At 39.3% G+C, this 55754-nt stretch carries 60 protein-coding genes and 1 pseudogene (1 of these 61 running past the window's edge); 26 read left to right on the top strand and 35 right to left on the bottom strand.

Annotated elements, in window-relative coordinates:
• The 3 genes and pseudogenes from A6E04_RS13120 to zipA form a co-directional block, all read right to left on the bottom strand.
• Positions 1 to 358 (bottom strand): annotated as a pseudogene (locus A6E04_RS13120) (porin); the annotation flags it as partial.
• Between the two features lie 515 nt (positions 359 to 873).
• On the bottom strand, positions 874 to 2883 hold the full coding sequence (gene ligA / locus A6E04_RS13115) for an NAD-dependent DNA ligase LigA (protein ID WP_017021179.1): 2010 nt from the start codon (positions 2881 to 2883) through the stop codon (positions 874 to 876).
• Between the two features lie 90 nt (positions 2884 to 2973).
• Positions 2974 to 3900 (bottom strand): cell division protein ZipA, encoded by a 927-nt coding sequence (zipA, locus tag A6E04_RS13110; protein WP_017021180.1) that lies wholly within the window; start codon positions 3898 to 3900, stop codon positions 2974 to 2976.
• Positions 3901 to 4171: 271 nt separating this feature from the next.
• Here zipA and cysZ point away from each other — a divergent pair, with 271 nt between their 5' ends.
• The 5 genes from cysZ to crr all read left to right on the top strand — a co-directional run bounded on the left by cysZ (position 4172) and on the right by crr (position 9002).
• Positions 4172 to 4924 carry a sulfate transporter CysZ gene (cysZ, locus tag A6E04_RS13105; RefSeq protein WP_017021181.1) on the top strand — a complete coding sequence of 251 codons (753 nt, stop codon included), beginning with the start codon at positions 4172 to 4174 and terminating at the stop codon, positions 4922 to 4924.
• Between the two features lie 164 nt (positions 4925 to 5088).
• Positions 5089 to 6057, top strand: a complete 969-nt coding sequence (gene cysK / locus A6E04_RS13100) for a cysteine synthase A (protein ID WP_017021182.1) — start codon at positions 5089 to 5091, stop codon at positions 6055 to 6057.
• A gap of 319 nt (positions 6058 to 6376) precedes the next feature.
• Positions 6377 to 6634, top strand: coding sequence for a phosphocarrier protein Hpr (gene ptsH, locus A6E04_RS13095; protein WP_005420435.1), 258 nt, complete (start codon positions 6377 to 6379; stop codon positions 6632 to 6634).
• Between the two features lie 57 nt (positions 6635 to 6691).
• Positions 6692 to 8416, top strand: coding sequence for a phosphoenolpyruvate-protein phosphotransferase PtsI (gene ptsI / locus A6E04_RS13090; protein WP_017021184.1), 1725 nt, complete (start codon positions 6692 to 6694; stop codon positions 8414 to 8416).
• A 76-nt stretch (positions 8417 to 8492) separates the two neighbouring features.
• Positions 8493 to 9002 carry a PTS glucose transporter subunit IIA gene (crr, locus tag A6E04_RS13085; protein ID WP_065611602.1) on the top strand — a complete coding sequence of 170 codons (510 nt, stop codon included), beginning with the start codon at positions 8493 to 8495 and terminating at the stop codon, positions 9000 to 9002.
• A gap of 92 nt (positions 9003 to 9094) precedes the next feature.
• Here the strand turns inward: crr and A6E04_RS13080 are convergent, their stop codons facing one another.
• The 3 genes from A6E04_RS13080 to A6E04_RS13070 form a co-directional block, all read right to left on the bottom strand.
• A complete protein-coding gene (locus tag A6E04_RS13080; protein ID WP_065611601.1) occupies positions 9095 to 10000 on the bottom strand; it encodes a Dyp-type peroxidase in 906 nt (301 codons plus the stop codon).
• 83 nt (positions 10001 to 10083) lie between these two features.
• Positions 10084 to 10473, bottom strand: a complete 390-nt coding sequence (locus A6E04_RS13075) for a hypothetical protein (RefSeq protein WP_017021186.1) — start codon at positions 10471 to 10473, stop codon at positions 10084 to 10086.
• A gap of 11 nt (positions 10474 to 10484) precedes the next feature.
• Positions 10485 to 10934 (bottom strand): DUF2919 domain-containing protein, encoded by a 450-nt coding sequence (locus A6E04_RS13070; RefSeq protein ID WP_017021187.1) that lies wholly within the window; start codon positions 10932 to 10934, stop codon positions 10485 to 10487.
• 201 nt (positions 10935 to 11135) lie between these two features.
• On the opposite strand from A6E04_RS13070, the gene A6E04_RS13065 reads away from it, so the two are divergent.
• The gene (locus A6E04_RS13065; RefSeq protein ID WP_017021188.1) at positions 11136 to 11492 is read left to right on the top strand and encodes a DUF2956 domain-containing protein; all 357 of its coding nucleotides are present in this window, start codon (positions 11136 to 11138) and stop codon (positions 11490 to 11492) included.
• Between the two features lie 71 nt (positions 11493 to 11563).
• Here the strand turns inward: A6E04_RS13065 and A6E04_RS13060 are convergent, their stop codons facing one another.
• The 6 genes from A6E04_RS13060 to napF all read right to left on the bottom strand — a co-directional run bounded on the left by A6E04_RS13060 (position 11564) and on the right by napF (position 16143).
• The gene (locus tag A6E04_RS13060) at positions 11564 to 11692 is read right to left on the bottom strand and encodes a TIGR02808 family protein (protein ID WP_017021189.1); all 129 of its coding nucleotides are present in this window, start codon (positions 11690 to 11692) and stop codon (positions 11564 to 11566) included.
• Between the two features lie 10 nt (positions 11693 to 11702).
• Positions 11703 to 12278 carry a NapC/NirT family cytochrome c gene (locus tag A6E04_RS13055; RefSeq protein WP_012550858.1) on the bottom strand — a complete coding sequence of 192 codons (576 nt, stop codon included), beginning with the start codon at positions 12276 to 12278 and terminating at the stop codon, positions 11703 to 11705.
• Between the two features lie 32 nt (positions 12279 to 12310).
• The gene (locus A6E04_RS13050) at positions 12311 to 12784 is read right to left on the bottom strand and encodes a nitrate reductase cytochrome c-type subunit (RefSeq protein ID WP_017021190.1); all 474 of its coding nucleotides are present in this window, start codon (positions 12782 to 12784) and stop codon (positions 12311 to 12313) included.
• Between the two features lie 70 nt (positions 12785 to 12854).
• Entirely contained in the window at positions 12855 to 15344 is a 2490-nt protein-coding gene (gene napA / locus A6E04_RS13045) for a periplasmic nitrate reductase subunit alpha (RefSeq protein ID WP_017021191.1), read from the bottom strand.
• Positions 15341 to 15613, bottom strand: a complete 273-nt coding sequence (locus tag A6E04_RS13040) for a chaperone NapD (RefSeq protein WP_231850920.1) — start codon at positions 15611 to 15613, stop codon at positions 15341 to 15343. The genes napA and A6E04_RS13040 overlap by 4 nt, the downstream gene beginning before the upstream one ends.
• 11 nt (positions 15614 to 15624) lie before the next feature.
• Positions 15625 to 16143 carry a ferredoxin-type protein NapF gene (gene napF, locus A6E04_RS13035; protein ID WP_017021192.1) on the bottom strand — a complete coding sequence of 173 codons (519 nt, stop codon included), beginning with the start codon at positions 16141 to 16143 and terminating at the stop codon, positions 15625 to 15627.
• 188 nt (positions 16144 to 16331) lie between these two features.
• Here napF and narQ point away from each other — a divergent pair, with 188 nt between their 5' ends.
• From narQ to A6E04_RS13020, 3 genes are read left to right on the top strand one after another with little or no spacing between them, the layout of a single operon-like run.
• A complete protein-coding gene (narQ, locus tag A6E04_RS13030; RefSeq protein WP_017021193.1) occupies positions 16332 to 18023 on the top strand; it encodes a nitrate/nitrite two-component system sensor histidine kinase NarQ in 1692 nt (563 codons plus the stop codon).
• 23 nt (positions 18024 to 18046) lie between these two features.
• A complete protein-coding gene (locus A6E04_RS13025) occupies positions 18047 to 18658 on the top strand; it encodes a response regulator (protein ID WP_017021194.1) in 612 nt (203 codons plus the stop codon).
• Between the two features lies 1 nt (position 18659).
• Positions 18660 to 18995, top strand: coding sequence for a DUF4156 domain-containing protein (locus tag A6E04_RS13020; protein ID WP_017021195.1), 336 nt, complete (start codon positions 18660 to 18662; stop codon positions 18993 to 18995).
• Positions 18996 to 19078: 83 nt separating this feature from the next.
• On the opposite strand, the gene A6E04_RS13015 is transcribed toward A6E04_RS13020, so the two are convergent.
• Both A6E04_RS13015 and A6E04_RS13010 read right to left on the bottom strand, forming a co-directional pair.
• Complete coding sequence (locus tag A6E04_RS13015; RefSeq protein WP_012550865.1) at positions 19079 to 19360, bottom strand: winged helix-turn-helix domain-containing protein; 282 nt, start codon at positions 19358 to 19360, stop codon at positions 19079 to 19081.
• Positions 19361 to 19524: 164 nt separating this feature from the next.
• Positions 19525 to 19809, bottom strand: coding sequence for a type VI secretion system PAAR protein (locus A6E04_RS13010; protein ID WP_012550866.1), 285 nt, complete (start codon positions 19807 to 19809; stop codon positions 19525 to 19527).
• A 190-nt stretch (positions 19810 to 19999) separates the two neighbouring features.
• Between A6E04_RS13010 and A6E04_RS13005 the strand changes: the two genes are divergently transcribed.
• Genes A6E04_RS13005 through A6E04_RS12990 form a run of 4 tightly spaced genes read left to right on the top strand, consistent with a single transcriptional unit; the run spans position 20000 to position 22456 of the window.
• Entirely contained in the window at positions 20000 to 20347 is a 348-nt protein-coding gene (locus A6E04_RS13005) for an ArsC family reductase (RefSeq protein ID WP_039798505.1), read from the top strand.
• A 32-nt stretch (positions 20348 to 20379) separates the two neighbouring features.
• On the top strand, positions 20380 to 21513 hold the full coding sequence (gene dapE / locus A6E04_RS13000; RefSeq protein WP_017021197.1) for a succinyl-diaminopimelate desuccinylase: 1134 nt from the start codon (positions 20380 to 20382) through the stop codon (positions 21511 to 21513).
• Positions 21514 to 21572: 59 nt separating this feature from the next.
• A complete protein-coding gene (locus A6E04_RS12995; RefSeq protein ID WP_065611600.1) occupies positions 21573 to 22241 on the top strand; it encodes a M15 family metallopeptidase in 669 nt (222 codons plus the stop codon).
• A 2-nt stretch (positions 22242 to 22243) separates the two neighbouring features.
• On the top strand, positions 22244 to 22456 hold the full coding sequence (locus A6E04_RS12990; protein WP_065611599.1) for a DUF2897 family protein: 213 nt from the start codon (positions 22244 to 22246) through the stop codon (positions 22454 to 22456).
• Positions 22457 to 22487: 31 nt separating this feature from the next.
• Here the strand turns inward: A6E04_RS12990 and bamC are convergent, their stop codons facing one another.
• Together bamC and dapA are read right to left on the bottom strand one after the other, a co-directional pair.
• Complete coding sequence (gene bamC, locus A6E04_RS12985; protein ID WP_017021200.1) at positions 22488 to 23540, bottom strand: outer membrane protein assembly factor BamC; 1053 nt, start codon at positions 23538 to 23540, stop codon at positions 22488 to 22490.
• A gap of 11 nt (positions 23541 to 23551) precedes the next feature.
• On the bottom strand, positions 23552 to 24433 hold the full coding sequence (gene dapA / locus A6E04_RS12980) for a 4-hydroxy-tetrahydrodipicolinate synthase (protein WP_017021201.1): 882 nt from the start codon (positions 24431 to 24433) through the stop codon (positions 23552 to 23554).
• A gap of 275 nt (positions 24434 to 24708) precedes the next feature.
• On the opposite strand from dapA, the gene A6E04_RS12975 reads away from it, so the two are divergent.
• Both A6E04_RS12975 and bcp read left to right on the top strand, forming a co-directional pair.
• Positions 24709 to 25236 (top strand): glycine cleavage system transcriptional repressor, encoded by a 528-nt coding sequence (locus A6E04_RS12975; RefSeq protein ID WP_012550873.1) that lies wholly within the window; start codon positions 24709 to 24711, stop codon positions 25234 to 25236.
• Between the two features lie 30 nt (positions 25237 to 25266).
• Positions 25267 to 25734 carry a thioredoxin-dependent thiol peroxidase gene (bcp, locus tag A6E04_RS12970; RefSeq protein ID WP_158007232.1) on the top strand — a complete coding sequence of 156 codons (468 nt, stop codon included), beginning with the start codon at positions 25267 to 25269 and terminating at the stop codon, positions 25732 to 25734.
• Between the two features lie 77 nt (positions 25735 to 25811).
• On the opposite strand, the gene A6E04_RS12965 is transcribed toward bcp, so the two are convergent.
• Both A6E04_RS12965 and A6E04_RS12960 read right to left on the bottom strand, forming a co-directional pair.
• Positions 25812 to 26879, bottom strand: coding sequence for an AI-2E family transporter (locus tag A6E04_RS12965; protein ID WP_012550875.1), 1068 nt, complete (start codon positions 26877 to 26879; stop codon positions 25812 to 25814).
• 1 nt (position 26880) lies between these two features.
• Positions 26881 to 27108: a sulfurtransferase TusA family protein gene (locus A6E04_RS12960; RefSeq protein ID WP_017021203.1), complete on the bottom strand. Its 228-nt coding sequence runs from the start codon at positions 27106 to 27108 to the stop codon at positions 26881 to 26883.
• A gap of 187 nt (positions 27109 to 27295) precedes the next feature.
• On the opposite strand from A6E04_RS12960, the gene bepA reads away from it, so the two are divergent.
• Genes bepA through A6E04_RS12945 form a run of 3 tightly spaced genes read left to right on the top strand, consistent with a single transcriptional unit; the run spans position 27296 to position 29588 of the window.
• Positions 27296 to 28750, top strand: a complete 1455-nt coding sequence (bepA, locus tag A6E04_RS12955) for a beta-barrel assembly-enhancing protease (RefSeq protein WP_017021204.1) — start codon at positions 27296 to 27298, stop codon at positions 28748 to 28750.
• Positions 28751 to 28776: 26 nt separating this feature from the next.
• Positions 28777 to 29127 carry an arsenate reductase (glutaredoxin) gene (arsC, locus tag A6E04_RS12950; protein ID WP_065611598.1) on the top strand — a complete coding sequence of 117 codons (351 nt, stop codon included), beginning with the start codon at positions 28777 to 28779 and terminating at the stop codon, positions 29125 to 29127.
• Positions 29128 to 29147: 20 nt separating this feature from the next.
• Complete coding sequence (locus A6E04_RS12945) at positions 29148 to 29588, top strand: DUF2069 domain-containing protein (RefSeq protein WP_012550879.1); 441 nt, start codon at positions 29148 to 29150, stop codon at positions 29586 to 29588.
• 86 nt (positions 29589 to 29674) lie between these two features.
• On the opposite strand, the gene A6E04_RS12940 is transcribed toward A6E04_RS12945, so the two are convergent.
• Complete coding sequence (locus tag A6E04_RS12940) at positions 29675 to 30871, bottom strand: DUF2066 domain-containing protein (RefSeq protein WP_065611597.1); 1197 nt, start codon at positions 30869 to 30871, stop codon at positions 29675 to 29677.
• Between the two features lie 206 nt (positions 30872 to 31077).
• On the opposite strand from A6E04_RS12940, the gene A6E04_RS12935 reads away from it, so the two are divergent.
• Complete coding sequence (locus tag A6E04_RS12935) at positions 31078 to 32328, top strand: uracil-xanthine permease family protein (protein WP_083199015.1); 1251 nt, start codon at positions 31078 to 31080, stop codon at positions 32326 to 32328.
• A 105-nt stretch (positions 32329 to 32433) separates the two neighbouring features.
• Here the strand turns inward: A6E04_RS12935 and upp are convergent, their stop codons facing one another.
• Positions 32434 to 33060, bottom strand: coding sequence for a uracil phosphoribosyltransferase (gene upp / locus A6E04_RS12930; protein WP_012550882.1), 627 nt, complete (start codon positions 33058 to 33060; stop codon positions 32434 to 32436).
• A 225-nt stretch (positions 33061 to 33285) separates the two neighbouring features.
• On the opposite strand from upp, the gene purM reads away from it, so the two are divergent.
• Together purM and purN are read left to right on the top strand one after the other, a co-directional pair.
• Positions 33286 to 34326, top strand: a complete 1041-nt coding sequence (gene purM / locus A6E04_RS12925; protein WP_065611596.1) for a phosphoribosylformylglycinamidine cyclo-ligase — start codon at positions 33286 to 33288, stop codon at positions 34324 to 34326.
• A gap of 130 nt (positions 34327 to 34456) precedes the next feature.
• Positions 34457 to 35098, top strand: a complete 642-nt coding sequence (gene purN, locus A6E04_RS12920) for a phosphoribosylglycinamide formyltransferase (RefSeq protein ID WP_175365434.1) — start codon at positions 34457 to 34459, stop codon at positions 35096 to 35098.
• 57 nt (positions 35099 to 35155) lie between these two features.
• Here the strand turns inward: purN and A6E04_RS12915 are convergent, their stop codons facing one another.
• Positions 35156 to 35983, bottom strand: coding sequence for a class II glutamine amidotransferase (locus A6E04_RS12915; RefSeq protein ID WP_012550885.1), 828 nt, complete (start codon positions 35981 to 35983; stop codon positions 35156 to 35158).
• 34 nt (positions 35984 to 36017) lie between these two features.
• Positions 36018 to 36599 (bottom strand): D-sedoheptulose 7-phosphate isomerase, encoded by a 582-nt coding sequence (gene lpcA / locus A6E04_RS12910; protein WP_012550886.1) that lies wholly within the window; start codon positions 36597 to 36599, stop codon positions 36018 to 36020.
• A 355-nt stretch (positions 36600 to 36954) separates the two neighbouring features.
• Here lpcA and fadE point away from each other — a divergent pair, with 355 nt between their 5' ends.
• Positions 36955 to 39402: an acyl-CoA dehydrogenase FadE gene (gene fadE, locus A6E04_RS12905; protein WP_017021211.1), complete on the top strand. Its 2448-nt coding sequence runs from the start codon at positions 36955 to 36957 to the stop codon at positions 39400 to 39402.
• A gap of 78 nt (positions 39403 to 39480) precedes the next feature.
• Here the strand turns inward: fadE and A6E04_RS21330 are convergent, their stop codons facing one another.
• From A6E04_RS21330 to dnaQ, 3 genes are all read right to left on the bottom strand, one after another.
• On the bottom strand, positions 39481 to 39645 hold the full coding sequence (locus A6E04_RS21330) for a hypothetical protein (protein ID WP_017021212.1): 165 nt from the start codon (positions 39643 to 39645) through the stop codon (positions 39481 to 39483).
• Positions 39646 to 39816: 171 nt separating this feature from the next.
• Positions 39817 to 41079 carry a TIGR03503 family protein gene (locus A6E04_RS12895; RefSeq protein WP_017021213.1) on the bottom strand — a complete coding sequence of 421 codons (1263 nt, stop codon included), beginning with the start codon at positions 41077 to 41079 and terminating at the stop codon, positions 39817 to 39819.
• A gap of 10 nt (positions 41080 to 41089) precedes the next feature.
• Positions 41090 to 41821, bottom strand: a complete 732-nt coding sequence (gene dnaQ, locus A6E04_RS12890; protein ID WP_017021214.1) for a DNA polymerase III subunit epsilon — start codon at positions 41819 to 41821, stop codon at positions 41090 to 41092.
• A gap of 37 nt (positions 41822 to 41858) precedes the next feature.
• On the opposite strand from dnaQ, the gene rnhA reads away from it, so the two are divergent.
• Complete coding sequence (rnhA, locus tag A6E04_RS12885) at positions 41859 to 42332, top strand: ribonuclease HI (protein WP_017021215.1); 474 nt, start codon at positions 41859 to 41861, stop codon at positions 42330 to 42332.
• On the opposite strand, the gene A6E04_RS12880 is transcribed toward rnhA, so the two are convergent.
• The gene (locus A6E04_RS12880; RefSeq protein WP_175365433.1) at positions 42329 to 43069 is read right to left on the bottom strand and encodes a methyltransferase domain-containing protein; all 741 of its coding nucleotides are present in this window, start codon (positions 43067 to 43069) and stop codon (positions 42329 to 42331) included. The two genes, rnhA and A6E04_RS12880, sit on opposite strands and share 4 nt — an antisense overlap.
• A gap of 54 nt (positions 43070 to 43123) precedes the next feature.
• Between A6E04_RS12880 and gloB the strand changes: the two genes are divergently transcribed.
• The 3 genes from gloB (at position 43124) to A6E04_RS12865 (ending at position 46211) form a co-directional block, all read left to right on the top strand.
• Entirely contained in the window at positions 43124 to 43882 is a 759-nt protein-coding gene (gene gloB, locus A6E04_RS12875) for a hydroxyacylglutathione hydrolase (protein ID WP_065611593.1), read from the top strand.
• 86 nt (positions 43883 to 43968) lie between these two features.
• Entirely contained in the window at positions 43969 to 45522 is a 1554-nt protein-coding gene (locus tag A6E04_RS12870; RefSeq protein WP_017021218.1) for a lytic transglycosylase, read from the top strand.
• Complete coding sequence (locus tag A6E04_RS12865) at positions 45519 to 46211, top strand: YIP1 family protein (RefSeq protein WP_065611592.1); 693 nt, start codon at positions 45519 to 45521, stop codon at positions 46209 to 46211. The genes A6E04_RS12870 and A6E04_RS12865 overlap by 4 nt, the downstream gene beginning before the upstream one ends.
• On the opposite strand, the gene A6E04_RS12860 is transcribed toward A6E04_RS12865, so the two are convergent.
• The 9 genes from A6E04_RS12860 to lpxA all read right to left on the bottom strand — a co-directional run.
• Entirely contained in the window at positions 46192 to 47046 is an 855-nt protein-coding gene (locus A6E04_RS12860; protein ID WP_065611591.1) for an endonuclease/exonuclease/phosphatase family protein, read from the bottom strand. The two genes, A6E04_RS12865 and A6E04_RS12860, sit on opposite strands and share 20 nt — an antisense overlap.
• A gap of 65 nt (positions 47047 to 47111) precedes the next feature.
• Positions 47112 to 47450 carry a nitrogen regulatory protein P-II gene (gene glnB / locus A6E04_RS12855; RefSeq protein WP_012550896.1) on the bottom strand — a complete coding sequence of 113 codons (339 nt, stop codon included), beginning with the start codon at positions 47448 to 47450 and terminating at the stop codon, positions 47112 to 47114.
• Between the two features lie 92 nt (positions 47451 to 47542).
• Positions 47543 to 47854: a c-type cytochrome gene (locus A6E04_RS12850; RefSeq protein WP_012550897.1), complete on the bottom strand. Its 312-nt coding sequence runs from the start codon at positions 47852 to 47854 to the stop codon at positions 47543 to 47545.
• A gap of 52 nt (positions 47855 to 47906) precedes the next feature.
• Entirely contained in the window at positions 47907 to 49238 is a 1332-nt protein-coding gene (gene tilS / locus A6E04_RS12845; protein ID WP_065611590.1) for a tRNA lysidine(34) synthetase TilS, read from the bottom strand.
• A 108-nt stretch (positions 49239 to 49346) separates the two neighbouring features.
• Complete coding sequence (gene accA / locus A6E04_RS12840; RefSeq protein ID WP_012550899.1) at positions 49347 to 50306, bottom strand: acetyl-CoA carboxylase carboxyl transferase subunit alpha; 960 nt, start codon at positions 50304 to 50306, stop codon at positions 49347 to 49349.
• Positions 50307 to 50357: 51 nt separating this feature from the next.
• Entirely contained in the window at positions 50358 to 53837 is a 3480-nt protein-coding gene (gene dnaE / locus A6E04_RS12835; RefSeq protein ID WP_065611589.1) for a DNA polymerase III subunit alpha, read from the bottom strand.
• The gene (gene rnhB / locus A6E04_RS12830; protein ID WP_012550901.1) at positions 53837 to 54460 is read right to left on the bottom strand and encodes a ribonuclease HII; all 624 of its coding nucleotides are present in this window, start codon (positions 54458 to 54460) and stop codon (positions 53837 to 53839) included. The genes dnaE and rnhB overlap by 1 nt, the downstream gene beginning before the upstream one ends.
• Positions 54461 to 54464: 4 nt before the next feature.
• A complete protein-coding gene (lpxB, locus tag A6E04_RS12825; protein WP_065611588.1) occupies positions 54465 to 55616 on the bottom strand; it encodes a lipid-A-disaccharide synthase in 1152 nt (383 codons plus the stop codon).
• A gap of 76 nt (positions 55617 to 55692) precedes the next feature.
• On the bottom strand, positions 55693 to 55754 hold the 3' end of the coding sequence (gene lpxA / locus A6E04_RS12820; protein WP_012550903.1) for an acyl-ACP--UDP-N-acetylglucosamine O-acyltransferase. 727 nt of this gene lie beyond the right edge of the window; 62 of the gene's 789 nt are visible here — the last part of the coding sequence; its start codon lies beyond the right edge, outside the window; its stop codon occupies positions 55693 to 55695.

Below are 55754 nucleotides of genomic sequence, written 5' to 3'. Positions count from 1 at the left end.
CCCAATCGCCTGATGCACCAATAAATGTATCACGGAAACCAAGAGTACCACCAGAAACACCACCATGTGGCCAATCAGTGCTATCTACATAACCAGATTCAATTTGCATTGTAATTAACACATTTTCAAACATTTCTTTATGCGCACGAAAACCAATGCGTGATTCATTTTCTACTACATAACCAGAACTTGTATCATTATTATCAGTTGTGTTGTAGTTAACCAACGAAATAGCGGCTACGCCGTAAACTTCAACATTAAAATCAGAGTTGATACCAACTTCTTTTGCTGTCACACCTGAAGATGCTAGAGCAATTGCTGCACCTAATAGTGTAGTTTTAAAAAATTTGTTTTCCATGGAATAAAGCTCCTAAAAATGGATATAGCTGTGTTCATTATTTACTGGCTTTAAGTTGGCCGCCGAAAGCAGTAAATAAATCTCCTAATTTCACCAATTCTCAATGTGAATCATCAAAAATTGTAATTACCTTATAGTTTTCCTGCATACACTCTGTGCATCCATGAGACAAACAATAAACCCTTATAAAAAAACATAAAACAAAAACTTAATTTCCATTAAAAAAAATATGACCGAGCGCAAACTTCTTTCGCATTAGTGATTAAGATCAAAATAAATAGATCGAAAAACATCAAAAAACAACAAGAGCATCTAAAACAGTCACTTATAAATATAAAAAAATAGTCAATGCGACCAATGTCACAATTACTTACTGATAATTATAAAAGTCAGTTTGTATTTTTTATTTTGTCATCATTTATTCACATCCCACTAAATAGTGGATAAAAACAAAAAGTAAATTTAAAACATAAAAAAAGGAGCCTTAAAGGCTCCTTTAGTTGCATGACTTATTATTAATTATTTAATATTTCAATCAACTGTTCTTCATTCATTATTTCAACACCTAGCTCTTCTGCTTTAGCTAATTTTGAACCAGCCGCTTCTCCAGCAAAAAGAATATCGGTATTCTTAGAGACACTACCAGCAACTTTAGCACCTAATTCTTGCAGTGCCGCTTTAGCTTCATTGCGTTTTAGTTTGTATAATGTTCCTGTCAAGACAACAACTTTACCTGCTAGTGGCTGAGGAACCGATTCATCAAGCGCTTTAATATCCGGCCAATTAACGCCCATCAGTTGTAAACTTTCAATCACAGCTTGATTATGAGGCTCACTAAAGAAACCAAGTATATGTTTAGCAACAATATCGCCAACATCACTGACTTCAATTAATTGTTCAAATGTGGCGGAACTTATTGCATTTAATGTTTGAAAATGGAGAGCTAAATTAGCCGCAGTCGCCTCTCCAACTTCTCTGATCCCTAAAGAATATAAGAAACGTGATAACGTCGTTTCTTTCGCTTTATTTAATGCATTGACCACATTCTGCGCTGACTTTGGTCCCATACGATCGAGGACGGTTAATACACCTGCAGACAGTTTAAATAAATCAGCCGGTGTCTCCACCATTTCTTTATCTACGAGTTGCTCTACCACTTTATCTCCCAAGCCATCTACATCAAGCGCTTTGCGAGAAACAAAATGCTTTAACGCCTCTTTACGTTGAGCAGGGCAAACTAAACCAGCGACACAACGCGTGACGACTTCGCCTTCAATACGTTCCAGTTGAGAATCACAAGCAGGGCATGTTGTTGGATAGATAATCGCCTTACTGTCTTCAGGACGACGAGCTTCTACGACTGATACAATCTGAGGGATAACATCACCAGCACGACGAATAATGACAGTATCACCAATATGAACCCCTAAGCGAGCAATCTCATCGGCATTGTGTAATGTCGCATTACTCACCGTCACTCCGCCAACAAAAATAGGCTCTAATTTGGCTACGGGGGTTATTGCCCCAGTACGACCGACTTGAAATTCAACATCGTTTAAAACGGTCAGCTCTTCTTGAGCAGGAAATTTATAAGCAATAGCCCAACGCGGGGCTCTTGCAACAAAGCCTAGTTGCTCTTGCAAAGAAATACTATCAACCTTAATCACTACACCATCAATTTCATATTTCAATGCATCTCGACGCTCGAGAATGTCTTTATAATATGCTTTTACATCGGTCAGTGAGTGGCATTGTTTTGTCTCTTCACACATAGGTAAACCCCAGTTTTTTAACTGAACAAACCGTTGATAATGACTGCCTTCTAGCTCCCCCCCCTCAATGATTCCTACACTATATGCATAAAAGCTCAATGGGCGAGTTGCTGTGATTTTTGAATCAAGTTGACGCAAACTGCCAGCGGCCGCATTACGGGGATTAGCAAATGGCTTCTCAGCACGTTTTAGCGCTCTTTCATTTAACGCATCAAACCCGGCTTTAGGCATGAATACTTCACCGCGAACCTCTAAACGAGTTGGCCACCCTTCTCCTTGCAACGTTAGCGGTATGCAACGAATAGTTCTTACATTCTCTGTAATATTTTCGCCTGTTGCACCATCACCACGAGTTCCCGCTTGAACCAACAGCCCATCAACATACAAAAGACTTACCGCTAAACCATCAAGCTTAGGCTCACAACAAAACAAGGAAACAGAATCCGAAATAAGACGATCATTGATGCGTTTTTCAAAAGAGTCGAGTTCATTATCGTTAAATGCATTATCTAATGACAACATAGGGATCTCATGTTGAACTTGAGTAAAACCACCTAATGCTTCACCACCAACTCGCTGGCTTGGAGAGTCGACAGTCATGAACTCTGGGTGTTCTTTTTCAATCAACAATAGTTGCTGCATCATTCGATCATATTCAGCATCAGGAAGCTCTGGACTGTCTTCAACGTAATAACGGTAAGCGTGATAATTAAGCTGTTTTTTAAGCTCATCTAGTGTTTTTTCAATACTCATGACGGGTCAACTTCTTGTTCTTTTATTGATGGTATACAAACAAAAAAGACTCACGAATGAGCCTTTAAAAATTAAGATAATAATAGACGATTAATTACAAAAAACTTTTACTCGTTGTTTGTATTCATCTATTTTATTTGGTGTAAGCATATTTCGTTTTTCATCCAACACATTTCCACCAAGCTCTGAAGCGACTAATTGTGCCGTTTGTAGCATTAGTTTGAAATTATAATCAGCTTCACCATTACATGGCAATGGTAAGAAAAATGAAATACCTGGAGTCGAAAACTCTTCACCCTCTGGTACTTGGAAATGCCCTGGAGCAACCATATTAGCAGTACTAAATACAACTTTACCAGAACCGGCCAAATCAGAATGACGATGGTAAATAGCCATATCACCGAAGATTAATCCATTTTGCTCTAAGCTATTAAATAAACGATTACCATTAAATCGCTCATTCCCCATACCATGCACATTGATGACAATCACATCTTCTTCTGGCTCAGGAACAACTTCAGGCTCTATTTCAGGAATAATCACGGGTTCAACGGGCGCTGGAACAACTGAAGACTCTTTGTGAAAAGTCGGTTCAACATCATCAATCGCAGAAAACGAAATAGTTGGCTCTTCTTTTACCATCGATTCAGAAATTGAGGGCCTTGTCATTACAGGCTCTTCAATTACTTTCGGCTCCACTTCCTTTTCTTCTTCATTCTGTTTAAGAATCGCGTCAGTGCCACCATCAAACAACGGATCTTGGGATAAATTAGGTTCATCACGACCAAATGCTGGTTCTTTTCTTTCTTGACGAACGTCTACTACGCTTTCTTTTGGTTGTTCAAAACCACGAGCTGGGGTTGGTTGCTCATCTTCACTTTCAGAATCAAAATCGATATCTACTTTCTTACCAAATTTTGAGCTTGTCTCTTTTCGACTTGTCCATAAGCCATGAAACAACAATGCCGCAATGGCCAATGCCCCAACAAGTATCAACACTAATCGCAATTCTTGCATCGCTCACTCTCTGCTTTATTAATTCTTCTTACTGTATATAAGGAAGAAATATTATCACTACTATTAAGGTAGCCTAACCAATAGTGCTAATCTACCATTACTTATTGGTAATGTACCAAATAATAGGGTACTTGTTGAATAACAAAATGAAAGTGGTGACATAAATCTTACAAATGAACAATATCAGTCGCTAAATTATCGGTAATTGCATTTCTTTGTGCGTATTTTTGAGTATAGTGAATAGATGATACACAAACTGTAAATATAGATTATGAGTTCATTTAAACAAACCCAATCTGGTGTTCAATACTTTGTGAAAGGGATGTCACTTGCAATGACCCCTGGTATTCGACGCTTTGTCTTTATTCCCCTACTGATAAACTTTATTTTATTAGGCGGTTCATTTTTTTATCTCTTCAACCAAATTGGTGGATGGATCGAACAAATTCTAGCCCAAATACCGAGTTGGTTAGATTGGTTATCGTATTTACTATGGCCTTTCATTGTCATTAGTATTCTTGCGGTATTTTCCTATTTCTTTAGTACGATTGCGAATTGGATTGCAGCACCATTTAATGGCTTACTAGCAGAGCATTTAGAAGCAAAATTAACCAATCAACCCGCGCCTGACGGTGGGGTAATTGACGCATTAAAAGATTTCCCGCGGATCTTTAAACGTGAATGGCAAAAACTGAAATATTACCTACCTAAAGCGCTAGGCTTGTTTATTCTCTTCTTTATTCCGGCAATAGGACAAAGTGTGGCTCCTATTCTTTGGTTCTTATTTACGGCTTGGATGATGGCAATTCAATATTGCGATTATCCATTTGATAACCATAAAGTACCATTCGAAGTGATGAGAGATGATTTAAAAACAAAGCGTGGTAAATGCCTATCATTTGGATCGCTAGTTACTCTCTTTACGATGACCCCTATTCTAAATTTATTTGTAATGCCTATTGCTGTATGTGGCGCAACAGCAATGTGGGTAGATGTTTATCGTGATAAGCACTCTCGCCTTTAATGCTTAAACCCACATAGAATAAGTTCATCTATATCTTATAACCTTTAGATCCTTTCTCATTTAAGTAACTCTTCGTATTCTAGATAGGTCGAGTTGCTCAAACGAGCGTCCAAAATATTTACTTTATAATTAATCACGCTTTACGTGAAATGAAGGAACAGATCATGACAAAGATTTACGAAGATAATTCACAAACGATTGGCAATACCCCTCTTGTACGTTTAAACCGTGTGAGTAATGGTAATGTATTAGCAAAAGTAGAAGCACGTAATCCAAGCTTTAGCGTTAAATGCCGTATTGGTGCAAACATGGTTTGGGAAGCAGAAAAAGCAGGTACATTAAGAGAAGGCATAGAGTTAGTTGAACCAACATCAGGAAATACCGGCATTGCATTGGCTTTTGTTGCCGCAGCTAAAGGGTACAAACTAACACTAACTATGCCTGCATCAATGAGCTTAGAACGTCGTAAGCTGCTTAAAGCACTAGGGGCAAACCTTGTTCTTACTGAAGCGGCAAAAGGCATGAATGGCGCCATCGCTAAAGCGGAAGAAATTGTAGCAAGTGATCCAAGTAAATATTTACTTCTTCAACAATTTAATAACCCTGCAAACCCGGCGATTCATGAAAAAACAACAGGCCCTGAAATCTGGGAAGCGACTGATGGCAACATTGATGTATTTGTTGCTGGAGTAGGTACTGGAGGTACATTAACAGGCACCAGTCGTTACTTAAAACATACTCAAAATAAAGCCGTACTGTCTGTCGCTGTTGAACCTGCAGAATCACCAGTTATTGCCCAAGCACTTGCAGGCGAAGAGATAAAACCAGCACCACATAAGATTCAAGGGATCGGCGCTGGATTTATTCCAGGAAACCTAGATTTAACGCTAATTGATCGTGTTGAAGCCGTGACATCAGAAGATTCAATCGAAATGGCTCGTCGTTTAATGGAAGAAGAAGGCATTTTAGCTGGCATCTCTTCAGGAGCAGCCGTCGTTGCAGCAAACCGCATTGCAGCACTTCCAGAGTTCGCAAATAAGCAAATTGTTGTCGTATTACCAAGTTCGGGTGAACGTTACCTAAGTACAGCACTTTTTGCTGGTTTGTTTACAGAACAAGAAAATGAGCAATAAAACCGCAACATTCATGTGTTGAAATCAATTTTTACGCCAAAAAAGCCCCTTATGGGGTTTTTTTGTTGATTTCATTTCCCTCCTTAGTAATAATCAAGCCACTTTATTTTTAGGTGTAAAATAATTACAATCCGTTATAAAGTATCACTGAGAAGTGAACTTAAGATTACAAAATAAGTAAACTTATATAAAATTACTGTCATTAATCTATTTAACATTCGTGGATTGTGTCTATCACAATGATGTGCGAAAGTAGTTTTCAGAAACGAATGGGTTAACGACATTAATTCAACATAAAATATAAATCGGGGTATACACAATGTATTCACAAGACGTAGTAATTACTGCAGAAAATGGCCTTCACACTCGTCCAGCGGCTCAGTTCGTTAAAGAAGCGAAAGGTTTTGATGCAAAAATCACTGTTACTTCTAATGGCAAAAGCGCAAGCGCTACTAGCCTTTTCAAACTACAAACTTTAGGTCTAACTAAAGGTACTAACGTAACTATCTCTGCCGAAGGCGCTCAAGAAAAAGAAGCAGTAGACCACCTAGTTAAACTAATGGACGAGCTGCATTAATCAGCTTTTTCTTTAATTATTCTCATTCTCTAATTTGATCAATGTTAAGGTAAAGCTATGATTTCTGGCATTCTAGCATCTCCGGGTATTGCTTTTGGTAAAGCATTATTACTTCAGGAAGATGAAATTGTCCTAAACAAAACTCCAATCTCTGAATCTCAAGTAGAAACAGAAATTCAATGTTTCTTTGACGCTAGAGCTAAGTCTTCTGAGCAATTAGAAGCGGTTAAAGCGAAAGCGCTAGCAACATTTGGCGAAGAAAAAGAAGCGATTTTTGAGGGGCATATAATGCTTCTTGAAGATGAAGAGCTAGAAGAAGAAATCTTAGCCCTTATAAGAGACGACAAACTTTCTGCTGATTTTGCAATTTACTCTGTAATTGAAGAGCAAGCGTGTGCACTTGAATCTTTAGATGATGACTATCTAAAAGAGCGTGCTACAGATATCCGTGATATCGGTAGCCGCTTTGTTAAAAATGCACTAGGCATTACGATTGTTTCTTTAAGCAACATTAATGAAGAAGTTATCCTAGTTGCTAAAGATTTAACACCGTCTGAAACGGCACAAATAAACCTAGATTACGTTCTTGGTTTTGCTTGTGACATTGGCGGACGTACTTCTCATACTTCTATCATGGCACGTTCTCTTGAACTTCCTGCTATCGTTGGTACTAACGATATCACTAAGCAAGTGAAAAACGGTGACATGTTGATTCTTGATGCGGTTAACAACAGAATTGTTATCAACCCATCAGAAGCAGAACTGGCTGAATCGAAAAAAATTCGTGACGACTTAGTTGCTGAAAAAGAAGAACTAGCAAAACTAAAAGACCTACCTGCTATCACTCTAGATGGCCACCAAGTTGAAGTTTGCGGTAACATCGGCACAGTAAAAGACTGTGAAGGTATTATTCGTAACGGCGGTGAAGGTGTTGGTCTGTATCGTACAGAATTCCTATTCATGGATCGTGATGCACTTCCTACTGAAGAAGAGCAATATGTTGCTTATAAAGAAGTAGCAGAAGCGATGCATGGTGAATCAGTGATTATCCGTACTATGGATATCGGTGGTGATAAAGATCTACCATACATGGATCTTCCTGAAGAAATGAACCCATTCTTAGGATGGCGTGCAATCCGTATCAGTTTAGACCGTCGTGAAATTCTACGTGATCAATTACGCGGTATTTTACGTGCATCAGCACACGGCAAACTGCGTATCATGTTCCCAATGATCATTTCTGTTGAAGAAATCCGTGAGCTGAAAAAAGCAATCGAAGAATACAAAGTAGAACTTCGAGCTGAAGGCCTAGCGTTTGACGAAAGCATCGAGATCGGTGTTATGGTTGAAACGCCAGCAGCCGCTGCAATTGCACATCATTTAGCGAAAGAAGTTAGCTTCTTCTCTATCGGTACTAACGATTTAACACAATATACTCTTGCTGTTGACCGTGGTAACGAAATGATTTCTCACCTATACAACCCACTATCTCCAGCGGTTCTGCTTGTAATCAAGCAAGTAATCGATGCTTCTCATAAAGAAGGCAAATGGACAGGTATGTGTGGTGAGTTAGCGGGTGATGATCGTGCAAGCTTACTTCTTCTTGGTATGGGCTTAGACGAATTCAGCATGAGCGGTATTTCTATCCCTCTTGTTAAGAAAATCGTTCGTAACTCAAACTTTGCAGCAGTAAAAGCAATGGCAGATGAAGCACTTCAAATGCCTACAGCAGCAGAAATTGAAGCACACGTTGAAAAATTTATCGCAGAAAATACTAAGTAATAGTATAGTTGCAAAGAATTAAATATAGCCACTAAGTTTTAGTGGCTATTTAATACAAACTTTAGGGAGCAACACAATGGGTCTGTTTGACAAAATTAAAAGCGCATTTTCTTCTGAAAGTGCTGCCGCTGGTGCAATTGAAATCATCGCACCTCTTTCTGGTGAAATCGTAAACATCGAAGATGTGCCAGATGTAGTGTTCGCTGAAAAAATCGTTGGTGACGGTATTGCTATCAAACCTTCTGGCAACAAAATGGTTGCTCCAGTAAACGGTACGATCGGTAAAATCTTCGAAACTAACCACGCTTTCTCAATCGAATCTGAAGACGGCATTGAGCTTTTCGTTCATTTCGGTATTGATACTGTTGAACTTAAAGGCCAAGGCTTCACTCGTATTGCTGAAGAAGGTCAAGAAGTTAAAGCTGGCGATATCGTAATCGAATTTGATCTTGCGTATCTTGAAGAGCACGCGAAATCAACGCTTACTCCTGTTGTTATTTCTAACATGGACGAAATCAAAGAGCTAACTAAGCTTTCTGGTGCTGTTACTGTTGGTGAATCTCCAGTTCTTAAAATAACTAAGTAATTTCTTTTAATAGATAATTAATTAGTTAAATAAAGAATAAAAAAAGCCGCTATTTGATAGCGGCTTTTTTATATCTATCGTTTGTTGATTAATTATCGAACCGTAAGATCAGCAAGCATTTCTTGTGATGGAGTAAAGAAGTACCCGCCAGTAACAGCATCAGTAAAACGTAATAATTGATCCGTTTTCCCATCAATTTCACCGTACATGCTATCCAACATAATTTGGAAGTTATGTTTACTATGACAATACGCAATGAACAATAGACCATGATCACTTGAGACCGAGCCATACGGCAAGCTGTGGCGTAGAATCTTAACACCCTTACCATTTTCTTTTATATCAACACGACCTACGTGAGAAGCAGCAGGAACGTCGTCTAGTTCAATAGAATCAGGCTTAGTACGACCAATTACTTTTTCTTGAGCAGAAACAGATAAGCGATTCCACGCAGGTATGTTATGAAGGAAGCGCTGACACATCATGTAACTGCCACCACTAAATTCCCCATCCGCAATTAGGGCAACTTCTGCTCTAGCTTCATTCTTAGGATTTTCTGTTCCATCAACAAAACCAGTCATGTCACGAGAATCAAGAAAACGATAACCAGAAACTTCTTCATCGACTTGAACACATTCAGAAATAGAACTCATTAATTTACGTAGGATATAAAAGTGTAAATCATGACGATTTGAATGCAGGTGAATAAACGCATCACCATGAGTCGCTGGTGCGATGATATCCCCTTTACCTAATGCTCTAAATTTAGATAACTCTGGTGGCATAGGTGCAGACAATGTAGCCCAAAAATCAGCACCAAAAGAAATCGCACTACTTATATTGGCATCTGGTTGGCTTTCATTTAATTCAGAGATCAAAAGTGGTAACGCTTGAAGCTGCTCTAAAACCTGCTGAGGGTTATTTTTCACAGTTAACGTTACGTACAGTGCAAATCGATCTGGTTCTGGCAATAATGCCGTTTGAGGAGTGTAAGACATGAACTCAGTTCCTTTCTTATTTTGAATTAACTGAGTTCATTATATGAAATTAAGCATTAGATTGTTTGATAATAAATAAGAGATTACGAAGAAATTACTTCTACGGACAATTTAACAGTCTCATTCACGGAAGAATCAGACACCATATAGGACTCTTGATTATTTAATTTAGTGATTATTGTCGGTGCACACAATGTACGAACGCTTCCATTTCCCTCTTCTGTCACACGAAAAGCAATTTCTACATTCTCAGCATTAATATTTTTAATTTCAGCCCATGCTTTCACTTGGGACTGCTTATCTATCGAATTGAACACAAGCGTCTCTTCACCTAATACTAAAGACGTCGAAGAATTAGTAATGCGCTGTAAGTCAGGGCGATTAATTTCTAACCCCAAATCTAACTGCCAATCAGCCATCGCTAATGGGCTTAATAAAGCACTAAAAAGAAGTGCGCCTGTTGATAAATCCATCGTCTTCCCTCTTAAGTAAGACTAAAGCATATTTTGACTCTTTTGCTTCGGAATAAAAAAATCAAAAACCAGCTAAGTAATAAAATAACCACTGCACTCTCTAGCTGGAACTCTCCTCTGTTAATAACAATCGACTGTATTAACATTGATAACTCAATAACTACCATTAAAATAGTTAGCCATCGACCTTGCTTCCAAAGGGTCTGCATAAAAGGTCTATTGGGCTTTTTAAAATTACTTAACCACATCAAAAATACAATCGGTAAGCTCATGCATAAACTCATGTAAAAATGAGAGTGATTAGGATAAAACAGAGCAAGAAGATCATTTCCCTGCTGCCGACTTGCACCTGCCATGATAAAAACGACAACAGAGCGAATCAATAGTACCCAACCAAACCATAACCACAACGGTGGCTTTAGCCACCCATGCTCATCATATGCATCGAAAGAATATTGCATTTATCTACCTGAATAATAAATAAACCACTAAGTAGACTTGTTCAGCTTACTTAAATGATTAAAAATAACGATTGAAGAAAATTAAAAATTTGAGCTAGCTACAATCTATAAATCAAAAGCTCTATTCTCATCACATTTTTCTAAGTGTAGACTTTCAAAATATGTAAAAATGCCGTTAATTATTAATAATAAAGACATATTATGATCAAAAATAAAAAAGAACCTATATCAGCTGAAACTCAACAAGAAGCAATGAAGGTAGCTAAAGCTACACAAAAACCAGCACAAACAAAAGAACAAACCAAACTCATAGCACAAGGTATTGAGAAAGGGATCACGCTTTACAAAAAACAACATAAAGAAAAAGCACGTGAAGCGGATAAAACAAGGAAAAAAGAAGTTCGACAAAAGCAATTAAATGAATCTAATTCAAACAAAGAAGAAGACAAAAAAAAACACCAAAATAAAACCAATACTCAATCCAATAAACCGTTACCGTGGATATTATTAGGCCTTAGTTGGGTGGGGTTTATTTACTACTTCTTTTTAGGTTATTAATTGATGAGCCTTAAACAAAAAAAGAGATGAGCCATAAGGGTCATCTCTTTTTTATTTATTATCTATATTGGCTATTTATCTACTTTTAAAGATAAAATCCCCATAGAAATCACAGCAACAACAACAAATCCACCGAGGATTATTGAAGGCATCGCTATATAACCTAACGTATGCCAAATAACCGATTCTAACGTACTCATAGTAAGCTCCTTACCACCCTTCAACGCCAGACATATCAGGCAGTTTATGTGCGATACCTTTATGACAATCAACACATGTTTTATCACCTGATGCTAGCGCCGTTGAATGCTGCTTCGCACTACGAGGGCCTTGCTCAGAGAAATCCATATAATTAAATTCATGACAATTACGACATTCCTGAGAGTTATTCTCTTTCATTCGATGCCATTCTCGCTCTGCTAAATGACCCCGACGTTCTTTGAACTTCTCTTCAGTATCAATCGTCTTTGTTACGTAATGAGCAAACAATTCTTTTGATGCTTGAACTTTACGTACGATTTTATCTGTCCAATTATGAGGTACGTGACAATCAGAACAGATAGCACGAACACCAGATCGGTTTGAATAGTGAATGGTTTCTTGGATCTCTTTAACAATCGGAGCATGACAACCAGAACAGAATTCTTCTGAATTCGTTGCTTGCATACCCGTGTTAAATGCACCCCAAAAAAGCAACCCCCCCATAAAGCCCATAAATAGGACGATACCTACTGCAGCTTTACTTGGAGAAGAAAAACGCTTCCAAAATGCTTTTAAAAATTTCATGTATAGCCTCTCTTAACAGTATTGGCTATTAACTAGCGCAATGAGTCCACACGTTTAAATTCATTCTCAACCAGTGGTTTAGCATCTGCTTGAGGAACATGACATTGTAGACAGAAGTAACGACGAGGTGATACATCAGATAATACAGCATCTTCACGATTCACGTAATGCGTTACACTGATCTTCGTAGCGCCCATTTCTTTCGCGTTTTTCCAGCTGTGACATGATAAACATTTGTTCACGTTTAAAGACACTTCGTAATTACGAATAGTATGAGGAACCAATGGTGGTTGATAAACATAATCACTTTCTAACGCATGGTCACGAGGAAAACGTTTAAAGTCATCCGCTGGACGAGTCGCTTCTAACTCTGAAGCCCCACGTAATGATTCAACGCCACCGATACCACCAGGATTATTTAATTCCGTTTTTTGTTCAGCTTCTGCTTGTACTGCACCAGCAAACAACAGTCCAATTGATAGAAGCGTTATAATGAATTTTTTCATTCTACTTTCTCCGCCTTAAGGCAAACTCTTTGAAATAGACCACCACATCAGATGGTCTATCAATTATTAATTAAGCAATTTTAGTGATTTTAACTGGGCATTTTTTGTAATCCGTTTGCTTAGAAAGCGGATCGGTAGCGTCCAAAATCAACTTGTTAATTAAGATACGAGCATCAAAGAATGGGACAAACACCAATCCTTCTGGCGGACGGTTACGACCACGAGTTTCAACACGAACGCGAACTTCACCACGTTTGTTTGAAATTAATACTTCTTCACCACGGCGTAAATCACGTTTTTTCGCGTCCGCTGGATGGATATAACAAAGTGCATCTGGAACGGCTTTATACAGTTCAGGAACACGACGAGTCATTGTTCCTGTATGCCAATGCTCAAGAACACGACCAGTACATAACCACATATCAAACTCTTCGCCAGGAACTTCTGGAGGCGCTTCATATGGTGCAGAAATAATCAGAGCTTTACCATCTGGCTTGCCATAGAAGTCCCAATCAGACCCTTTTTTAGCGTATGGATCTGAGCCTTCTTTAAAGCGCCATAATGTTTCTTTACCATCAACAACAGGCCAACGTAAGCCACGTACTTGGTGGTAAGTATCGTATGGTGCTAAATCATGACCATGACCACGACCAAACGTTGCATACTCTTCAAATAGGCCTTTTTGAACATAGAAGCCTTGATCTTTCGCATCATCATTTAGATCTTGAGCTTCAGATAATGGGAAAGCATCTACGTTGCCATTTTTGTAAAGTACGTCATACATAGTTTTACCACGGAACTCAGGTGCTTTAGCTAATAGCTCTTCGCCCCACACTTCTTCTACTGTGAAGCGTTTTGAGAATTCCATAATTTGCCATAAATCAGATTTTGCTTCACCGGTTGCTTGTACTTGTTGATACCAAGCTTGAGTACGGCGCTCTGCATTACCATAAGCTCCTTCTTTCTCTACCCACATTGCTGTTGGAAGAATCAAATCAGATGCTTGAGCAGTTACTGTTGGGTATGGGTCAGAACACACAATGAAGTTTTCTGGATTACGGTAACCAGGAAGACGCTCACCATTAATATTTGGACCCGCTTGCATGTTGTTATTACACATAACCCAGTAAGCGTTGATCTTGCCATCTTTAAGCATGCGATCTTGTACAACAGCATGAGCACCTGGTTTCGCAGGAATCGTACCTTCAGGTAGTTTCCAGATGTTTTCAGCGATCTTACGGTGCTTAGGATTAGCAACCATCATATCAGCAGGTAAACGGTGTGAGAACGTACCGACTTCACGAGCCGTACCACACGCTGATGGCTGACCTGTCAATGAGAACGGACTATTACCAGGCGTCGATATTTTACCTGTTAATAAGTGAATATTATAAACAAGACTGTTCATCCAAACACCACGAGTATGTTGGTTCATACCCATTGTCCATAACGACATTACTTTTGTGTTTGGATCCGCGTATTGTTTAGCCAGAGTGATCAGGTCTTCTTCTGATACACCAGACATCTCAGACGCTTTCTTCGCCGTATAAGGCGCAACAGACGCTTTATATTCTTCAAAGTTAATTGAAGTCATGGCACCTGAGTTAGGATTCTCTGCTTCCATTTGAAGCGGGTTATCATCACGAAGACCGTAACCGATGTCTGTTGTTGCTTGCTTGAAATTCGTGTGTTTATTTACGAAGTCCCAGTTAATCGCATCGTTTTCAATAATGTAATTAGCGATGAAGTTAGCAATAGCAAGGTCAGATTGAGGTTCAAAAATGTACCCTTTGTCTGCTAATTCAAATGAACGATGGTAGTAAGTCGATAATACGTTCACTTTAACGTGTGGATTACTTAAACGACGGTCAGAAATACGAGTCCATAATACTGGGTGCATTTCAGCCATGTTTGACCCCCACAGAACAAAAGCGTCTGCGTGTTCAAAGTCATCGTAACAACCCATTGGCTCATCAATACCAAAAGTACGCATGAAACCACCAACGGCTGAAGCCATACAGTGACGTGCGTTTGGATCAATGTTATTTGAACGGAAACCGGCTTTCATCAGCTTAACCGCTGCATAACCTTCCATTACAGTCCACTGACCTGAACCAAACATACCAACACCTGTTGGACCATGTTTTTTCAGAGCCGCTTTCCATTTCTCAGCCATGGTGTCAAAAGCAACATCCCAAGAAACAGGCGTAAACTCACCTTCTTTATCGTATTGGCCATCCGTCATACGCAACATTGGCGTTTGAAGACGATCTTTGCCATACATGATCTTAGATAGGAAATAACCTTTAATACAGTTAAGACCTTTGTTTACTGGTGCTTCAGGATCACCTTGAGTCGCAACAACGCGACCTTTTTGAGTCCCTACTAGTACAGAACAACCAGTACCACAAAAACGACAAGGCGCTTTATCCCATTTAATTTTTGTTTCGTCAGAACTAACGATTAAATTAGTTGCTGAAGCAGGCAGTGTAATCCCTGCGACAGCTGCAGCTGATGCTGCGGCGTTTGCTTTAACAAACGCACGTCTTGTCATTTTCATGATTCATCCTCACATTGCGAATCAAAGTGCTCGATTTGGTGGAATACTAAAGCAACCGTTAGTATTCCTTCGAAGTCATTTATTTTATCGATTGAATCGGTGATATATCCTTGGTTTTCTGTTTCAAGCACAACAACTAATTTGCCCTCTTCACTTTCTCCGTAGATTTCCGCATTCGGTATTTCTAATATTTTTGCTTTTGTTTGTTCTAAAAATTCAGGTTTAACATGTACGACTACACTTGAAATATGAACTTCGTTCTCAGGCAAATTTTCTAACATTATGTTTGCTCTTCCAGTGTCATGCTGATAGCTGAAGTTGGGCATGCTGCAACACAAGCACCACATCCATTACAGTCATCAAAATTAAGTTTAGGCTGAGCTACACTGCCCAGCGTAAGTTGAAAACGAATCGCTTGCGTGTCACACATATCACTGCAACTACGACATTCAACGGCTCGTTTTGCTAAACAACTTTCATTTATTGTAATTCGATGAGAGAAAGCTGATTTTTCAGTTACAGTAAATAAGTGTTCAGGGCATACTGATGCACATTGTTCACAAAAAGTGCACTCACCTTTTGTAAAATCAACGATAGGAAACCCCCCATCGCCTTTAACAATTATGCTTTCTTCACATGCGGTAATGCACTTTTCACAGCGAGTACAAGCAGAGACAAACTCAGCTTCATTATCAACCCAAGGCAAACGCTGCTGTGTTAAAGGATGTATTTTTTTCTGAGGAGACAAACGGCGAAAAAATCCCCGCTTGGAATGGTCAACTGAATTATCTTGACTCATCTATTCATAACTCCGCGCATCTATTAACATTTTTATATGATGAATTTTAAATTTTGTCATATTTATTGATATACCTCATAATGGTTAAACAAGGGGGGAACTTGTTCTAGATCAATTTTTAAAACAAATAAAAACAACAGAATAGATTATTATCCCCTCCTTTTAACTATAGGCCAGCCACAACAATTATGAAACATAATAAAACATCAATATTAACAAAAACAATAGCTCAAGTGATGTTGTGGATTGTCCTTATTTCGATCATTACAACAAGCTTAGCTTTGGTCACATTGTCATCAAGTTTAAAAGACGCCGAAGCGGTCAATATTGCAGGTTCTTTACGCATGCAAAGTTATCGTTTAGCCTACGATATTGAAACCAATTCACCATACATGCTAGATCACTTAGCCAAATTTTCAGAATCCATTGAGTCACCCGCTTTCCACTCTTTAGATCAATGGTTTGTACCGGACGACATTGAATCCTATTATTCTGACATTCGATTACAGTGGCAGTTATTGCAACCCGCATTACTAAGTGATGATAAACAAATTTATCTCACTAAAGTGTCGCTCTTTGTGGATGAAATCGATCATTTCGTTCTACGCTTACAGCAATTTTCAGAGCGAAAACTTCAATTACTTTCTTTTATTGGTGCGATAGGTTTATCTCTCATTCTTTGTCTTGGTCTTTTTATTATTTCATTTACTCAACGAAAAATTGTGAGTCCGCTGCATCACCTTGTTGCCGCAAGTCACGCAATGACAAAAGGCAATTTTTCAGTACAAGTGGATTTAAATAGTGGTAATGAATTAGGGCAATTAGGTAGCGCCTTTAATCACATGGCAAAACAAGTGCACTCTAGCTACCGCGAGCTCGAAAGTCATGTTGAAGATAAAACCAGAAAACTCAGTCAAGCAAATCGATCGCTAACCACTCTTTATGCTTGCTCTCAAGAGCTATCAGCCTCTCAACTTGATGAAAAAGCCTTTAAAAACATTCTTAACATGTTTACTAATATTGAAGGTGTTATTAGTGCAAGGTTAATTGTAGAAGAAGAGTCTGGCGGTGATTGGGAAATAACAAGTGGAACCCCAAACAATTCACCTTGGAGTTTAGAAGAGCTGATCATTGATGGAGAAAAATTAGGTTACTTATTGTGGCAATTTTCTCTTCCATGCCCAGATCAAAAGCTAATCATCAACATCGCTAATATTCTTGCTCGTGGGTTGTTCTATGACCTAACCCAAAAACAAACGCATCAACTTATTCTTCTTGAAGAGCGAGCAGCAATTGCACGAGAACTGCATGACTCACTGGCACAATCGCTTTCTTATTTAAAAATTCAAACGACCTTATTGAAACGCCAACTTAAGAAATGTGATTGTCAAAACACAGGAAGTACATTGACGGAATTGGATGAGGGACTTAAAAGTGCCTATACTCAGTTAAGAGAATTATTAAACACCTTTAGATTAACGATTAATAAGGCGCACTTTGGTGAGGCATTACAAGAGATTATAAATACCTTACAATCACAGACAGCCATTCGTATACATGTAAATAATGAACTGCCATCTTTGCCAATTAATGCACAACAGCATGTACATTTGTTGCAATTAATACGCGAAGCAACATTAAATGCCATCAAACACTCAAAAGCTGATAATATTATCATTACGTGTTACCAAGAAGGTGAGCAAGGTTACATTAACATTGAAGATGATGGCGTAGGATTTGACTCCACCGAAGAAAAAATAAATCATTATGGATTAAGAATAATGCAAGAACGAGCAAACTTCGTTCGAGGTACTTTATCCATTGCATCAGAATTAGAACACGGTTGTGCAGTGAACGTTACGTTTCCACTTAACCAATAATTAATTTAAAAGGTATATACCCTATGTGGAATGTTGTTATCGTTGACGATCATCCTTTAATGCGCCGAGGCATTGGCCAACTCCTTTCTTTTGAAGATGAATTTACCCTAACAGGTGAAGCAAGTAATGGCACAGATGCCGTTGCTCTAATCTCTAAAGATGAACCCGACCTTGTTCTTCTCGATTTAAATATGAAAGGCATGTCAGGCCTTGATACGTTGCATGCATTACGCAATGAAGGCGTAACTTGCCCGATTGTCATTCTTACCGTATCCGATAATAAACAAGACATTAAAACCTTAATAAAAGCAGGTGCTGACGGTTACTTACTTAAAGACAGTGAACCTGACGAGCTTATTGCACTGCTAAAGCAAGCAATACAAGGTGACAAAGCCTATTCAGAGCAAGTGAAAATTTGTTTAGAAGAAGGGAAGAATGGTGATGATAAACTGTCTAGTTTAACCGCTCGTGAACTTGAAATATTACAAAATGTAGCGAAAGGAATGAGAAATAAGCAAGTAGCAGACAAACTGTTCATTTCAGAAGCAACAGTAAAAGTGCACATGAAGAGCCTACTTAAAAAACTCAATGTAAAATCGAGAGTAGCAGCGACCTTACTTTATTTGGATGCATAAAATGAAAACAGCCTTATGTTCTTTAATATTGCTATCACTACTCTCAGGTTGTGCATCAACAACCAAAGTAGAAGATACGAATATAGATAAGGTTTTTTTATATTTTGATGATAGTTCAATTACAGATTGTACTCCAGTCGGAACCGTTACAGGCAGTGAAGGCCATTGGTATACTTTCTTCTTTATTACAAATAAAGAGTTACTCATATCAGCCGTTAATGACATGAAAAATGAAGCCACCCTATTAGGAGGAAACAGCATTGTTATCCATTCTCCTTCAGCCTTTAACACGTCAGTCACTCTGCTTGGATCTGCCTATTTATGCCCCTCGTTATAAATTGACACAAAAAAGCCAACTTAACGTAAGTTGGCTTTTTTATTATTGTCTGTCCATATCCACGTATAAAACTGATTTACATTTTAATGGTATAACGTGGAAGCAATTTGATCTTCTCTCGAGCATACCCAATCAGGATCATAAGGTCCCCAATCAGAAAGACGATAATAACCATCATTATGACGGCGTCCATCTTGGATAAACATCAATTCAATGCCTATGCCTGGTAATGCTTTTAGTACATCTTGAATTGTACGACGGGGCCACCCTGTTAACTCTACAAGTTTAGGTACATTAGGCCTTTCTAAATTATGCACCAACAACGCTAAATACAAGCGTCTGGCGAACACTGGATTCAACTCCATTGATACCTCCTGATTTAATAAGAGTAATTATTAATCATTTAATATTAATGATGTTGAGATTGATCAACTAATTACGAAAATAATCCTACAATTTAACGAAATAACTCATAAATCTGTTTTTTTTGTAATTAATTTTCATAACTATCATTATAAAAGCAGAACCTCTAACCAATATTAACCGTTCCACCACCTTGAACTTTACCTCCACATCCAACCGCATCTCCACTTCTCGCCGCCGGCTGCCCATCCATAAACACAGAGTTCGATCCCTCAGAAATGGCTCGCGGGTGCGGTGGATGTTTAGGCTTACTATGAGGAGCAAGAGGATCCCCCTTTCTTGCTGCAGGTACACCATCAACTTTGACCGTTCCCGAACCCGCTAATATCGGACTTGGATGAAACCCATCATGGGCAGTACCAATATCACCCACTTTCACTGCATTTCCCATTCTCTTTTGTCCATTTCATACATCAAAAAATAAGTGTATGTTTAATGAACAACAATGACGATTTTAGAAAAGAAAAAGACGAGTCACTTCAAAATATAATTAACAAAACACTAAATACTCTCCAACACTGGCGTATTTGTTCAATTCTCGTTATAAAGGAAGCATAATTAATAACATAATGAAGAAAGTCATGACGATAATTTACGGAATAAAAAACTGCGATACGATAAAAAAATGCAAAAAGTGGCTTGAAGCAAACGACATTGATTTCACTTACCATGACTATCGTACGGATGGCATTGATAAAGAAATGATTACGACTTTTGTTCAACAACTTGGTTGGGAAAATGTCGTAAATAAGCGAGGTACTACTTACCGTCAACTCAATGATGAGCAAAAAGCATCATTAAATGAAACCACGGCGATTGATCTTTTACTAGAAATGCCGGCAATGATAAAGCGCCCGATTTTAATCCATAACGATCTCTACCATTTAGGCTTCAAACCCGCTCAATATGATGCAATTTTTAACGGTTAATTTTATTTTAAAGATAAGTAAAGGAATACAACATGCCTGACACTCCAACACTCACTCTCGCGAAAGATCTTCTCAGTCGCCAATCAGTCACTCCAGAAGATGCGGGTTGCCAAGAATTAATGATTAAACGCCTTGAGGCTCTTGGTTTTACAATTGAAATCATGGTATTTGAAGACACCACCAATTTCTGGGCTCGCCGTGGAACAGAAGCACCTTTATTTACCTTCGCAGGCCACACAGATGTAGTTCCAACAGGATCATTAACGCAGTGGAATACAGATCCTTTTAAGCCAACGATCATCGATGGCATGTTATACGCTCGTGGAGCTGCCGATATGAAAGGCTCTCTTGCCTGCATGATTGTTGCTGTTGAGCGTTTCATTTCTGAGCACCCAGAACATAAAGGTTCACTCTCTTTCTTAATCACTTCAGATGAAGAAGGTCCATTCATTAATGGCACAACACGTGTGGTTGATACGCTAAAAGAGCGTAATGAAATTATTGATATGTGTATTGTTGGTGAACCGTCAAGCACCCAATATGTTGGCGATGTAGTCAAGAACGGTCGTAGAGGCTCTTTAACTGGAAACTTAACCGTCAAAGGCATTCAAGGGCACGTTGCTTATCCACACATTGCACGAAATCCGATCCACCAATCAATGGCTGCACTACTTGAACTGACAACGACTGAATGGGATTTAGGTAATGCTTATTTTCCACCAACCAGCTTTCAAATTCCGAACATGAACAGTGGTACAGGTGCCTCTAATGTGATCCCTGGAACAGCGGAAATCATGTTTAACTTTCGCTTCAGCACTGAATCTACCGTCGAAGGCCTACAACAGCGTGTGATTGAACTCTTAGATAAACACAATTTAGAATACGATCTGGATTGGATTATCAATGGACTTCCGTTCTTAACCGATACTGGCGATCTATTAACAGCCGTTGTTGATGCCGTTGCCACTGTTAATCAACAGAAGCCTGAATTACTAACAACAGGTGGAACATCCGACGGCCGCTTCATTGCTCAAATGGGTTCACAAGTAATTGAGCTTGGTCCGGTTAATGCCACTATTCATAAAGTGAATGAGTGTGTCAAGGTTGATGATTTAGAAAAACTGACTGATATGTATCAAGAAGTCCTAAATAATTTACTCGCTTAGCCACCTTTTAAGTATATGATGAGAGGGTCTTGATCCTCTCGTTTTTTATTAGGTACCTTATGACATATACACAGCTCACAGGTCTATCAACTCAACACCTCTCCTTTGTTAACCCCCATCGCCAACTTCACCATGATTGTATTTCTTCATTTAAGGCATTAGAAATTGCGGCAAGAAAAGCGGGATTTACTCTCACTATCGCAAGCAGTTTTCGTGATTTTGAACGTCAATTAATGATTTGGAATAATAAGTTTACAGGTATTCGTCCCATTCTAGGAACTGACAGTAAAGTGTTAGATACGAATAAGATGAGTGATATTGAAAAGATTCACGCCATTATGCGTTGGTCTGCATTGCCAGGAGGAAGTCGCCATCATTGGGGAACCGATCTTGATGTCTATGCGAGCAACCATCTTCCTAAAGGGGTCACATTGCAGCTTGAACCTTGGGAGTACGAAACAGGACATCAAAAAGAATTCAGTCTATGGTTATTTGAAAATGCCCCTAAATATGGTTTTTTCTTCCCTTATAAGCATGATAAAAAAGGCGTCGCGATTGAACCTTGGCACCTTAGTTACAAAACAACCAGTGATAAATACATGTCACAACTTACACCTGAACATTTACGTCAAGCATGGCGAGATGTAGAACTGGCAGGAAAAGAGAGTATCATTAAACATATCGATATCTTATTTCATCGTTACATCATGAACATAAATAAGGAATAGTCATGGAATGGTTAATGAACCCTTGGGTTATTATCGTCATCGTATTAAGTGTTGTTATTGGTAACCTTGCCGCATTAAAAGCGACGGCAAATATGAAATTTAAACAGCCGAAAAAACCGATAACACCACAAGAAAAAGAGGACGAATTAGGTTCTGAAAAAAATGAATCGGTAGCAATGAATCAATCTGAAGACAAAAAAAAAGACGCCCAATAATTTGAGCGTCTTTCTTATATAACAAACGTGTCTATTCTTCCGTTATTTCTGTTTTTGACTTCTTATTTGATTTTTCAATCATTGCAGCCAACACAGGAACTAATGAATCAAGCGTCGCTTCATCTACCGGTTTACCCGCAGCATCCGTTACATTAATAGAAGTACGGTTACCAAGATCACCTAATAGTAGGTTGTAAGTGCGACCTTCAAAAGACAATGGTTTTGTACCAATCTCTTGCCAGAACTCATCATCAGGCTCTTTATATTTAACCTCAATGGTTCCTTGCGAACGGTTTCTATCTTCAATATTCAGTCCCATCATCGGCAATAAATCACCAAGACGCTCCCAGAAAACATTATAAGGCGCACGAGCGATTATCACAGGAAGACCACTGCGATCTTGTCCCATAGAAATAGGGATGCGCTTAACAAGCTCTTCAGCACGAATACGCGCTTCTTCGCGAAGCTGCTCGTCATAAGCAGACGTCACTAAATTCGTCATTAAAATATTATAACGCGCTTTATTTGCTTGAGTAACTTCAGCTTGTTTACCATCAACTTGCCAATCAATCAGAACAATTTTAAATCCTGAACGATTGTTTTGATTTAACTTAGTAATCAAATAACGAGAACCAAACTCATGATCTTCATCTTCTGAATTCCACGTTAACCAATCAGTTTCAAGTTCAGTATCCGACTGTTTTAGTAATGTGATATTTCGTTTTTTAATTAAGCCCAACACCGTTTGCCAAAGCTTATCAAGATCTTCATCTTTCACAAGCCATACAGAGACTTCCCCTTGTTGCTCTTCTATACGAGCCCCTGGGATCAGTTCTAATACTTGCTGAGGAGGTCGAATATCGACACCTTTTCCGACTCCACCAACATACTCCCCTTTAGGAATATCATATTGAGGATAGAACTCAGGTTTAGCTTCCGCTGGTTGCTGCCATTCTTTTAATGGTGCCGTATCTAAATATTTAAAATCTTGTTTAGCTTGGCGACGCTCAGTTGGACTGCTTGAACAAGCCGCTAACATAGCAACCATCAATGATCCAACAACAAAGCGAGTGTTCACTTTCATTTTTTATCCTACTACTTCAACACACCAGCACGAATTAATGCTTGTTCAACAACTGGTTGTGCTGAACGACTTAATTCTGTTAGTGGTAAACGAATATCAGGGTGAGTAATCATCCCTAAACGATGAGTGGCCCATTTAACAGGCATTGGATTCGCTTCAACAAACAAATCCTGATGTAATGGCATTAAGCGTTGATTAATAATTTCCGCTTCTTCAAACTTACCTTGAGCCGCTAATGCAAACATGGTTGCCATGTCTTTTGCTGCTACGTTTGCCGTTACAGAAATAACACCATGACCGCCCATTTTAACAAATTCAAGTGCCGTTGCATCATCACCACTTAGTTGGATAAATTTATCACCACAAAGTTCACGCGTAATCGCAATTCGGTCTAATTCTGCTGTCGCATCTTTTAAAGCAACAATATTATCAAGTTCAGCTAAACGAGCTACCGTTTCTGGCAATAAATCTACAGCCGTACGACCCGGAACATTGTAAAGGATTTGAGGTACATCGGTGGATTCCGAAATCGCTTTATAATGTAAGAATAAACCTTCTTGTGTTGGCTTATTATAATAAGGCGTTACGCTTAAACAGCCCGCAACACCTGAATCTCGAAATAATTTACTGAACGTTACCGCTTCATGAGTCGCGTTTGCGCCAGTACCCGCAATAACAGGAATTCTGCCATCAGAAAACTCAAGCGTTTTCATCACTAACTTGACATGTTCTTCTACACTTAATGTCGCTGACTCACCAGTGGTGCCAACGGCAACAATGCCATCTGTACCTGCATTAATATGATAATCAACGAGATTTTTTAAACTTGTGTAATCAACTTCACCATCGGTGTCCAATGGTGTCACTAAGGCGACAATGCTACCTGAGAACATATCCTTCTCCCTTTTTAATCAGCCTGAGAATGGCGAACAAATTGAGTTATTCATTAATATGATGGCAAAGCGTTATCGCCCTTGTTCATCATACAATCACATGATTTTCATCTTCTATGTAATAAGTCGAATTATCAAATCAATAATCTTCAAGGATATTACATTAAAGGCTATGTTGTAGAGTCTTTTTTTTGACGATTGTTCACTATTGCTTGCTTATCACACAATCACTTGCGTGTTAGTATGGTTTTATATTTATCAACAACGAGATTTTTATGTCCCAATACCTTGTAATTACTGCGGTCGGAACTGACAGACCTGGTATCTCGAATAAGGTGACTCGCCTCGTCACTGAATCAAGCTGTAATATCATAGATAGCCGTATCGCATCTTTTGGTAATGAATTCACATTGATCATGTTGTTGTCAGGAAGCGCGAATGCCGTTTCTCGAATTGAAAATACCTTACCTTTATTAGGTCAACAACACGATCTAATAACGATAATAAAGCGCACATCGCCTCATCAAGAAAGAGACACTTTCTATACGATTGATGCGTTTGTTGAATCGGAAGATCGTCCGGGCTTAACGGAGAAGTTTACTGATTTCTTAGCCAACAGAGACATTGATCTAAAAACACTGAGTGCTCAAACATTAAAGAAAGCAACTAACCAGAATTCGTTTCAAATTCAAATTACAGCTGAGATTTTTCAAGAATGTCATATTATGGAAATCCAAGAAGAATTTGAACATCTATGCTCAACATTAAATGTCAGCGGAAAAATCAATTTTTATAAAAACTAAATATACCGTCAACGTTAAGGAAATATTATGATCACACCATTAACGGCAGGCTCTCCTGCACCAGATATCTCTCTTTTGGATCAAAATGGAGAGACTATTTCTCTTTCCGATCTAAAAGGAAAAAAGGTTTTATTCTATTTCTATCCAAAAGCAATGACACCAGGATGTACTGTTCAAGCTCAAGGCCTTAGAGATGTAAAAGCAGAATTAGATGCGCATAATGTTGTCGTGTTAGGCGTGAGCATTGATGCGGTGAAACGCTTAGGTAAATTCATTGAGCGTGACCAATTAAACTTTACGTTACTGTCTGATGAAGATCACTCGGCTGCGGATGCTTTTGGTGTTTGGGGTGAGAAAAAATTCATGGGCAAAGTGTATGACGGTCTGCACCGCATTAGTTTCTTAATTAATGAAGATGGCGTTATTGAACACGTCTTCACTAAATTTAAAACCAAAACACACCATGAAGTCGTTCTGGATTATTTAAACGAAAAATAAGCATTTTTAAAGACGAGAAATAAAAAAGGCGGCGCTCATCAAAGCACCGCCTTTCTTTTATCTAATAATAATAATTGTTACGCTTTTTTAAAGACTTCATCGGTTGCTGGCAGTGCTTTCCAAACCGCTTTAACCAGTGTCGCTAATGGAATCGCAAAGAATACCCCCCAGAACCCCCACAACCCACCAAACACTAGAACTGACACAATGATCGCCACAGGGTGAAGGTTTACCGCTTCGGAGAAAAGAACAGGCACCAACACATTACCATCTAATGCTTGAATAATAGCGTAAGCAAGAATTAGCCAATAAAAATCGGGGGTAAGCCCCCATTGAAATAACGCAACAATTGCAATTGGAACCGTTACAGCAGCGGCACCAATATAAGGAATTAACACAGAAAACCCAACCATAACGGCAAGTAATAATGCGTAACGCAGATCCATAATAAAGAAGGTAGCGTAGCTCACTGTTCCTACAATAAGAATCTCAACGACTTTGCCACGAATATAGTTACTAATTTGTTCATTCATTTCAACCCAAACCTTCGTCGCTAAACGGCGATTTTTAGGTAAGATATTGCTCATCGTTCTGACCATTTCATCTTTATCTTTTAGTAAGAAGAAAACGAGTAATGGAACCAAGATAAGATATACCCCTAATGCGGCTAAACTTATTAAAGAAGATAATGACCCTTTAACCATCGTTTCTCCCATGCCTAATACTTTGCCGCGTACGGTGTCTAATAACGTATCAATGGATTGAGGTTGGATGAATTCAGGATAACGATCAGGCAAGCTTGATAATAAACTGTGTAACCCATTAAACATGGATGGTATGTCATTAATTAGATTACCAACTTGATTCCAAATAGTAGGAACAAGGCCAAACACCGCCAATAGCATCAGGCTAATAAAAAGCAAAACAACAAACATAACGGCAAGCGTTCTTGGTAAACCAAACTTACTCAGCTTTGCGACTGGCCATTCAAGTAAATAAGCCAATACAATCGCAACCAATAAAGGCGCAATTAAATGTCCAAAGAAATAAATAGTAATAAACCCGACGACTAATATTGCCACTAAGCTAACAGCATGAGGATCGGAAAAACGACGTTTATACCATTGAGTAACCATGTCTAACATATTAAGTTCTGCTTCTCGTTACGGTTAAAAAAGAACACGGTTCAGCTTGCTCTAGATGAGTATGGAAAGAGGATTGCTGAAAGTATGTCATCATATCCTGTAAAGACACTTTGTCGACGACTTTAATGATTAATTTTTCGCTGTCTATTAAGCGGTGACTTGCACGCTTAGCCAATAATAAAGACATAGGACAACGGTGTTTTGATAAATCTAAGTACTGGGTTTCCATTCGACGACTCGACTATAGATATGATAGATTCCATGTATAGAGAGTATAAGTCACATAATTATGACAGAAAAGAAACCAATAACAGATTTGCTACTCTTATAATATTAAGATAAGCAACCTCCACTCTCATTACAGATATCCATCTCTTTCATAGTGGAATGTTATTAAAAGGATTTGTGAATAATACATGTTCAAATTAAAAAAGCTGGCCAGTAGTTTACTCATTGCCTCATTGCTAACAAGCTCACTACCTGCTAGTGCAAATAACGATTTAGATTTGCCTGAAATAGGAACCACAGCAGCGGGTACTCTGACCATAGATCAAGAACTGGTTTATGGTGATGCGTACATGCGGATGCTCCGTGCTAGCCAACCAGTCATTAATGATCCAGTATTAACTGAATATGTTCAAAATCTAGGCCACCGCTTAGTTGCTAATGCAAGTGATGTCAAAACCCCTTTCCACTTCTTCTTAATCAATAATAGAGAAATTAACGCCTTTGCTTTTTTTGGTGGTTATGTTGCGTTGCATTCAGGATTATTTCTATACGCACAATCGGAAAGCGAATTAGCCTCGGTGGTTGCTCACGAAATTGCGCATATTACACAACGTCACCTTGCTCGAAGTATGGAAGATCAAGCTCGACGCTCACCAGCAACGATTGCAGCACTTGTTGGCTCTTTATTATTGGCGATTGCAGCACCAGAAGCAGGCATTGCCGCGATTCATGCAACAACCGCTGGAGCAATGCAAAGCTCAATTAACTATACAAGAAGCAATGAAAAAGAAGCCGACAGGTTTGGGATTGATACACTCGCAAAATCAGGATTTGATGTAACGGCAATGCCACGATTTTTCTCACGATTAGCCGACCAATATCGATACGCAAGTACACCACCACCAATGCTTCTAACTCACCCCTTACCCGCAGACCGAATAACAGACAGCCGAGCTAGAGCACAACAATACCCAATGCGCCGTGTAAACACATCTCTGCGATACCAACTTGCTCGCTCTCGTATCGTCGCTCGCTTTGCTGGTATTGATAGTAATGCCGCGCTTGATTGGTTTTCTCGTAAATCAAAGTCGGCTAAAGTCGATCAAAAGACAGCCATCGAATACGGTAAAGCCTTAGTTTATATTGATTCAAACCAATATGATAAAGCCACACCAATAATGTCAACGTTACTCAAAAATGATCCTCTGAATACGTTTTATATTGATGCAGCTACCGATTTAGATCTGTATACAAAGAAAAATGAACAGGCGATAAAACGCTTAGAAAATGGATTAATTCATCTGCCCAACAACCCAGTATTAATGATTAATTATGCCCATGCTTTATCTGAATCGGGGAAAACGCCTCAAGCGGTTCGAATTCTTCAACGCTACACTCATGACCACCCTAAAGATCCGACTGGATGGCAATTACTCTCTAAAGCCTACCATGATGACGGCAGCTCTGATGGAGAATTAGCAGCAAGAGCTGAAGTTTATGCGCTTAAAGGCATGTGGAATAAAGCGTTAAGTAATTACACACAAGCAAGCCAACTCGCCGAGTTGGGCAGCTTAGATCAAGCTCGATATGATGCAAGAATAGATCAATTACGCCTCTCTAGAGAAAGATTCAGCACGTTATAACGAAAGAAAAATAAAAAGGAAAACTTATGTCTGTTGTTATTTATCACAACCAAAAATGCTCTAAAAGTCGTCAAACCTTGGCTTTATTAGAAGAAAAAGGAATCATACCAGAGGTCATAAAATACCTTGAACAAACACCAAGTATTGATGAGTTAAAAACACTGTTCTCTCAACTAGGGTTCAGTTCTGTTCGAGAGATGATGCGAACTAAAGAAGATATTTATAAAGAACTAAACTTAGGTGAAAACGCATTAAGTAATGAACAATTATTTGAAGCGATGAACGCGAATCCAAAACTAATTGAACGCCCTATTGTTGTTCATAATAACCACGCTAAAATAGGTCGCCCACCGGAACAAGTTCTGGATATTTTATAGCTACTAGTAAGGAAGTGAACATGGACGTCGTTGAGTTAGGATCGCAAACAAAACGTTACCGTTTGCTGGCTCTTTTCTGTAACTTATCGTTATTGATTTTTGTCATGCTATGGCACAGTGTTATTTCCCCGCATCCTCAAATCAATCCTTATGGGTTGATGATTGCTTGGATGATACCGCTGCTATTGCCATTAAAAGGCATTTTAGAAGGGAAGCCTTATACTCACGCATGGGCTAATTTTATATTAATGTTTTATTTTCTTCATGGATTCACCTTATTATGGGTCGATGAAGGAGAGCGTTATTTGGCGGTAATAGAACTCATCCTTACCTCTGGGGCGTTTATTGGAAACATTTATTACGCTCGTCTACGAGGCAAAGAGTTAGGTTTAAAACTTAAACTTTTATCGGAAGTTGAAAAAATAGAAAAAGCCAGTTACGCAGAAAACAAACAAGATTAATCTGTATGTTCTCTATTGCATTTATCGTCTGATAATTGAATAAAAAAGGTGGCCATAAGCCACCTTTTTTATTGAGTCAATATTATTTACTTCTTCAGTTGATAAGCGTGTATCACTGGTGTGTCTGTTTTTTGATTAACGGGGTCTTTATCACTTGCTATCACGGCATCCGGTTTTGATGCATCAACAATCGTAGATTTATTTACTGACGTCGTATCTGTAACATTGTTCTGCTCTGTTGCACCGGCATCCACATTAGCGTCTATCGTATTATTGTTAGAGGTAATCACCTCTTCAGGAACCACACTAATTCTTGTATTTCGGCTAAGCAATTCCGCATTAAATTGCGCCCAATCACCAAGTAAATTCAATGTGTAAATAACTTTATCACCTTGAATACTATCCACCTGAACGCTAGCGACTGAATTCAATTGCTTCAGTTGTTTTTCTAACGTGAAGAACCCTTCAGTAGAGTGAATGCCTGCAATTGAAATCATTTCCGATTGACTCACTGTCGTGCCTAGCTTCTTAGAATACGTATCAGCAAAATAATCACTAACATCATTAATCATATCAGAAAGCTGTACAGCACCAGAAGCCGTACCTTCAATTGCTTTTTTCGAGGTTTTAACCAAGTATTGAGGCGTAGTATCAAAAAGATCCCACGATAAACTATTACCACGAATTTTTACGACTAAAATGGCTTGAGGGTTATAGCGCTCACTCGCATCTGCAATCGGTTTTTTAAAACTACCCCACAGATCAGGGATCTCAATAGAGGTCACATCATCAAAATCACCGACAGGGAATAAAACAGGTAAGCCTCGATCATAAGCCGCTTGTTTGATTCTAGTGATTAAATTGCTATCCGATTGTTCCCAAATAATACTACGTTGATAGTTATATTCATTTACGATCCAAACCAATACTGGCTTACGTGGTGCTTCCCAAATACTTTGCTCAGATTGAGTCAGTAAATGCGTCACCATTTTTGGGTTATACCCTAATTTCATACCGCGAGGGGCATCTTTATGGTCAACAAAACTCATTTGAGTTACATAACGATCGCTTTGTGTCAGTGCTTTTTTTATTACACCGTTATTAGCGATGTCTCTTTGACCTGATACTTTAATTAGTACATTAACCAAGCCTTCTGTCTTTGCCACACTTTCAGCATTATCAGAGGCAGTTAACTGAACTTCAGTATGATAGATATCTGCTTGTTGCTGGGCCCACACAGGCCCCGCAACCATAAAGATTAATAAACAAAAAATACGTAACATCAAACAACCTATAAATACTTTTATAATTTACCGCTGATAATAAGGGCTATCCCCTTATTCAGCAAGGATTCGAATTGACTCAGATCTAACTTTCAAGCTATTAGAGTGATACTTTGTGTAAAAGTTTTATTTTTTCACGATTAAAATCAAGATATTTATTATTATAAAAGTGATAGAATCCCTCAAATTCACTACTGGAAATAGTAATGCTATACAATTTATTCCAAGGTTTTCAGATGCTTTTTGTTGCATTTGGTGCCCTTGTTCTTGTTCCTCTTCTTACTGGACTCGATCCTAACGTCGCTCTTTTTGGTGCCGGTGTTGGTACTCTTCTTTTTCAACTTGTTACTCGTCGTTCAGTGCCTATCTTCCTCGCGTCTTCTTTTGCTTTTATTGCTCCTATTATTTATGGAACCCAAACATGGGGGATCCCAGCAACAATGGGTGGCCTAATGGTTGCCGGTTTAGTTTATGTTGCGTTAGGTGCCGTTATTAAAGTGAAAGGGGTCGCTTTCATTCATAAATTACTGCCTCCTGTTGTTGTTGGCCCTGTAATTATGGTGATCGGCCTAGGCTTAGCGCCAACAGCGGTTAATATGGCGTTAGGAAAAACAGGCGATGGTGGATTTCAATTAGTTGATGACCAATTGGCTTTCTGGATTGCCGCTGCATCATTATTTACCACAATTGGGGTAAGTGTTTTTTCAAAAGGGTTCTTTAGATTATTACCTATTCTCTCAGGCATCATTGTTGGCTACTCATTAAGTTTGCTTTTCGGCATCGTTGATTTTACGCCAGTACAACAAGCCGCATGGTTTGCAGTACCCAACTTCACTTATCCTGAATTTAACATTAATGCCATTCTATTTATGATACCCGTCGCCATCGCCCCTGCGGTTGAGCACGTGGGTGATATGTTGGCAATTTCAAATGTAACCGGAAAAGACTACCTTAAAAAACCAGGCTTGCACCGCACCATTACTGGTGATGGCATTGCAACCATGGCAGCCTCTCTTATTGGCGCGCCACCAAATACAACTTACAGTGAAGTGACTGGTGCGGTAATGCTGACTAAAGCGTTTAATCCAGTGATCATGACATGGGCTGCCGTCTGTGCGATTGTTTTGGCTCTTGTGGGTAAATTAGGCGCAATATTACAAACTATTCCAGTCCCTGTAATGGGTGGCATTATGATCTTACTGTTTGGTTCAATCGCGACGATTGGTCTAAATACTCTGATTAAAAACCAAGTTGATTTACATAAAGCACGTAACTTAACCATTGTTGGCGTTACCTTGGTATTTGGTATTGGTGGTATGGCTGTGGGTATTGGCGATTTTAACTTACAGGGCGTAAGTCTTTGTGGGATTGTAGCTATTGCTCTTAATTTAATTCTTCCTGATGACTTAGGTGAAAACCATGTTGTTGATAATACACAAATGGAAGATGATAAATAAATCTAAGGTCTAGACCTAGGGTAAATAAAAAGGATTGATGGTTACCCATCAATCCTTTTTTAATACTTAAAGCATCCAGTAAATATAATTACTTAATGGTGCAGATTACTTAGTACCGAAGATCTTATCACCAGCATCACCAAGACCTGGAATGATGTAACCTTTATCATTCAACTTCTCATCGATAGCCGCAGTATAAAGCTCAACATCTGGATGCGCTTTTTCTAATGCAGCAATGCCTTCAGGAGCAGCAACAAGAACAAGAATTTTAAAGTTCTTACAGCCTTTCTCTTTTAAAAGGTCAAGCGTTGCGATCATAGAACCGCCAGTCGCTAGCATTGGATCAACAACTAAAGCAATACGCTCATCGATGTTAGACGCTAACTTGTTAAAGTAAGGTACAGGCTCTAACGTTTCTTCGTCACGGTAAATACCAACAACACTGATACGCGCACTTGGGATGTGCTCAAGAACGCCATCCATCATGCCAAGACCTGCACGTAAGATTGGCACTACCGTTACTTTTTTACCTTTAATTTGGTCAACTTCAACAGGGCCGTTCCAGCCATTGATAGTTACTTTTTCTGTCTCAAAGTCTGATGTTGCTTCATAAGTAAGTAAGCTACCTACTTCAGTTGCTAATTCACGAAAACGCTTAGTGCTGATATCGCCTTCGCGCATTAAACCAATTTTATGTTTTATTAGCGGATGTTTTACTTCAACAACTTTCATTTCTGACTCCAGATACATTAATCAAACCTTTCAATTATACATACTTTTCATATAAAAAATGACTACACATTAAAATAATTTATGCCGTCATTCTCAAATAACTAACTTACTCATTTTTAATTACAAAATTTCTCCAAATTTCCTTACGCAAACGTTTCCCTTTTTACATTGTGCTGTTAGAATGGCGCGGATTTTTGAAATCCAACCTATGGCGAGGACACCACCGTGAGCGACAACAAAACTTCTCTTAGCTACAAAGATGCTGGCGTAGACATTGATGCTGGTAATGCACTTGTTGATCGAATTAAAGGCGTAGTGAAACGTACTCGTCGCCCAGAAGTTATGGGTGGCATTGGTGGTTTTGGTGCGTTATGTGAACTTCCAACGAAATATAAACAACCTGTTTTAGTTTCTGGTACTGATGGCGTAGGAACTAAACTTCGTTTAGCTTTAGACCTAAACAAGCACGATACGATCGGTATCGACTTAGTGGCTATGTGTGTAAATGACCTAATTGTTCAAGGTGGTGAACCTCTGTTCTTCCTTGATTATTATGCAACAGGCAAACTCGATATTGATGTCGCAGCTCAAGTAGTAACGGGCATTGGTGAAGGTTGTATTCAAGCTGGTTGTGCATTGATCGGTGGTGAAACGGCTGAAATGCCAGGCATGTATGAAGGCGAAGATTATGATGTTGCTGGATTCTGTGTCGGTGTTGTCGAGAAAGAAGACATCATTGATGGCACTAAAGTCGCTGCAGGTGATGCATTAATCGCTGTAGGTTCAAGTGGCCCTCACTCAAATGGTTATTCATTAATTCGTAAAATCCTTGAAGTATCAAATGCGGATCTTACAGAAGAATTAAATGGCAGAACGATTGCAGACCATTTAATTGAACCAACAAAAATCTACATTAAATCAGCACTTAAAATGATTGCAGAGCATGATATTCATGCTATCTCTCATATTACGGGTGGCGGTTTCTGGGAAAATATTCCACGAGTACTTCCTGAAGGAACTAAAGCAGTTGTTAATGGTAAGAGTTGGGAGTGGCCTGCTATCTTTAACTGGCTACAAGAAAAAGGCAACGTAGATACCTACGAAATGTACCGTACCTTTAACTGTGGTGTTGGTCTTATTGTTGCCCTTCCAAAAGAACAAGCAGAACAAGCTGTCGCATTATTGAATGCGGAAGGCGAAAACGCTTGGGTTATTGGCGAAGTAGCAGCAGCAGAGCAAGGCGAAGAACAAGTTGAGATCCGTTAATCGGGACTTACAAACTTTGAACTAGTTCATAAAGAATAAATAAAAGGTGATCAATTATTCGGTCACCTTTTTTATATCTGTAATTTGTGTTCGAATGGTTCTCATTAAACAATAACTAAAAAAGATTATGATGAAGAATATTGTTGTATTAGTTTCAGGAAACGGCAGTAACCTACAAGAGTTTATCGATGCTTGTGGTAACAAAATTCCAAATGCACGCATCTCTGCGGTTATTTCAAATAAAAGCGATGCTTATGGACTACAACGTGCAATTAATGCCGGTATTGACGTACACAGCTTAAGTGCTGCGGGCTATGAAGATCGTGAGCAGTACGATATCGCACTATCTACTCTTATCGATCTTTATCAGCCTGATTTAATTATTCTGGCCGGTTTTATGCGTATTTTAAGTGCAGATTTTGTCTTACGTTATCAAGGTAAGATGCTGAACATCCACCCCTCTCTCCTACCTAAATATACAGGATTACATACTCACCAACGTGCGATTGACGCCGGAGATGAAGAACATGGTACAAGTGTTCATTTTGTCACGCCAGAGCTCGATGGAGGTCCTGTTATTCTTCAAGCAAAAGTGCCTATTTTTGACGAAGATACAGCTGAAGATGTCGCTTTACGTGTTCAAGCTCAAGAACACGTCATTTACCCTATGGTTGCTAATTGGATTATAGAAGAGCGTTTAATAATGACAGATGGAAAAGCAGTTCTTGATGGAGATGTGCTAGGAACATTTGGATTAGAAACAGAAGAGTAAGATAATATCACTTAGTAAAAACGTCATCTTAAACCATAAGATGACGTTTATATTTTATTATGTATTTACTGGACACTCAGAAGGTGGCGGCGCCATATCAAGCACCGTATCGTGGTTTCCGGCACTTAGTTCGCCAAAATGAAACAGAGCATATTCACCCACTTTCATTTTATGCCATTCTTCATTATCAGTCAGAGGTTGAGTTGCAATCACTGACACGACATCGTTTGGTGTTGTTTCTTTATGAAAATCGATGGTCACGTCTTCATCAATCAAAGAAGCTTGTCCAAAAGGAGCTCGTCGAGTGATCCAATGCAAATTATTCGAGCAATACGTCATTACGTATTCACCATCACTCAATAGCATATTAAAAACACCAAGCGCTCTTAGTTGATCACTGCATTCTGAAATATATTCAAACATCAGCATCATATCTTGGGGTGGTTCTGGATACTTTTCTTCAAGCTGGTTTAATAACCAACAAAAAGCACGTTCACTGTCTGTTTCACCGACAGGACGAAAACGCCCAGTTGATAATTCATCGAACCCTGTAAGCTGCCCATTATGTGCAAAAGTCCAGTATCGCCCCCATAATTCACGCGTAAAAGGATGTGTATTTTCTAAATTCACCTCCCCTCGGTTAGCTTGTCGAATATGACTCACTACTGCATTACTTTTTATAGGGTAGTCTTGAACCAATTCTGCAATTTTAGAATGACAACTTGGTTTAGGGTCTTTAAATGTACGAAATCCTTTCCCTTCATAAAAAGTAATCCCCCAACCATCACGATGCGGACCAGTATTGCCGCCACGTTGAACTAAACCTTTAAAACTAAAACAAATATCCGTTGGTATATTTGCACTCATTCCGAGCAATTCACACATTCTTGCGTTACTCCTTTATTCGCAATTCAATGGATTATTTTTCCATTTCTTTTTCAATCAGTTGAATCACTATATGAATAATTTTGATGTGGATCTCTTGAATACGATCGGCGTATCCAAAATGTGGAACACGAATTTCCACATCAGCAAGACCTGCCATCTTTCCGCCATCTTTACCAGTCAGTGCAATGGTCTTCATGCCTTTTTCTTTAGCCGCTTCAATCGCCTTTAAAATATTGGCCGAGTTACCCGAAGTCGACAAACCAAATAACACATCACCTTTTGAACCAACCGCTTGAGTGTAACGAGAAAATACATGGTCATAACCAAAATCGTTACTAACACAAGATAAGTGGCTTGGATCTGAAATCGCGATACCAGGATAACCTGGGCGATTTTCACGGTAACGACCCGTTAATTCTTCCGCAAAATGCATTGCATCACAGTGAGAGCCACCGTTACCACACGACAATACTTTGCCGCCTTGTTTAAATGAATCAGCAATCGTTTTGGCAGCTAGCTCAATTTGAGCAAGGTTTTTATCATCAGCTAAAAAGTCATTCAGTACTTGAGCTGCTTCTGTTAGCTCAGAACGGATCAGATCTTGATAAGACATAGGATTCTCTCTTTATTATATTCCCTAATGGGGTTCATCTCAGTGTACCTATCCCAGTAAACCATTTAAAGCAATTCACTTCATATTTCTTCTACATACCACAAATTCCTAAAACCGTAGGAAATAAAAGTAGAGTTCACTCACTCTAATTAGCAATTTGTTTATTAATTACTCAAGCTAGATCACTTTTTAGCCATTATGTAGATTTACTTTTTATTAACATTTGATCTACACTAAATTTAACTGGTTAGACCTCTTATCAGAAAGAGCTTTAAACAAACAATAACATTACGACCGAGTATCGTAATCAATTCTGTTCCTACAAACAGAAACAGCGCCGGAAAAGGAGAATCACATGGCCCTCACACTACTAACAACATTAATTGCACTTGCTGCATTAAGTTATCATCGACAATCATTACGAACCGCTACACTAGTAACGGCAGCAATTTTGGCGGTGAGTACCGGATTAGGTTATGCCGGCGTTATCACTTGGGCTATTTTCTTAGCAATCGCGGTACCTCTAAACATCCCTTCAATTAGACAATCTCTGTTTAGTAATAAAGCCTTATCGATGTTTAAAGGTGTTATGCCTGAAATGTCAAAAACAGAAAAAGATGCCATTGAAGCGGGTACGGTTTGGTGGGAAGCAGAGCTGTTTAAAGGCAATCCTGATTGGAAATTCCTTCATAATATTCCTAAAAATACACTATCCGATGAAGAACAAGCATTCATGGATGGTCCAGTAAACGAAGTGTGCCGTATGATCAATGATTATGAAGTCACTCATGAGCTTGCTGATTTACCACCAGAAGTATGGCAATACCTGAAAGATAACAAATTCTTTGCCATGATCATTAAGAAAAAATACGGTGGTTTAGAATTCTCAGCTTATGCACAATCTTCTGTTCTGCAAAAATTGACCAGTGTTTCTGGTGTTTTATCTATTACGGTTGGGGTTCCGAATTCATTAGGTCCAGGCGAACTTCTTCAACATTACGGTACTGAAGATCAAAAAAATCATTACTTACCTCGCTTAGCCGAAGGTAAGGAAATCCCATGTTTTGCACTAACTAGCCCAGAAGCGGGCTCCGATGCAGGGTCAATTCCTGATTTTGGTATCGTGACAAAAGGCATGTGGGAAGGAAAAGAAGTACTAGGTATGCGCCTTACTTGGAATAAGCGTTACATTACCCTAGCCCCTGTCGCTACCGTTTTAGGCTTGGCGTTTAAACTACAAGATCCTGATGGTTTATTAGGCGATAAGAAAAACCTCGGTATTACTTGTGCTCTTATTCCAACAAACTTAGAAGGCGTTAAGATTGGACGCCGCCATTTCCCTATGAATGTGCCATTTCAAAATGGTCCAACACAAGGTGACGATTTATTTGTTCCACTTGATTACATCATCGGTGGCGAAAAAATGGCCGGTCACGGTTGGCGTATGTTGGTTGAGTGTCTGTCAGTGGGTCGAGGTATCACCTTGCCATCTAACGCAACGGGGGGGGCAAAAACCGCAGCGCTTGCTACGGGTGCTTATGCTCGAATTCGTCGCCAATTCAAATTACCCATTGGTAAAATGGAAGGGATCGAAGAGCCATTAGCGCGTATGGCAGGTAATGCTTATATGATGGACGCAGCAAGTGCACTAACGGTTGCCGGTATTGTACAAGGCGAAAAGCCATCGGTTATCTCTGCCATTGTAAAATATCACTGTACCCACCGTGCACAACGTATTGCCATTGATGGCATGGACATCGCAGGTGGTAAAGGGATCTGTCTAGGCAGCTCAAACTTCTTAGCCCGCAGTTATCAAGGATCGCCAATCGCTATTACTGTTGAAGGCGCAAACATACTGACCCGTTCAATGATTATCTACGGTCAAGGTGCTATTCGCTGCCACCCTTATGTTCTTGAAGAAATGGACGCGGCCTACTTAGAAGATAAGCAAGCGTCTCTTGATAAATTCGATGCTGCTGTCTTTGGTCATATTGGCTTTGGGATCAGTAATTTTGTACGCAGTTTATGGTTTGGCCTAACCGATGGTCGTGGTTCAAAAACCGCCTTTAACGATGAAACCAAACGTTATTACCAACAAGTAAATCGTTACAGTACGAACTTAGCATTACTATCTGATGTATCAATGGCTGTTCTTGGCGGCAGTTTGAAGCGCCGTGAACGCATGTCAGCACGTCTAGGTGACATTTTAAGTCAACTGTATCTAACAACGTCAGTACTTAAGCGTTTTGATGATGAAGGTCGTCAGAAGGAAGATTTACCGTTAGTACATTGGAGCGTGCAAGATTCGTTACATCAAGCAGAGCAAGCGATTGATGGGTTATTAAGTAATTTCCCAAATCAATTTATCGCCAAGGCAATGCGTTTAATCTTGCTTCCAACTGGGCTTCGCCGTCAACGCCCAAGTGATAAACTGGATCATAAATTAGCTCGAATTCTTCAAGAACCATCAGGAGTCCGTAGTCGAATTGGTCGAGGTCTGTTCTTAGAGGCGAGTCGCTTTAATCCGGTAGGTAAAATGGAAGAAGCACTGATTGATATCTTAACCGCAGAACCAATTTATGATCGTGTATGTAAAGAATCAAAACAACGCCTACCCTTCATGCAATTAGATCGTGTTGCAAAAATCGGTTTAGAGTTAAATATTATTTCAGATAAAGAAGCCCTACTACTTCGTAAAGCAGAGAAAAGTCGACTAGCGACGATTAGTGTTGAAGATTTTGACCCAAGTGAGCTTATCGTAAAGCCAGAAGTTAATCATTTTGAACACAGTAAAATTGCTTAGTTAATTCTCTTATCTAAAACATAAAAAAGGCCAGAACATATACTGTTCTGGCCTTTTTATTTTCTATATACATCTTATTTATTTAAGGCTGACGACTAACTTTAGATAAATTATTTCTTCAAGCGATAAGTAGCTAATACTCTCATTGTTTAGGCCTAACAACTCGTGATTGATTTTTGTATCATCATTCACTTTGAGTGCTTGTTTAAATGCTGCCTCTAACTTAGATTTATATTTATTCACAACATTCTCCATTTCAATGAATGGAGCAGTATATTTAACCAAAGTCGATAATTCAAACTTTATAAAAAAGCAATCGTTAACTTCTGGATAAATGTAACAAAAAGCTACAAAAAAGGCCTTGATAAATAAAAAACCGCCATAACTGCGGTTTTTTCTTATTACTCAAGTATTTTATACTTTAGGCGGTGGCGGCATTGTTAATTTTTCAGATTTAGGGGCAAATGCTTTTTTCTCTTTCAGCAATTTACATTTCTTCCACCCAAAAATACCGCCAAAAATTAACAATATAATGGCTATATTTCCAACAATAACGTAAACCCAAAAATGTTGACGAGCAGTCGCTCTTTCTTCTTCAAGTCTTTTTTCTTCTTCTATTTTACGTTGTATTGCCGCTTCTTTTACTCGTGCTTCATAAGCCGCTTTTAAATCAATCGGCTCTGTCACCCCATAATTGTGCAAGCCAAGGTAAAATTGCAATGGTCGACTCGTTGCCTTATCTGTTGCGTATACCCAACCTGTCCAACTGTTTTTTCCGGACATATAATCATTAGGCAACGAAAAATAAAGCTTTGATTCGTCTTTTTCAGATTGTGCTTCAGTTACGGTTTTGCGATCTTTTGGATTAAATTGTTCAATATGAGCCGCTAACGATCCCGCTTTAATCACTCCAGCTTCAGTATCAATGTTCATTGAATGCTTTGTACTGTCATCACGAGCTTGAGTAAACGTTGCTCGAATGGGAGCAGGATAAACCAAGACATCTTGCTCTACCGTTCTCAAGAAAACACCATTACGCGATTGAATACGAACCCAATATTTACCCGGCTTTATCTTTATTGGTAAGTTAACAGTAAAAATACCGTCAGCAGCCACTTCATCGAGATCTTCACCATTATCTTCAAACGTACCTAACACTTCCGCCAATGGGCGAGCTTCTTTAACTAGATCTTTTTCATTCGCAAGATAAGGCGTAAACGTCACGTTCAATTTGATGCGGTTTAAAAACTCTCGTAATACCAATGGTTTTCCATCTTCAAGTAAACGAGCCGTAAATTTTAAACTTTCAGATTGATATAATTTTTTTGGTAACGAATCTACGTTCAGCGTTAAATTAGATAGAATTTTTATCTTATTATCCGGTGTTACTTTACCTATCGCTTGCCATGGTCCAGGCATAGGATTCTCAATAGAGATAATATCCATACCATTTTCTTCATACCACGCCACATTATCTGGGTGTTTCCATGCGTAATATTTTGTTCCATCAGGACGCACAAGAGTAACGGCTTGAGAGGCTTTCTCTCTATGAACTAAAAATGACACTTGCTTAATCGTAGGATCAACTCTAAAGCGGTTGTCCAACCACGACATTTCGGTGCTCTTTGCCCAACTCACTATCGGTACAAAAAGTGCAATTATCAATAACCGCCACATACTAAAACTCCTAATTACGCCACAAACAGGCATCACCAACGATATCCAAGCGCTTTTCATGCGCTTCTAATTCATCGGCCGTTGCACGTAAAACCTTTAATCCTTTTCGTCCTAAATTCAATCTATTAATACTTTCTTCAGAAGAATCAGACTCATTTCCTCCTGCTGAGAAACTTAAGCTGGTTTGTCCGCCTGTCATTAACAGATAAACATCTGCCAGTATTTCGGCATCGAGTAAAGCGCCGTGAAGCGTTCGATGCGAGTTATCTATGCCGTAACGACCACATAACACATCTAGATTATTTCGCTTACCAGGGAAAATTTTCTTCGCCATGGCCAAGGTATCGGTGATCTTACAATACTGATCCGTGGTACCAATAAGTTTGTTAAGTTTACTGAATTCATAATCCATAAACCCAACATCAAAGGGGGCATTGTGGGCGACAAGCTCAGCCCCTTTAATAAACGCTAAAAATTCATCATGGATGTCTTTATATTCTGGCTTATCATACAAAAATTCATCGGTAATACCATGAACATCAATAGCTTCAAGATCAATCAGTCGATCAGGCTTAATGTATACATGAAAATGATTTCCAGTTAATTTTCGGTTGATTATTTCTACCGCACCAATTTCAATTATACGGTGACCCTCATAAATAGGGCCGCCAGATAAATTCATACCGGTGGTTTCTGTATCGAGAACAATAATTCTATTCGGGGAATTGTCGCTAGTATTCATAGGCTCATTTGTGTCAGACTATTTCTAAATTCCTCTAATGATAACAGAGATAATGAAACAGGTTGAAATTTTCACAGATGGCTCTTGCTTAGGCAATCCCGGTCCTGGTGGCTATGGTATTGTTATGCGCTATAAAGGCACAGAAAAAACATTTTCAGGTGGGTTTAACCAAACCACAAACAACCGTATGGAAATGCTTGCTGCTGTCGTCGCCTTACGTAACCTTAAAGAACCTTGCACTGTGGTGTTAACGACGGATAGCCAATACGTTCGTCAAGGTATCACTCAATGGATACATGGTTGGAAAAAACGAGGGTGGAAAAAAGCGGATAAAAAACCAGTCGTAAATGCCGACCTTTGGAAACAATTAGATGCAGAGGCAGAACGTCACACCGTCGATTGGCGCTGGGTTAAAGGCCATGCTGGTCATCGTGAGAATGAAATGTGTGACGATTTAGCACGTACCGCCGCAGAGAATCCAACTCAGGACGATACAGGTTACCCAGGCTAATCTGAGTTCACTTTTCCTTGACGAGTCTGTGCTACCGAAATAGGAGCCAATTTAGGCTTCTTTTTCCAGGCCGATTTTATCGGTTTTAATGGGTAGGTCCGCTTTCTTGCTACAATAAAATAAATACCACTTACCGGTTTTACCGACTCCCCCCCTAAATTCTCAAACCATGTCCAAATCGTTTGATAGCGAGTTAACGGCGCTAAAGCGAAACAATCGCTATATACCACTTCAAAATTTAACACCGCTAACCAATCTTTAATTCGATGAGGAGTAAACATTCGCCCACTCCAAGGTAAGTTGTTTTTACGCCAAGGGAATAAACTTGCGATACCAATGGCACTCATTGGGTTAAATCCAGTAAGGATCACGTAACCATCATGAATTAAAACACGATCAACTTCTCGCAATAATTGATGAGGGTCCGATGAGTAATCAAGTTGGTGCGCTAACACACACGCATCTATACTTTTCTCAAGAAAAGGAAGTTGAGGTAAATCAGCGCAAATATTTTTTAGGGAATTTTTGTTATCTAAGCTAACTTGGTGTTTAATGTTACAAAAGTGACTATCTAGCTCAGCACTCAAACCACCCACTTTTAGCATATGATAACCAAATAGCTTAGGGCACCATTCATCAAGGCGTGATTGGATCAACTCACGGATCCAGTTCCCATGAGGAATTGATGACCATGAATGCGGTTTTTCAATTTTTTCATCAAGCAGTGCTGGCTTAATCAATACAGTTACCTACAAAATATTAATACTTTATAAAAATTTGGAGAAAGGTGAATGCTATTAATAAAAAGCATACCTGCATTTAATGATAATTACATTTGGTTAATTCACAACAATGATAATCATTGTGTTGTGGTTGATCCAGGAGAAGCAGCCCCAGTGCTTGCCTGCATTAAAGAGCATGGTCTTATTTTAGATGCAATTTTAATTACGCACCACCACCATGATCATATTGGTGGGGTTCCTGAGCTTGTTCGTCAATTTCCAAACATCAATGTTGTAGGCCCTGAAAATGAACCTATTCCAACCCTCACTCATCCCGTTGGTGATGGTGATTTTGTTGAATTATTCAATGAAAAATTTATGGTACTAGGCGTTGAAGGACACACAAAAGGTCATATCGCTTACATTGGTGATGAAAAACTATTTTGTGGTGATACCCTTTTCTCTGCCGGTTGTGGTCGCTTATTTGAAGGCACCGCAGAACAAATGTTTCATTCACTGCAAAAATTGGCCGCGTTACCCGATGAAACAGAAGTGTATTGCGCCCATGAATACACTGCGTCCAATCTTGCTTTTGCGTTGGCGGTTGAACCTGATAACGATTATTTACAACAATATCGTGAAAAGGTTTTACGACTTCGAGCAAATGGAAAAGCAACGATCCCAACAACGATGCAACGAGAAAAGCTCATTAATCCTTTTTTAAGAACCAGTGAAACAAGTGTAAAACAAGCCGTTTCATCCAAAGTAGAAAATGATTCCGAAGTTGCAACCTTTGCCGCATTAAGGAGATGGAAAGACGAGTTTTAATGATGAAACTTGTCTGGACGATTGTTGACAAGTATTATCTGCACCCAAATAAAAAATAATCAAACACAACTTGAAGGCAATAATTAATGAAACTTAAGCTCCATTGGATTGGATTAGCGTTATTGGCAGGCTGTCAAAGTGCTCCACCATCAGAAAAAACACAGCCTGATACGACTTCTGCTATCTCTACGCCTTCAAAGCAAGATACCAAACCAGCAGAAATTAAACCAATCGAAAAACCGGAGCTTACCCCTCAAGAACAAGAAGACGTATGGCAACGTATTGCAATGCAATTAAATATGCCAATTCCAGATCATAAATCGGTCGATTATTATCGTAATTGGTACATTAAACACCCAAGTCACCTGCGTACTGTTGCCAAACGAGCTCAACCGTTTCTGTATATGATCACTGTTGAAATTGAAAAACGCGGACTTCCTATGGAGTTAGTGCTTCTTCCTATCGTTGAAAGTGCGTTTGACCCTTTTGCTTACTCCCACGGCAGTGCCGCTGGTCTATGGCAATTTGTCCCTGGAACAGCTGATCGCTTTAAATTAGAACGTAATTGGTGGTATGACGGTCGTCGTGACGTACCTGCGGCAACGAATGCAGCATTAGATTATATGGAATATTTTGACCGTCGCTTTGATGGCAATTGGCAACAAGCGATTGCATCTTACAACAGTGGTGGTGGACGAGTATCTAGAGCAATCCGAAAAAATAAAAACTTAGGTAAACCTACCGATTTCTTTTCATTAGATTTACCAGAAGAAACCAGCGGTTATGTCCCTAAATTATTAGCATTAGCTGACATCATTAAAAACCATGAAAAATACGGGGTAGAACTTCCACCTATTGCCAACAAACCTGTACTCGAAATGGTAGACCCAAATAAACAATTAGATTTGGCGATTGCGGCAGAATTTGCGGGTATTTCAATCTCTGAATTGCAAGGCTATAACCCTGGATACAATCAATGGGCAACGTCACCAGATGGCCCTTATCATCTATTATTACCGATTGATAAAGTCGATCGTTTTAATGCCAACCTGAAAAAGAATGGCAATAAAACAATGAAAGTTGTGCGCTATAAAGTTCAATCTGGCGATACGATTAGTCAATTAGCGGTGAAGCATAATACGACCTCTAACATCATTGAACAAACCAATGACTTAAATGGTACGAGCATTCGAGTTGGTCAGTATTTATTAATTCCAACCGCTTCTCAAGGCAATAAAACCTATGCATTAAGTGCACCACAGCGCTTAAAGAAAACTCAAGCCAAAGCAAAAGGAAAATACAAATCTGACCATACCGTTAAAGATGGAGAATCGTTATGGAGCATCGCTCGTGATAACAGCATCTCTTATCGTGATTTAGCAAAATGGAACGGTATGGCACCAAAAGATTCATTGCGTGTTGGGCAAAAATTAGTCATTTGGAAAAGCAATTCTGATGGTGGAATAATCCGTACGGTTCATTACCAGATCCGTCAAGGCGATAACCTTAGCTCTATTGCACAAAAATTCAGTGTCTCTGTGACAGACATCATGAAATGGAATAGCATCGAACGTGGCTCTTATATTAAGCCGGGACAAAAATTAAAACTTTACGTTGATGTTACTAAGGCAAATGTATGACCCCTTCTTCAAATCCGTTAATTTTATTAGTCGATATTTTTCGATCGCCAACAGATTGTTTCGCCGCGTTATATGAACATGGAAAATGGGCTTGGCTTCCTTTCTTGCTCTTGATTTTTTCGCCTTTTATCTTTTGGGGTACGTACTTTGACCTTGTTAATTTTGATTGGGTCGTAACAAGTTTAACTCAACAAATTGACAGCATTGGCGGGCAAGTAAAAGCAGAGTGGCTAACAAAAGAAATTCTGTTAGCAGGGGAAGTGATTAACGACGTGATGGGAAGAGTTGCTTCTGTATTGCTATTAGCTTTGTGGTTCAAATTAGCGACAAAGCAAAGCAAGTACCAACATGGTTACTTTAAATGGGTCGCTGCAAGCACAATAGTGATGTTTCCAGCACTTATTGGCGATATTGCTAGCTATATAAGTCTTTTACTAAATCACGCGAATACGATGCCTTACGCGGCTGATTTAAATAGCTTGAATGGCTTAATCAAGCTACCAATGACAGATCATTGGTCTGCTTACGCGAGTTCATTCCCGTTATTAATGCCTTGGTACATTGTTTTAGGCTATGCAGCTCTTGGCGCATGGACGGATTTAGACAGAGCAAGAGCACTTATAATCTCCGCCCTTCCATGGGTTGCTTGCTTTACATTATGGGGATTAATTACGGCCTTTTCAGGCTAAAACTAACTTCTAATGGATTATGATCAGAAGCGTTACTCTTTATTGAGTGCGCTTCTTTTACATTTAAACCTCGATAAAAAACATGATCCAAAGGTAACCCTGTCATAAATGTCATTCGCTCATCAGGCGTAAACCGAACTTCTTTTAATCTAAGGCGAGCCACTTCTTGATCTAATGTCTCTAATCTAGCACTACTCCAAGAATTAAAATCACCCGCCAGAATCAGTGGCCCAACATGATTTTTAACTTCCTTTTCTAAATCACTCATTTGACGTTGATAATCTTCGGTTCCTAATGTGAAATTGATGGCATGAACATTAACCACCATTAACGATTCACCATTAGATAACGCGTATTCAGATAATAACGCTGATTTAGGTAAACGTAACCAAGGTTCTATCGCGGTATGGGCACAGGCGCGCTCCGCTTGTACTTTTGCAAGACTTAACACTCCCGCACTGGTATCAAACACATCAAACGCTCTGACCAATTCAGCAGAATAGCTTTTATCAATAATAAACGTTTTTAATTCAGGCGTTAAACTCGCTTCTTGCAATAAAACCAAATCCGCTTTTTGAGTTAACTTTCCTAACGCAGGTTCCCAGTCTTGTTTTTGTTGTTTATAAATATTCCAAACAAGTAGGTTGATTGTACCATCACGGTCGATAGGTTTTGATTCATCGAACTCAGCACAACCCGTCTTATAATCCATAGAATCAGGCGTAAGTTCTATTAACTCTGGTTTTAAAGGGATCGTAAAAATAAACGATTTAGCCATAATCATTGCACCAATAAGCAGTGCAACGGTTGATATTAATATTGTTTTCTTTTTCATAAACAAAAAAGGAGTGAATCATCACTCCTTCCTTACGTTATACCATTCAAACAGAACAGTATTAATTAAATTGCGTCTTCGTCTTCTTCGCCCGTTCGGATACGAATAACACGGCTTACGTCAGTGACGAAAATTTTACCATCACCAATTTTTCCAGTCTGCGCCGTTTCAATGATAGCGTCAATGCATTGATCGACAACATCATCATTCACAACAATTTCTAATTTTACTTTCGGTAAGAAATCGACCATGTATTCAGCGCCACGGTATAATTCAGTATGACCTTTTTGACGTCCAAAGCCTTTTACTTCAGAGACAGTCATACCTGTGATACCTACATCAGCAAGGCTTTCTCGCACATCATCTAATTTAAACGGTTTGATGATTGCTTCGATCTTCTTCATATTAGTCCCTTAACATCAATATTAAATATCAGACCATTATCGTCGAGGGGCCATCAACATTCAACCAAGGAATCGCATTACTTATTTCCGCTCTATTTCATCGTAGAATAGTAAGCCGCTAAATTTGAGATATCAGTATCATTCAGCATTGCCGCCATTGGTTGCATAATTGCCGCATTACCGCCATTACGCTGCTTACTCTTATAAGCTTTTAATGAAGATTCGATATATTGTGCATTCTGCCCTTTCAAGTTCGGGTAGCCCGGAATCACCGCAATACCATTCGCCCCATGACATGAAGCACAAATTGCAGATTTTGCTTTCCCTGCTGCGGCATCACCCGCTGCAAATGTAGACGTTGATACCAATAAGCCGATAACTGCCAGTCCAATTACTTTTTTCATTTACACTGCTCCTTTATTTTTTTAGTCATTTTGCCAAGTAAATTCCGGATGTCTATATTGAGCCTGATTTATGCCAGATCAGCTCACACTCTTTTCCTGAAAATGCTTTACATACAAATAACCCAGTAACAGCCGCTAATTGGTCATTATAAAAAATGAGTGGTAATCGTGTTCTTTGCCAACTAGGGATCCCATACTCTTGATACAATTTTTTCATTTTACGACTATGTTGTCTTGTCTCTGGATGAGCAATTAATCCCGTACTATCAAAACGCACCGTAACTCTCTCATCGCTCAAAGGCGATCGCAGAAATAAAGGCATCAAATCAGAATCATTGGCGCCTAGTGTTTGCTTCAATTCGATATTTCCTAACCCATCAGGTAAGGTTAATATTTCTTTTAATTCCGAGTTCCACTGCGAGACATCTCCATATTGTGGAAGGCAATACAGGTAACCTTGAAAACGTCGTAATTGGATGGAATTAATTTCTAAACAAGGATTTGCATCTTGCTGTGCATTAGCCACTTCGTTCCATAGCACGCCTAATTGAGCTTGGGTCGGCAAAAGAATAGAAAACTGTTTTAACCATAACCTTAATATAACCTTGCAAGCCGCTTCAGATTCAAGTGCAAGCGATTCAATCGAAATACCTTGAATCGTATTTTGATAAGCCTTCACTTTTGGTTGAAGTAGTTCAGTCAATAACAGCTCTTGTTCTGCACATAATTGTGCACTGCGATTCACCGCTGAAGCAAAACTAGGCCAACGTTGACGCAACAATGGGGTTACCTTGTGGCGTAAAAAGTTTCGGTCAAAGCGAGTATCTTTATTGCTTTCATCTTCTACCCATTTCAATTGATTCACGTTTGCATACGCTTCAATATCACACCGAGAAGTAGACAATAATGGTCGACATTTTCGTCCCGTAACAAAAGGGGCGATTACGGGCATTGACGATAAACCAGCAGGACCACTTCCTCTTTTCAATGCTAAGAAAAAGGTTTCTACTTGATCATCTTGGTGCTGCCCTGTTAATAACAAAGAATGGTTATTAATGTGTTTTGCAAGCACATCGTAACGCGCTTCTCGCGCAACTTCTTCTAAGCTCTGTTGTGGACCAATATCTAAATTAACTCGTTCAATAAACAACGAGATACCAAGGCTATCGCAATAAGATTGACAAAAAACTTCCCACTCAACAGCGTGTTCACTTAATCCATGATTTACATAAACAGCAACACAAGGTAATTGATGTAACTTAGAGTAATAAGCCGCTAGATGAAGTAATACAACAGAATCAACACCGCCGCTGAATGCAACCACGAGTTCTGATTTAGGCGAAATATAAAGAGATAATGTCTGAGAGAAATGAGAAGAAAGCATATAAAATTAAAACCTAAAAATGAAAAAAAACGAGCACTAAGGCTCGTTTTCACTTTACTCTATATTATTAAAATTCGCGAATCTAGTTCTGAATTTTACTCATAATTATTAGCAGTAACCGTAATTCATTAAACGCTGGTAACGACGTTCAAGCAACGCTTCTTCATCAAAACCTTCAAGCTCGTTCAATTGTTCAATTAAACGTTGCTTAATATTCTCAGCCGTTGCTTTATGATTACGATGCGCACCACCTAATGGTTCATCAATGATCGTATCAATCAACTCTAGCTCTTTTAAACGAGGAGCAACAAGTCCCATTGCTTCAGCCGCTTGAGGTGCTTTATCTGAATCACGCCATAAAATTGAAGCACAACCTTCAGGAGAAATCACTGAATACGTAGAGTATTGAAGCATGTTGACATAATCACCTACACCGATAGCAAGAGCACCACCAGAACCGCCTTCACCAACGACATTACAAATCACAGGAACACTTAGCTCTGACATGATTTTAAGGTTCGTAGCAATGGCTTCAGATTGACCACGTTCTTCAGCACCAACACCTGGATAAGCACCAGCAGTATCAATAAAAGTAATGATCGGCATTTTAAAACGCTCAGCCATTTGCATTAAACGTTTTGCTTTACGGTAACCTTCAGGTTTTGGCATACCAAAATTGCGACGTACTTTTTCTTTCGTACCACGTCCTTTTTGATGACCAATTATCATCACAGGACGACCATCTAAACGAGCCATACCACCCACTAATGCTTTATCATCAGCAAAAGCACGATCACCGGCTAATTCATCAAACTCAGTAAACATAAGTTCAATGTAATCTAATACATATGGACGTTCTGGGTGACGAGCAAGTTGAGCAACTTCCCACGCACCTAAATCACTAAATGTTTTCTTTTTAAGATCTAAACATTTATCTTCTAATTGCTTAATTTCTTTATCTAGATCAAGTGCATTATCACCACCACGACGAGAAATATCACGCAGCGCTTCAATTTTAGCTTCTAGTTCTGCAATTGGTTTTTCAAATTCAAGAAAATTTAGGCTCATTAAAGAATCCTTGTTAGTTCAAGGCCGCTCAAATTAGCAGCCTTACTTATTCTAGTTAAATTCAAGCTCGACTTGCTGTTCGCCAAGCAACGACTTCAAATCATCTATTAGTTGGTCTGTTGGCGTAACTCGCCACTCCGTCCCTAGGACCAACTTAACACGAGCGTCGGCTCGCTGATAATATACGTTTACCGGGACAGTCCCTGCCCGATTAGGCTCTAGTATTTGACTAAAGCGTTCAAAAAATTGGTTGTTAATTTGCGCATCGGTAACAGAAACGGACAATCCACGAGCGTATTTTTCTCGTGCATCTCCCAATGACATCACTTCACGGGCAGACATTTTAAGCCCCCCATTGAAATCATCAAAGCTGACCTGTCCAGAAACAAGCACTATTTTGTCAGTTTCTAGCAAATCAGCGTATCGATCAAGGGCATCAGAGAACAACATCACTTCCATTCGGCCAGATCGGTCATCTAATGTCATTAAACCAATACGGCTGCCTCGTTTAGTGGTCATTACTCTAGCAGCAATAACTAAACCTGCAACCGTTACAGTTTGATCGCGTCTCGTAACGTGAGCATCATTCAAACGCCACGTCGTATATCGAGACAATTCTTTAATGTACGCATTAACGGGATGCCCCGTTAGATAAAGACCTAAGGTTTCCCGCTCCCCTTCAAGCCATACTTTCTCTGGCCATCGCGGAACATGCGTATAAGCTTGTTCGACTTCTTCTGGTGCTTGAGTTAATACCCCAAACATGTCTGATTGCCCAAACGATTCTGCTTGATGGTGTTGACCTGCCGCCTTCATTGCATCTTCTAACGATGCCATTAATGCGGCTCTATGAGGACCAAGGCGATCCAAAGCACCAGAACGAATTAATTTTTCTACAATACGTTTATTGGTTTTTTTCGTGTCAATTCGAGAACAAAAATCGAATAAATCACGGAAATAACCACCTTTATTTCGTGCTTCAATAATATTTTCAATGGGGCCTTCACCAACCCCTTTAATCGCACCAATACCGTAAACAATGGCGCCATCTTCATCAACATTAAAACGATAAAGGCCCGCATTCACATCTGGCGGTAATACTTTCAGTTTCATACGGAAACATTCATCAACAAGACCAATGATTTTGTCCGTATTATCCATATCGGCCGTCATTACCGCCGCCATGAATTCGGCTGGATAGTGCGTTTTTAACCATAATGTTTGATAAGAAACCAGAGCATAGGCCGCTGAGTGCGATTTGTTAAAACCATAACCAGCAAACTTTTCTACCAAGTCGAAGATTTTCATCGACAACTCGCCATCTACGCCATTCGCAATCGCGCCGTCTTTAAACGTACCACGCTGTTTTGCCATTTCTTCGGGTTTTTTCTTACCCATTGCACGACGAAGCATATCGGCGCCACCTAGCGTATAACCCGCTAAGATCTGTGCAATTTGCATTACTTGTTCTTGATATAAAATAATGCCGTACGTTGGTTCTAGCGTTTCTTTTAATGACTCATGCTGCCAATTTACATCAGGATAAGACACCTCTTCACGACCATGTTTACGGTCAATAAAGTTATCTACCATCCCTGATTGCAAAGGACCAGGACGGAAAAGCGCCACCAAGGCGATGATATCTTCAAAGCTATCGGGCTGTAATCGCTTGATCAGATCTTTCATTCCACGAGATTCTAACTGGAATACCGCGGTCGTTTCTGAATTTTGTAACAACTTAAAGGACGCTTGATCGTCAAGAGGGATCGATTCGATTCGAACCGCTTCTTTTCCTTCTTTTTCTCGTCGAGGGTTAATTAAACCCAACGCCCAATCAATGATCGTTAAGGTTCGTAGGCCTAAGAAGTCGAATTTAACTAAACCTGCGGTTTCAACATCATTCTTATCAAACTGTGTAACAGGGAAATTGCCATCCGCATCACAATACAACGGTGAGAAATCCGTAATCGTCGTTGGTGAAATAACAACACCACCCGCATGCTTACCAGCATTTCGTGTACAACCTTCTAAGATTCTACACATATCGATAAGAGCACGAACTTCTTCATCTGCATTATACAGTTCAGGCAGTTGTGGTTCTGCTTCAAAAGCTTTCGCTAACGTCATACCTGGATCTGTCGGTATTAACTTTGAAAGACGATCAACAAAACCATAAGGATGACCAAGTACTCGACCAACATCTCGAATTACCGCTTTAGCCGCCATCGTACCAAAGGTAATAATTTGGGATACCGCATCACGACCATATATTTCAGCAACGTGCTCAATAACCTTATCACGCTTATCCATACAGAAATCGATATCGAAATCGGGCATCGAGACACGCTCAGGGTTCAAGAATCGTTCGAATAACAGGTCATATTCAAGTGGATCGAGATCGGTAATATCTAACGCATAAGCAACAAGTGAACCAGCACCTGACCCTCGCCCAGGTCCAACTGGAATTAAGTTATCTTTTGACCACTGGATAAACTCCATTACGATCAAGAAATAACCTGGGAATCCCATTTGGTTAATTACATCGAGTTCTATTTGCAGACGTTCATCGTATTCTGGTCGACGCTCTAAACGTACTTTTTCATCTGGGAACAAGAAGGCTAAACGTCTTTCTAACCCTTCTTGAGATTTCTTAACGAGGAAATCTTCAATTTTCATTCCTTCCGTTGGGAAGTTAGGCAGAAAGTATTCACCTAAACGAACGGTAACATTACAACGCTTGGCTATCTCAACACTGTTTTCTAACGCTTCTGGGATGTCAGCAAAAAGCTCACACATCTCCTCTTTCGTTCTCAAATACTGTTGTGAACTGTAGTTTTTAGGTCGACGAGGATCTTCTAAAGTAAAGCCATCATGAATCGCTACACGGATCTCATGAGCATCAAAATCATCGGCTTTGATAAAACAAACATCATTTGTTGCTACAACTGGCAACCCTTCTTTTTCAGCAAGATCAACAGCAAAATGAAGATAGCTGTCTTCGTCAACACGCCCTGTCCGGATCAATTCTAAATAATAATGATCAGGAAAATACGTTTTGTAAAAATCGACACATTCATTAACTAATTCTTGATTACCTTTTAATAAGGCTTTACCTACATCCCCATTTTTCGCACCAGAAAGGATAATTAATCCTTCTTTATGTTCGATTAACCACTCTTTATCCATAACAGGGGTATGTTGAACATGGCCACGCAAATAAGCTTTTGATATCAATAAAGTCAGGTTTTTATAACCTTCATTATTTTTTGCCAAAACGGTCAGATTAAACAGTTCATTACCAAACTCTGTTGATTGAACTTTAAAGTCAGCACCAATAATCGGTTTAATACCTGCACCATGTGCTGCAAAATAGTATTTAACCAAACCACACAAGTTGGTAAAGTCAGTCAACCCCATCGCTGGCATATTTAACTCAGCCATCTTTTTAACTAATGGTGGAACCTTTGAAAGCCCATCAATTAAGGAGAAATCACTGTGTACCCTAAGGTGTACGAATTTGGTTTCAGACATTACTCGATCCCTAAAACACGTTTTACAGGTTTAAAACTACGACGATGCTCTGAAATAACACCGTGCTCTTCAATCGCAGCAAAATGCGCCTTGGTTGGATAGCCTTTGTGTTTAGCAAAGCCATATTGAGGGAACTCTTTATCCAATACTTCCATTTCTCTGTCACGAGTAACCTTAGCAAGAATTGAAGCCGCGCTGATCTCTTGAACGCGTAAATCACCTTTTACAACCGCTAAACCAGCCATTGGCAATTCAGGCACTTTATTCCCATCAATTAGAGCGAAATCAGGAGTAACCTTCAACCCAGCAATAGCTCTTTGCATCGCAACCATTGTGGCTTGTAAAATATTCAACTCATCGATCTCATGTGCTTCACATCGCCCTAAAGACCAAGCTAACGCTTTTTCTTGAATTTCAGGAAATAACAAATCACGTTTTTTTTCTGTCAACTTTTTTGAATCCGTTAATCCTTCAATTGGATTATTAGGATCTAAAATAACAGCAGCAGTCACAACCGCACCCACTAACGGGCCGCGTCCAACTTCATCAACGCCCGCAAATAACTGATAGCCTTGTGGGTACTCAAATGGAGGTAATTCTTTAGAATCTATTTTCTTTGTCATTAGATTATTCTGCTGTTTCTTTATTAATTAGACGTAAGACGGCATTAGCAGCTTGTTTATCTGCATCTTTTTTAATCCACTGGTGCATCTCTGTAAATGTATCGATCAATTCGCTGTTATCTTGGCTTAATACTTTTTCCATCGCAGGGTATAGAAAATCAGGATGACACTCTTCTTGAATAAACTCTTGAACCAATTCCTTTCCTGCTAACACATTAGGCAATGAAACAAATTCGGTGATAGAGAGTTTTTGCGCAATCCATCCGGTTAATTTATTCACTTGGTAACCAACAACCATTGGTCTTTTAATTAGCATACATTCAAGTGCTACTGTACCAGAAGCCAATAAAACAGAATCTGCGGCAGTCATTACATTACGAGCGGTATCTTGAATGATAATAAATTCAAGTTCAGGAGCCGTTTCTTTCCAAATTACTTCAAATTGCTCACGACGTTTTTCATTCACGGCCGCCACAACAAACCCCATATTAGGGTGTTTTTGATGTATTCTCTGACACGTCTCTATAAACGGTTTTGCGATTAATGCCACTTCACCACCACGGCTCCCAGGTAATACCGCTAACCATTGGCGATCTAATTCTAGACCCAACAATTTACGAGCCGCTATTTTATCACTCTGCATTGGGATCGCATCTGCCAATGTATGACCAATAAATTCACAAGCCACATTGTATTTATCATAAAATGCTTTTTCAAACGGTAAAAAGGCGAGAACTAAATCGGTTGCGGCATCGATTTTAAAAATACGCTTTGGACGCCAAGCCCAAACAGAAGGACTCACATAATGAACGGTTTTGATACCCGAATCTTTCAACGTTTTCTCTAAACGTAAGTTAAAATCAGGCGCATCAATACCAATAAAAACATCCGGTGGATTTTGAGAAAAATAACGGACAAGTTCAGCTTTAACTTTTAATAAACGAGGTAAACGTCCAAGAACCTCAACCAAGCCCATTACCGCCAGCTCTTCCATATCAAATAATGACTCACAACCTTGAGCCATCATTTTAGGTCCGCCGATCCCTACAAACTCAGCATTAGGATATTGTGCTTTAACCGACTTAATAAAGCCTTCACCTAGCGTGTCACCAGAGAGTTCTCCTGCAACGATACCGATTCGTAATGGTTTGGTCATATTTACTCCAAAATAAAAAAGGCCTACACGAAATAGGCCTTTATAATATGCTTATATAATTATCTAAACGCCATAATTAACGAATAATACCGCGCGTAGATTTTTCAAACAAATCTAAGAAACCTTGAAGAACTGGGA

It is taken from the genome of Aliivibrio logei (assembly GCF_001691055.1).
GTDB classification, from domain to species: Bacteria; Pseudomonadota; Gammaproteobacteria; order Enterobacterales; family Vibrionaceae; genus Aliivibrio; species Aliivibrio salmonicida.
This window is presented reverse-complemented; position numbering and strand designations above follow the sequence as displayed.

Bases quoted from the DNA above. Each gene is read 5' to 3' on its own strand.
- ligA (WP_017021179.1), bottom strand. From the start codon at position 2,883: ATGAGTATTGAAAAAACACTAGATGAGCTTAAAAAACAGCTTAATTAT.
- zipA (WP_017021180.1), bottom strand. From the start codon at position 3,900: ATGCAAGAATTGCGATTAGTGTTGATACTTGTTGGGGCATTGGCCATT.
- cysZ (WP_017021181.1), top strand. From the start codon at position 4,172: ATGAGTTCATTTAAACAAACCCAATCTGGTGTTCAATACTTTGTGAAA.
- cysK (WP_017021182.1), top strand. From the start codon at position 5,089: ATGACAAAGATTTACGAAGATAATTCACAAACGATTGGCAATACCCCT.
- ptsH (WP_005420435.1), top strand. From the start codon at position 6,377: ATGTATTCACAAGACGTAGTAATTACTGCAGAAAATGGCCTTCACACT.
- ptsI (WP_017021184.1), top strand. From the start codon at position 6,692: ATGATTTCTGGCATTCTAGCATCTCCGGGTATTGCTTTTGGTAAAGCA.
- crr (WP_065611602.1), top strand. From the start codon at position 8,493: ATGGGTCTGTTTGACAAAATTAAAAGCGCATTTTCTTCTGAAAGTGCT.
- A6E04_RS13080 (WP_065611601.1), bottom strand. From the start codon at position 10,000: ATGTCTTACACTCCTCAAACGGCATTATTGCCAGAACCAGATCGATTT.
- A6E04_RS13075 (WP_017021186.1), bottom strand. From the start codon at position 10,473: ATGGATTTATCAACAGGCGCACTTCTTTTTAGTGCTTTATTAAGCCCA.
- A6E04_RS13070 (WP_017021187.1), bottom strand. From the start codon at position 10,934: ATGCAATATTCTTTCGATGCATATGATGAGCATGGGTGGCTAAAGCCA.
- A6E04_RS13065 (WP_017021188.1), top strand. From the start codon at position 11,136: ATGATCAAAAATAAAAAAGAACCTATATCAGCTGAAACTCAACAAGAA.
- A6E04_RS13060 (WP_017021189.1), bottom strand. From the start codon at position 11,692: ATGAGTACGTTAGAATCGGTTATTTGGCATACGTTAGGTTATATAGCG.
- A6E04_RS13055 (WP_012550858.1), bottom strand. From the start codon at position 12,278: ATGAAATTTTTAAAAGCATTTTGGAAGCGTTTTTCTTCTCCAAGTAAA.
- A6E04_RS13050 (WP_017021190.1), bottom strand. From the start codon at position 12,784: ATGAAAAAATTCATTATAACGCTTCTATCAATTGGACTGTTGTTTGCT.
- napA (WP_017021191.1), bottom strand. From the start codon at position 15,344: ATGAAAATGACAAGACGTGCGTTTGTTAAAGCAAACGCCGCAGCATCA.
- napF (WP_017021192.1), bottom strand. From the start codon at position 16,143: ATGAGTCAAGATAATTCAGTTGACCATTCCAAGCGGGGATTTTTTCGC.
- narQ (WP_017021193.1), top strand. From the start codon at position 16,332: ATGAAACATAATAAAACATCAATATTAACAAAAACAATAGCTCAAGTG.
- A6E04_RS13025 (WP_017021194.1), top strand. From the start codon at position 18,047: ATGTGGAATGTTGTTATCGTTGACGATCATCCTTTAATGCGCCGAGGC.
- A6E04_RS13020 (WP_017021195.1), top strand. From the start codon at position 18,660: ATGAAAACAGCCTTATGTTCTTTAATATTGCTATCACTACTCTCAGGT.
- A6E04_RS13015 (WP_012550865.1), bottom strand. From the start codon at position 19,360: ATGGAGTTGAATCCAGTGTTCGCCAGACGCTTGTATTTAGCGTTGTTG.
- A6E04_RS13010 (WP_012550866.1), bottom strand. From the start codon at position 19,809: ATGGGAAATGCAGTGAAAGTGGGTGATATTGGTACTGCCCATGATGGG.
- A6E04_RS13005 (WP_039798505.1), top strand. From the start codon at position 20,000: ATGACGATAATTTACGGAATAAAAAACTGCGATACGATAAAAAAATGC.
- dapE (WP_017021197.1), top strand. From the start codon at position 20,380: ATGCCTGACACTCCAACACTCACTCTCGCGAAAGATCTTCTCAGTCGC.
- A6E04_RS12995 (WP_065611600.1), top strand. From the start codon at position 21,573: ATGACATATACACAGCTCACAGGTCTATCAACTCAACACCTCTCCTTT.
- A6E04_RS12990 (WP_065611599.1), top strand. From the start codon at position 22,244: ATGGAATGGTTAATGAACCCTTGGGTTATTATCGTCATCGTATTAAGT.
- bamC (WP_017021200.1), bottom strand. From the start codon at position 23,540: ATGAAAGTGAACACTCGCTTTGTTGTTGGATCATTGATGGTTGCTATG.
- dapA (WP_017021201.1), bottom strand. From the start codon at position 24,433: ATGTTCTCAGGTAGCATTGTCGCCTTAGTGACACCATTGGACACCGAT.
- A6E04_RS12975 (WP_012550873.1), top strand. From the start codon at position 24,709: ATGTCCCAATACCTTGTAATTACTGCGGTCGGAACTGACAGACCTGGT.
- A6E04_RS12965 (WP_012550875.1), bottom strand. From the start codon at position 26,879: ATGTTAGACATGGTTACTCAATGGTATAAACGTCGTTTTTCCGATCCT.
- A6E04_RS12960 (WP_017021203.1), bottom strand. From the start codon at position 27,108: ATGGAAACCCAGTACTTAGATTTATCAAAACACCGTTGTCCTATGTCT.
- bepA (WP_017021204.1), top strand. From the start codon at position 27,296: ATGTTCAAATTAAAAAAGCTGGCCAGTAGTTTACTCATTGCCTCATTG.
- arsC (WP_065611598.1), top strand. From the start codon at position 28,777: ATGTCTGTTGTTATTTATCACAACCAAAAATGCTCTAAAAGTCGTCAA.
- A6E04_RS12945 (WP_012550879.1), top strand. From the start codon at position 29,148: ATGGACGTCGTTGAGTTAGGATCGCAAACAAAACGTTACCGTTTGCTG.
- A6E04_RS12940 (WP_065611597.1), bottom strand. From the start codon at position 30,871: ATGTTACGTATTTTTTGTTTATTAATCTTTATGGTTGCGGGGCCTGTG.
- A6E04_RS12935 (WP_083199015.1), top strand. From the start codon at position 31,078: ATGCTATACAATTTATTCCAAGGTTTTCAGATGCTTTTTGTTGCATTT.
- upp (WP_012550882.1), bottom strand. From the start codon at position 33,060: ATGAAAGTTGTTGAAGTAAAACATCCGCTAATAAAACATAAAATTGGT.
- purN (WP_175365434.1), top strand. From the start codon at position 34,457: ATGAAGAATATTGTTGTATTAGTTTCAGGAAACGGCAGTAACCTACAA.
- A6E04_RS12915 (WP_012550885.1), bottom strand. From the start codon at position 35,983: ATGTGTGAATTGCTCGGAATGAGTGCAAATATACCAACGGATATTTGT.
- lpcA (WP_012550886.1), bottom strand. From the start codon at position 36,599: ATGTCTTATCAAGATCTGATCCGTTCTGAGCTAACAGAAGCAGCTCAA.
- fadE (WP_017021211.1), top strand. From the start codon at position 36,955: ATGGCCCTCACACTACTAACAACATTAATTGCACTTGCTGCATTAAGT.
- A6E04_RS12895 (WP_017021213.1), bottom strand. From the start codon at position 41,079: ATGTGGCGGTTATTGATAATTGCACTTTTTGTACCGATAGTGAGTTGG.
- dnaQ (WP_017021214.1), bottom strand. From the start codon at position 41,821: ATGAATACTAGCGACAATTCCCCGAATAGAATTATTGTTCTCGATACA.
- rnhA (WP_017021215.1), top strand. From the start codon at position 41,859: ATGATAACAGAGATAATGAAACAGGTTGAAATTTTCACAGATGGCTCT.
- gloB (WP_065611593.1), top strand. From the start codon at position 43,124: ATGCTATTAATAAAAAGCATACCTGCATTTAATGATAATTACATTTGG.
- A6E04_RS12870 (WP_017021218.1), top strand. From the start codon at position 43,969: ATGAAACTTAAGCTCCATTGGATTGGATTAGCGTTATTGGCAGGCTGT.
- A6E04_RS12865 (WP_065611592.1), top strand. From the start codon at position 45,519: ATGACCCCTTCTTCAAATCCGTTAATTTTATTAGTCGATATTTTTCGA.
- A6E04_RS12860 (WP_065611591.1), bottom strand. From the start codon at position 47,046: ATGAAAAAGAAAACAATATTAATATCAACCGTTGCACTGCTTATTGGT.
- glnB (WP_012550896.1), bottom strand. From the start codon at position 47,450: ATGAAGAAGATCGAAGCAATCATCAAACCGTTTAAATTAGATGATGTG.
- A6E04_RS12850 (WP_012550897.1), bottom strand. From the start codon at position 47,854: ATGAAAAAAGTAATTGGACTGGCAGTTATCGGCTTATTGGTATCAACG.
- tilS (WP_065611590.1), bottom strand. From the start codon at position 49,238: ATGCTTTCTTCTCATTTCTCTCAGACATTATCTCTTTATATTTCGCCT.
- accA (WP_012550899.1), bottom strand. From the start codon at position 50,306: ATGAGCCTAAATTTTCTTGAATTTGAAAAACCAATTGCAGAACTAGAA.
- dnaE (WP_065611589.1), bottom strand. From the start codon at position 53,837: ATGTCTGAAACCAAATTCGTACACCTTAGGGTACACAGTGATTTCTCC.
- rnhB (WP_012550901.1), bottom strand. From the start codon at position 54,460: ATGACAAAGAAAATAGATTCTAAAGAATTACCTCCATTTGAGTACCCA.
- lpxB (WP_065611588.1), bottom strand. From the start codon at position 55,616: ATGACCAAACCATTACGAATCGGTATCGTTGCAGGAGAACTCTCTGGT.